This is a genomic window from Streptomyces sp. NPDC002044, assembly GCF_040296725.1.
GTDB classification, from domain to species: domain Bacteria; phylum Actinomycetota; class Actinomycetes; order Streptomycetales; family Streptomycetaceae; genus Streptomyces; species Streptomyces antarcticus.
In genome coordinates, this window is the sequence record NZ_JBEOXU010000047.1 from 1 (window position 1) to 42,340 (window position 42,340).

38 protein-coding genes, 1 rRNA gene and 1 pseudogene are annotated in these 42,340 nt (G+C 73.3%); 9 read left to right on the forward strand and 31 right to left on the reverse strand.

Going from position 1 to position 42,340, the window contains the following annotated elements:
• Positions 1 to 182 precede the first annotated feature (182 nt).
• Entirely contained in the window at positions 183 to 596 is a 414-nt protein-coding gene (locus tag ABT106_RS14650) for a hypothetical protein (RefSeq protein ID WP_502979368.1), read from the forward strand.
• A 31-nt stretch (positions 597 to 627) separates the two neighbouring features.
• Here the strand turns inward: ABT106_RS14650 and der are convergent, their stop codons facing one another.
• The 5 genes from der to ABT106_RS14675 all read right to left on the reverse strand — a co-directional run bounded on the left by der (position 628) and on the right by ABT106_RS14675 (position 5,408).
• Positions 628 to 2,085 (reverse strand): ribosome biogenesis GTPase Der, encoded by a 1,458-nt coding sequence (der, locus tag ABT106_RS14655; protein WP_351276601.1) that lies wholly within the window; start codon positions 2,083 to 2,085, stop codon positions 628 to 630.
• Between the two features lie 75 nt (positions 2,086 to 2,160).
• On the reverse strand, positions 2,161 to 2,748 hold the full coding sequence (locus tag ABT106_RS14660) for a lysophospholipid acyltransferase family protein (protein ID WP_351276661.1): 588 nt from the start codon (positions 2,746 to 2,748) through the stop codon (positions 2,161 to 2,163).
• A 52-nt stretch (positions 2,749 to 2,800) separates the two neighbouring features.
• Positions 2,801 to 3,535 carry a (d)CMP kinase gene (gene cmk, locus ABT106_RS14665; RefSeq protein ID WP_351276603.1) on the reverse strand — a complete coding sequence of 245 codons (735 nt, stop codon included), beginning with the start codon at positions 3,533 to 3,535 and terminating at the stop codon, positions 2,801 to 2,803.
• 189 nt (positions 3,536 to 3,724) lie between these two features.
• Positions 3,725 to 4,813, reverse strand: coding sequence for a prephenate dehydrogenase (locus tag ABT106_RS14670; protein ID WP_351276605.1), 1,089 nt, complete (start codon positions 4,811 to 4,813; stop codon positions 3,725 to 3,727).
• 136 nt (positions 4,814 to 4,949) lie between these two features.
• A complete protein-coding gene (locus ABT106_RS14675; RefSeq protein WP_351276607.1) occupies positions 4,950 to 5,408 on the reverse strand; it encodes a YidB family protein in 459 nt (152 codons plus the stop codon).
• A gap of 149 nt (positions 5,409 to 5,557) precedes the next feature.
• On the opposite strand from ABT106_RS14675, the gene ABT106_RS14680 reads away from it, so the two are divergent.
• The 3 genes from ABT106_RS14680 (at position 5,558) to ABT106_RS14690 (ending at position 7,222) form a co-directional block, all read left to right on the forward strand.
• Positions 5,558 to 5,899, forward strand: a complete 342-nt coding sequence (locus ABT106_RS14680) for a DUF952 domain-containing protein (RefSeq protein WP_351276609.1) — start codon at positions 5,558 to 5,560, stop codon at positions 5,897 to 5,899.
• Between the two features lie 82 nt (positions 5,900 to 5,981).
• A complete protein-coding gene (locus tag ABT106_RS14685; RefSeq protein WP_351276611.1) occupies positions 5,982 to 6,443 on the forward strand; it encodes a Rieske (2Fe-2S) protein in 462 nt (153 codons plus the stop codon).
• Between the two features lie 65 nt (positions 6,444 to 6,508).
• On the forward strand, positions 6,509 to 7,222 hold the full coding sequence (locus ABT106_RS14690; protein WP_351276613.1) for a nucleotidyltransferase domain-containing protein: 714 nt from the start codon (positions 6,509 to 6,511) through the stop codon (positions 7,220 to 7,222).
• A 47-nt stretch (positions 7,223 to 7,269) separates the two neighbouring features.
• Here the strand turns inward: ABT106_RS14690 and ABT106_RS14695 are convergent, their stop codons facing one another.
• From ABT106_RS14695 to pyrG, 14 genes are all read right to left on the reverse strand, one after another.
• Positions 7,270 to 8,040, reverse strand: a complete 771-nt coding sequence (locus ABT106_RS14695) for a nucleotidyltransferase domain-containing protein (RefSeq protein WP_502979372.1) — start codon at positions 8,038 to 8,040, stop codon at positions 7,270 to 7,272.
• A 7-nt stretch (positions 8,041 to 8,047) separates the two neighbouring features.
• Positions 8,048 to 9,067, reverse strand: coding sequence for an ADP-ribosylglycohydrolase family protein (locus ABT106_RS14700; protein ID WP_351276617.1), 1,020 nt, complete (start codon positions 9,065 to 9,067; stop codon positions 8,048 to 8,050).
• Positions 9,064 to 9,807 (reverse strand): NUDIX hydrolase, encoded by a 744-nt coding sequence (locus ABT106_RS14705; RefSeq protein ID WP_351276619.1) that lies wholly within the window; start codon positions 9,805 to 9,807, stop codon positions 9,064 to 9,066. Before ABT106_RS14705 ends, ABT106_RS14700 begins: the two co-directional genes overlap by 4 nt.
• On the reverse strand, positions 9,804 to 10,883 hold the full coding sequence (locus tag ABT106_RS14710) for an AAA family ATPase (RefSeq protein WP_351276621.1): 1,080 nt from the start codon (positions 10,881 to 10,883) through the stop codon (positions 9,804 to 9,806). The genes ABT106_RS14705 and ABT106_RS14710 overlap by 4 nt, the downstream gene beginning before the upstream one ends.
• Entirely contained in the window at positions 10,880 to 11,515 is a 636-nt protein-coding gene (gene pnuC / locus ABT106_RS14715; RefSeq protein WP_351276623.1) for a nicotinamide riboside transporter PnuC, read from the reverse strand. Before pnuC ends, ABT106_RS14710 begins: the two co-directional genes overlap by 4 nt.
• A gap of 99 nt (positions 11,516 to 11,614) precedes the next feature.
• Complete coding sequence (locus ABT106_RS14720) at positions 11,615 to 13,024, reverse strand: pseudouridine synthase (protein ID WP_351276625.1); 1,410 nt, start codon at positions 13,022 to 13,024, stop codon at positions 11,615 to 11,617.
• 27 nt (positions 13,025 to 13,051) lie between these two features.
• On the reverse strand, positions 13,052 to 13,696 hold the full coding sequence (gene scpB / locus ABT106_RS14725; RefSeq protein WP_351276627.1) for an SMC-Scp complex subunit ScpB: 645 nt from the start codon (positions 13,694 to 13,696) through the stop codon (positions 13,052 to 13,054).
• The gene (locus tag ABT106_RS14730) at positions 13,693 to 14,802 is read right to left on the reverse strand and encodes a segregation and condensation protein A (protein WP_351276629.1); all 1,110 of its coding nucleotides are present in this window, start codon (positions 14,800 to 14,802) and stop codon (positions 13,693 to 13,695) included. The genes scpB and ABT106_RS14730 overlap by 4 nt, the downstream gene beginning before the upstream one ends.
• A gap of 59 nt (positions 14,803 to 14,861) precedes the next feature.
• Positions 14,862 to 15,371: a hypothetical protein gene (locus ABT106_RS14735; RefSeq protein ID WP_351276631.1), complete on the reverse strand. Its 510-nt coding sequence runs from the start codon at positions 15,369 to 15,371 to the stop codon at positions 14,862 to 14,864.
• Entirely contained in the window at positions 15,356 to 16,516 is a 1,161-nt protein-coding gene (locus ABT106_RS14740) for a ParA family protein (RefSeq protein WP_502979370.1), read from the reverse strand. Before ABT106_RS14740 ends, ABT106_RS14735 begins: the two co-directional genes overlap by 16 nt.
• A gap of 326 nt (positions 16,517 to 16,842) precedes the next feature.
• On the reverse strand, positions 16,843 to 17,958 hold the full coding sequence (gene ald / locus ABT106_RS14745) for an alanine dehydrogenase (protein WP_351276635.1): 1,116 nt from the start codon (positions 17,956 to 17,958) through the stop codon (positions 16,843 to 16,845).
• A gap of 152 nt (positions 17,959 to 18,110) precedes the next feature.
• On the reverse strand, positions 18,111 to 20,084 hold the full coding sequence (locus ABT106_RS14750) for a tetratricopeptide repeat protein (RefSeq protein ID WP_351276637.1): 1,974 nt from the start codon (positions 20,082 to 20,084) through the stop codon (positions 18,111 to 18,113).
• A 183-nt stretch (positions 20,085 to 20,267) separates the two neighbouring features.
• Positions 20,268 to 20,906 carry an NUDIX domain-containing protein gene (locus ABT106_RS14755; RefSeq protein WP_502979371.1) on the reverse strand — a complete coding sequence of 213 codons (639 nt, stop codon included), beginning with the start codon at positions 20,904 to 20,906 and terminating at the stop codon, positions 20,268 to 20,270.
• 77 nt (positions 20,907 to 20,983) lie between these two features.
• Positions 20,984 to 22,621 carry a CTP synthase gene (pyrG, locus tag ABT106_RS14760; RefSeq protein ID WP_267726398.1) on the reverse strand — a complete coding sequence of 546 codons (1,638 nt, stop codon included), beginning with the start codon at positions 22,619 to 22,621 and terminating at the stop codon, positions 20,984 to 20,986.
• A 488-nt stretch (positions 22,622 to 23,109) separates the two neighbouring features.
• On the opposite strand from pyrG, the gene ABT106_RS14765 reads away from it, so the two are divergent.
• The 3 genes from ABT106_RS14765 to ABT106_RS14775 all read left to right on the forward strand — a co-directional run bounded on the left by ABT106_RS14765 (position 23,110) and on the right by ABT106_RS14775 (position 28,080).
• Positions 23,110 to 24,921 (forward strand): glycoside hydrolase family 15 protein, encoded by a 1,812-nt coding sequence (locus tag ABT106_RS14765; protein WP_351276665.1) that lies wholly within the window; start codon positions 23,110 to 23,112, stop codon positions 24,919 to 24,921.
• 134 nt (positions 24,922 to 25,055) lie between these two features.
• On the forward strand, positions 25,056 to 26,438 hold the full coding sequence (locus ABT106_RS14770; RefSeq protein WP_351276639.1) for an FAD-binding protein: 1,383 nt from the start codon (positions 25,056 to 25,058) through the stop codon (positions 26,436 to 26,438).
• Positions 26,439 to 26,460: 22 nt separating this feature from the next.
• On the forward strand, positions 26,461 to 28,080 hold the full coding sequence (locus tag ABT106_RS14775) for a PucR family transcriptional regulator (RefSeq protein WP_351276641.1): 1,620 nt from the start codon (positions 26,461 to 26,463) through the stop codon (positions 28,078 to 28,080).
• Between the two features lie 64 nt (positions 28,081 to 28,144).
• Here ABT106_RS14775 and ABT106_RS14780 read toward each other — a convergent pair whose 3' ends face one another.
• The 5 genes from ABT106_RS14780 to ABT106_RS14800 all read right to left on the reverse strand — a co-directional run bounded on the left by ABT106_RS14780 (position 28,145) and on the right by ABT106_RS14800 (position 33,316).
• Positions 28,145 to 29,272, reverse strand: a complete 1,128-nt coding sequence (locus ABT106_RS14780) for a glycosyltransferase family 4 protein (protein ID WP_351276643.1) — start codon at positions 29,270 to 29,272, stop codon at positions 28,145 to 28,147.
• Positions 29,273 to 29,480: 208 nt separating this feature from the next.
• Positions 29,481 to 31,199, reverse strand: coding sequence for a DNA repair protein RecN (gene recN, locus ABT106_RS14785; protein WP_351276667.1), 1,719 nt, complete (start codon positions 31,197 to 31,199; stop codon positions 29,481 to 29,483).
• Between the two features lie 104 nt (positions 31,200 to 31,303).
• Positions 31,304 to 32,221, reverse strand: a complete 918-nt coding sequence (locus tag ABT106_RS14790) for an NAD kinase (protein ID WP_351276645.1) — start codon at positions 32,219 to 32,221, stop codon at positions 31,304 to 31,306.
• A complete protein-coding gene (locus ABT106_RS14795) occupies positions 32,218 to 33,033 on the reverse strand; it encodes a TlyA family RNA methyltransferase (protein ID WP_351276647.1) in 816 nt (271 codons plus the stop codon). The genes ABT106_RS14790 and ABT106_RS14795 overlap by 4 nt, the downstream gene beginning before the upstream one ends.
• Positions 33,034 to 33,040: 7 nt before the next feature.
• Positions 33,041 to 33,316, reverse strand: coding sequence for a hypothetical protein (locus ABT106_RS14800; protein WP_351276649.1), 276 nt, complete (start codon positions 33,314 to 33,316; stop codon positions 33,041 to 33,043).
• A 64-nt stretch (positions 33,317 to 33,380) separates the two neighbouring features.
• Between ABT106_RS14800 and ABT106_RS14805 the strand changes: the two genes are divergently transcribed.
• Positions 33,381 to 33,728, forward strand: a complete 348-nt coding sequence (locus ABT106_RS14805; RefSeq protein WP_351276651.1) for a sterol-binding protein — start codon at positions 33,381 to 33,383, stop codon at positions 33,726 to 33,728.
• A 52-nt stretch (positions 33,729 to 33,780) separates the two neighbouring features.
• Here ABT106_RS14805 and ABT106_RS14810 read toward each other — a convergent pair whose 3' ends face one another.
• From ABT106_RS14810 to ABT106_RS14825, 4 genes are all read right to left on the reverse strand, one after another.
• Positions 33,781 to 34,635, reverse strand: coding sequence for an ABC transporter ATP-binding protein (locus tag ABT106_RS14810; protein WP_351276653.1), 855 nt, complete (start codon positions 34,633 to 34,635; stop codon positions 33,781 to 33,783).
• Positions 34,632 to 35,633, reverse strand: a complete 1,002-nt coding sequence (locus tag ABT106_RS14815; RefSeq protein ID WP_351276669.1) for a FecCD family ABC transporter permease — start codon at positions 35,631 to 35,633, stop codon at positions 34,632 to 34,634. The genes ABT106_RS14810 and ABT106_RS14815 overlap by 4 nt, the downstream gene beginning before the upstream one ends.
• Positions 35,634 to 35,701: 68 nt before the next feature.
• A complete protein-coding gene (locus ABT106_RS14820; protein WP_351276655.1) occupies positions 35,702 to 36,766 on the reverse strand; it encodes a FecCD family ABC transporter permease in 1,065 nt (354 codons plus the stop codon).
• Between the two features lie 36 nt (positions 36,767 to 36,802).
• The gene (locus ABT106_RS14825) at positions 36,803 to 37,918 is read right to left on the reverse strand and encodes an HAD-IIA family hydrolase (RefSeq protein ID WP_351276657.1); all 1,116 of its coding nucleotides are present in this window, start codon (positions 37,916 to 37,918) and stop codon (positions 36,803 to 36,805) included.
• Positions 37,919 to 38,005: 87 nt separating this feature from the next.
• Here ABT106_RS14825 and ABT106_RS14830 point away from each other — a divergent pair, with 87 nt between their 5' ends.
• Entirely contained in the window at positions 38,006 to 39,277 is a 1,272-nt protein-coding gene (locus ABT106_RS14830; RefSeq protein ID WP_351276659.1) for a DUF1015 family protein, read from the forward strand.
• 73 nt (positions 39,278 to 39,350) lie between these two features.
• On the opposite strand, the gene ABT106_RS14835 is transcribed toward ABT106_RS14830, so the two are convergent.
• The 3 genes and pseudogenes from ABT106_RS14835 to rrf form a co-directional block, all read right to left on the reverse strand.
• Positions 39,351 to 40,265, reverse strand: a complete 915-nt coding sequence (locus ABT106_RS14835) for a hypothetical protein (RefSeq protein ID WP_351276671.1) — start codon at positions 40,263 to 40,265, stop codon at positions 39,351 to 39,353.
• Positions 40,266 to 40,697: 432 nt separating this feature from the next.
• Positions 40,698 to 41,441: pseudogene (locus ABT106_RS32140) on the reverse strand (hypothetical protein); the annotation flags it as partial.
• A 611-nt stretch (positions 41,442 to 42,052) separates the two neighbouring features.
• Positions 42,053 to 42,169: ribosomal RNA gene (rrf, locus tag ABT106_RS14845) — 5S ribosomal RNA — on the reverse strand.
• Between the last annotated feature and the right edge of the window lie 171 nt (positions 42,170 to 42,340).

Genomic DNA, 42,340 nt, shown 5'->3' on the forward strand with positions numbered 1-42,340 from the left:
GCGGGATGGTCTGGTACCAGAGCATCAGATGCTCGTCCTCGTACGTACGCAGACGCATCGGCTGCGGATCCTCGTAGAGGCTGCCGTCCTTGGGGCGCGGTCCGTCCCGCGCACCCCCGGCGATCTGCGTTTTCGCGCCCCTCACCCCGCATCCGCAGGGCGCCGGTTTCGTTGGCTGATACGTGCATTCATACGACTCCTCCCGCGCCCCGTCCCATCCGAGCACCGTCTCCCCGATGCGCCCCGTATGGGACCGGGACAGCGTTCCGGCCGCCTCGCACACCCCGATCTACGACGCGCTGTACTCCGAGTACCTGCGCTCCTTCCGGGCCCTTCCGGGCGACCGCACGGGCGAGGAGGACCTCGGCTTCACGGCGTTCTCGTACGGGGGCGGGTACACGGGCGGCAGCTCGTACGGCGGCTGGAGCGGGCCCGCCTGGCAGCAGACGGACGCCTGGCAGCCCCCGTCCGTCCCCCAGCCGCAGCCCGCGTACTCGTACGCCGGCGGCCCCGCTCACACGAACGGGCGGCAACACCAGACCGGGATGACGCACATCCCGGCGGCCCTGCCGCCCGCTCCCCGCCGGGGCTACTGACCCCGGCGGCACTCAGCGCTCCGCGGCGCCGCTACTTCTTCTTGTGCTGGGCGCCGCGCTTCTCGCGCACCCGCACCGAGATGTGGATCGGGGTGCCCTCGAAGCCGAACTCCTCGCGCAGGCGGCGCTCGACGAAGCGCCGGTAGCCGTGCTCCAGGAAGCCGGAGGCGAAGAGGACGAACCGCGGGGGCTTGCTGCCCGCCTGCGTACCGAACAGGATGCGGGGCTGCTTGCCGCCGCGGACCGGGTGCGGGTGGGCGGCGACGATCTCGCCGAGGAAGGCGTTCAGGCGGCCCGTCGGGACGCGCGTCTCCCAGCCCGCGAGGGCGGTCTCGATCGCCGGGACCAGCTTCTCCATGTGGCGGCCGGTGAGCGCCGAGACGTTCACCCGGGGCGCCCAGGCGACCTGCTGCATCTCGGTCTCGATCTCGCGCTCGAGGTAGTAGCGGCGCTCCTCGTCGAGCTCGTCCCACTTGTTGTAGGCGATGACGATCGCGCGGCCCGCCTCGACGGCCATGGTGATGATGCGCTGGTCCTGGACGCTGATGTTCTCGGTCGAGTCGATCAGGATGACCGCGACCTCCGCCTTCTCCACGGCGGCGGCCGTGCGCAGGGAGGCGTAGTAGTCGGCGCCCTGCTGGAGGTGCACCTTCTTGCGGATGCCCGCCGTGTCGATGAACTTCCAGGTGACGCCGCCGAGCTGGATCAGCTCGTCGACCGGGTCGCGGGTGGTGCCGGCCATCTCGTTGACGACGACACGGTCCTCCTTCGCGACCTTGTTGAGCAGCGAGGACTTGCCGACGTTCGGACGGCCGATCAGCGCGATGCGGCGCGGACCGCCGACCGGGGTGCCGAAGGTCTGCGCGGGTGCTTCCGGGAGCGCCTCCAGGACGGCGTCGAGCATGTCGCCCGTACCGCGTCCGTGCAGCGAGGAGACCGGGTGCGGCAGGCCGAGGCCCAGCGACCACAGGGAGGCCGCGTCGGACTCGCCGCTCTGGCCGTCGACCTTGTTGGCGCACAGCACGACGGGCTTGCCGGCCTTGCGCAGCAGCCGCACGACGGCCTCGTCGGTGTCGGTGGCGCCGACCTTGGCGTCGACGACGAAGACGACGGCGTCGCAGGCTTCGATGGCGTACTCGGCCTGGGCGGCGACGGAGGCGTCGATGCCGAGGACGTCCTGCTCCCAGCCGCCGGTGTCGACGACCTTGAAGCGGCGGCCGGCCCATTCGGCCTCGTACGTGACGCGGTCGCGGGTGACGCCGGGCTTGTCCTCGACGACCGCCTCACGGCGGCCGATGATCCGGTTCACCAGGGTCGACTTGCCGACATTGGGCCGGCCCACGACGGCGAGGACGGGGAGGGGGCCGGAAGCCGCCTCCTCGAGCGCGCCTTCGACGTCCTCGGCGTCGAAGCCCTCTTCCGCGGCGAGCTCCATGAACTCCGCGTACTCGGCGTCGCCAAGTGCTCCTTGGTCTTGCTGGTCGTTCATGAAGTCCGTTCCTCGTCGTTCGTGGTGATCGGTGGCACCCGCGCAGCGCGGTTCCACTACTGGGTCAAGTCTCGCTCAGCGCCCGGTGAGGCGCTTGGCATCGGCCAGGTGGGCGGTCAGCCGGTCCTGGATGCGTACGGTGGCCTCGTCCAGCGCGCCCCGGGTCCGGCGGCCACTGCCGTCCCCCGCGTCGAAGGCCGAGCCGAAGACGACGTCGACCCGGCTCTTGAGGGCCGGGAGCCCCTTGACGAGGCGTCCCGGGGTGTCGCCGCTGCCGAGGACGGCCACCGGCACGACGGGGGCGCCGCTGCGGACCGCGAAGTACGCGAGTCCCGCGCGCAGCGAGGCGAAGTCGCCCTCGCCCCGGGAGCCCTCGGGGAAGATCCCCAGTGCTCCGCCCTGGTCGAGCACGCCGAGGGCCCGCCCTATCGCGGTGCGGTCGGCTCCGCCGCGGTCGACCCTGACCTGCCCGATCCCGTGGAGGAAGGGGCCGAGGGGGCCGACGTAGGCCTCCTTCTTGATCAGGAAGTGCAGCGGCCGCGGCGCGGTGCCCATCACCATCGGGCCGTCGATGTTGTGGGAGTGGTTCACGGCGAGGATGACGGGGCCCGAGACAGGCACCTTCCAGGCTCCCAGCACGCGCGGCTTCCACAACCCGTACATGAGCCCGATGCCGATGCGCCTGCCGACCGCCGCACCCTTCAGGGAGGGCGCTTCACTCACTTGCTGACCGCCCGTTCCCGGCGTGCGCGGCGGTGTACCGGTGCTGCCGCTCCGCCACCAGCGTGACGACGCATTCGATGACCTGGTCGAGCGTGAGGTCGGTGGTGTCCACCTCGACGGCGTCGTCGGCCTTGGCCAGCGGAGAGGTCTTGCGGCCGGAGTCGGCGGCGTCGCGCTTGATCAGCGCTTCCTTGGTGGCCGCGAGGTCCGCGGCCTCCTTGCCGCGGAGCTCGCCGCTGCGGCGCGCGGCGCGCGCCTCGGCGGAGGCGGTCAGGAAGATCTTGAGGTCGGCGTCGGGCAGGACGGTGGTGCCGATGTCCCGGCCTTCGACGACGATCCCCGTCGCCGCCGCGGCGGCGATGGAGCGCTGGAGCGCGGTGATCAGGGTGCGCACCTCGGGGACGGCGCTGACGGCGCTGACCTTGGAGGTGACCTCCTTCGTGCGGATGGGACCGGCGGCGTCCAGGCCGTCCACGGTGATCGTGGGGGCGTGCGGGTCGGTGCCCGAGACGATCGAGGGCTTGCCCGCGGCGACCGCGATGGCCTGCGGGTCGTCGGTGTCGACGCCGTTGGTGATCATCCACCAGGTGATGGCCCGGTACTGGGCGCCGGTGTCCAGGTAGCGCAGCCCGAGCTTGGCGGCCACGGCCTTGGAGGTGCTGGACTTGCCCGTGCCGGAGGGACCGTCGATGGCGACGATCACGGCGGACGGAGCTACGGTTTCCACGGTGCGGGCACCTTCCTGGTTGCTGGTGCTGTCCGGGCGCGCCAAAAGCGCCCCTCCCCAGGTTACCGGGCCCCGGCACCCCCCGTCCCCGCCCGGCGGATCCCGGCCCTCCCGGCGGCCCTTCCGGGCGGCCGCGGGCCGGTGGTGCGGGCCGGTGGACCGTATGTGGGCGGCCGCGGCCCGGCCCGCCTACTGCTGGCGCAGGGCCCAGCCGCGGTCCCGCAGCTCGGCCGTCAGCCCGGCCACCGCCCGCGGCTCCACCATCAGCTGGACGAGGCCGGCCTGCTGGCCCGTCGCGTGCTCGATGCGGACGTCCTCGATGTTGACCCCCGCCCGCCCGGCGTCGGCGAAGATGCGGGCCAGCTCGCCCGGCTGGTCGCTGATCAGGACGGCCACGGTCTCGTACACCGTGGGCGCCGCGCCGTGCTTGCCCGGCACCCGTACCCGGCCGGCGTTCCCGCGCCGCAGCACGTCCTCGATGCCCGCGGCCCCGCCGCGCCGCTTCTCCTCGTCGGCCGACTGCAGGCCCCGCAGGGCCTCCACGGTCTCCGCGAGGTCGTCGGCGATCCCGGAGAGGACGTCGGCGACCGGTCCCGGGTTCGCGGAGAGGATCTCCAGCCACATCCGCGGATCGGAGGCCGCGATCCGCGTCACGTCCCGGATCCCCTGCCCGCAGAGCCGTACGGCCGTCTCGTCGGCGTCCTCCAGGCGGGCCGCGACCATGCTCGACACCAGCTGCGGGGTGTGCGAGACCAGGGCCACCGCCCGGTCGTGCGCGTCCGCGTCCATCACCACCGGCACGGCCCGGCACAGCGCCACCAGCTCCAGGGCCAGGTTGAGCACCTCGTGGTCGGTGTCCCGGGTCGGGGTGAGCACCCACGGGCGCCCCTCGAAGAGGTCCGCCGTCGCGGCGAGGGGCCCGGAGCGCTCCTTGCCGGCCATCGGGTGGGTGCCGATGTACGCGCTCACGTCCACGCCCAGCCCGGCCAGCTCCCGGCGCGGCCCGCCCTTGACGCTGGCCACGTCCACGTACGCGCGCGCGACCCCGCGTCCGATCACGTCCGCCAGGGTCGCGGCGACGTGGGCCGGCGGCACCGCGACAACGGCGAGGTCCACCTGGCCCTCGAGGGGCTCGTCGGTGCCGGCGCCGAGCGCGGCCGCGGTGCGGGCCTGGGCCGGATCGTGGTCGACGAGGTGGACGGTGATCCCGCGGGCGGTCAGGGCGAGCGCCGCCGAGGTGCCGATCAGTCCGGTTCCGATGACGACGGCGGTTCTCACGGGGCGCTCCAGGGTTGCGTACGGCACGGCGGGGGCACTGCCCGGCCAGGGTAGCCACCGCCCGCCGTGCGAGGGCCCGGCGGGCCGTCCCTCGGGACGGCGGCCGGGCCCTCGCGGACGGCGCTGTCGGCGCCGCTCAGAGCTTCTGCTGCCGGATGATGTCCTCCAGCGAGCCCGAGGGCACCTGTCCGTCCGGGGTCAGCTTGTCGACGGCCTGGGGCAGCGACTTGGCGATCTCGTCGGCGGCCTTCTCCGGGGTGACGCCCGCCTGCTCGGCGACCTTCTGGAGGGTCTCGTCGGGCAGTGCCTCGGCGATCTGGGCGCCGCTGACCGCCTTGTTCTCGCCGGTGCCGACCCAGGACTGGGCCTGGTCGGCCAGTCCCGACTTGGTCAGCATGTCCATCAGACCGCCCAGCGGGTTGTTGCCGCCGCCAGCCTGGGCACCCGCCGCTCCCGCCGCGCCGCCGCCGCCGAGGAGGGCGCCGAGCAGCGATCCGAGGATGTTGCCGCCACCGCCGCCGCCCTGGCCGCCGCTGCCGCTGCCGCTGCCGCCGAGGAGGCCGCCGAGAAGGGAGCCGAGGTCGTTACCCGCCATGGTCGTGCCTTTCGAAGAGGGACCGGGTCGCGCGGACAGCGGCGTACCCGGCTTCGAGACACGGACAATGTCACCCGTACCGGGCGGCGCCGCCACTTGGCGCACCGCTCCGCGACGGCTCCGGCCCCCGCTCCGGTAGAACGATCGGCATGATCTTCCACATCGTCCCGCTCGCCGACTGGGCGGCCGCGCCCGGCCTCCCGTACGCACCGCCCTCGCTCGCCTCCGAAGGTTTCGTGCACTGTTCGGCGGACGGCCCGACCGTGCTGGCGATCGCCGACGCGCACTACCGCGGGGTACGGGGGACCCTGCTCGCGGTGGAACTCGACGAAGCGGCCCTGACGGCGGACATCCGCCGGGAGGGTGATCCCGGGGGCCGCTACCCGCACGTCCACGGCCCGTTGAACCGGGAGGCCGTGATCCGCGTGTGGGAAGTCGTACGCACTCCCGGCAGTCCTGCCTCACTGGCCCCATGGCAGCCGGGTACCTGAAACGGCGCGGCGGACTCCGCCCCGGAGCCCGCCACAGGCCAGGATGCTGCACGCCATCCGGCCACATAGCGAGGAGACAGTCATGAGCGACCCCACGCGTACCGCCCGGCGCACCGTCTTGGCGGCAGGCGCGGCCACCCTGGCGGGAGGCGCGCTCGCCGCCTGCGGCGGCGACTCCGAGCCGAAGCCCGTCAGCGAGCCCGGCACCGCGACCACGCCCTCCGCGGCGCCGTCCGCGCCCGCCGCGGGGGCCGCGAACGCCATCGCCAAGACGGCGGACGTACCGGTCGGCGGCGGCAAGGTGCTGAAGGACGAGAAGCTGGTGATCACCCAGCCGACGGCCGGCGAGTACCGCTGCTTCTCGGCGGTCTGCACCCACTCGGGCTGCCTCGTAAACAAGGTGGCGGACGGCAGCATCGACTGCCCCTGCCACGACAGCAAGTTCAAGGACACGGACGGCGCGGTCACCAAGGGCCCGGCCACCCGCCCGCTGTCCGAGAAGAAGATCACCGTGGCGGCGGACGGCAGCATCTCGCTCGCCTAGGACCGGCACCCTGTCCGGTGCCGTGACCGGACAGGGTGCCGGGTCGCGGCACTAGGCTCACCCGGATGGACGATCTGACGCTGGTGCGGGACCACACGGTCTACCGCTGTGTGATGGGCTCCCGGGCGTTCGGACTGGCGACCGGGGCGAGCGACACCGACGTGCGCGGTGTCTACCTCGCCCCGACGCCGCTGTTCTGGCGCTTCGACAAGCCCCCCACGCACGTGGAGGGCCCCCGGGACGAGGAGTTCTCCTGGGAGCTGGAGCGCTTCTGCGAGCTCGCGCTGCGCGCCAACCCGAACATCCTGGAGTGCCTGCACTCCCCTCTGGTGGAGGAGACCACCCCGGTCGGCGAGGAACTCCTCGCCCTCCGGGGCGCCTTCCTCTCCCGCCGGGCCCACACCAGCTTCAGCCGGTACGCCGAATCCCAGCGCGGCAAGCTCCTCGCGGACGTACGCGTCCACGGCGCCCCGCGCTGGAAGCACGCCATGCACCTGCTGCGCCTGCTCCTGTCCTGCCGGGACCTGCTGCGCACGGGACGCCTGAACATCGACGCGGGGCCGCACCGCGACCGCCTCCTGGCGGTCCGCCGCGGTGAGCTCACCTGGGACGAGGTCGACGCCTGGATGGCCCGCCTCACCGGGGAGACCGCGTCCGCCCTGGCCGGCACGCCGCTGCCCGGGGAACCGGACCGGGCCCGCGTCGCGGACTTCCTGCTCCGCGCCCGCCGCGCCTCGGCCGCCGCGTACGGCGCCGACGGGCCCGCACCGCGCCGCTGAACCCGGCGCCCGCCCGTCACCCGCGCGCACCGAACCCCCTGCGCCCGTCACCCCTCCGGCGCGGCCACCCGTCGGCGTACGACGAACTCGTCCAGCGCGTCGTACGCCGTCGGCTGCTCCGGCAGGGCGCAAGCGCCCCGGGCGGCGTCCAGCACCGCGTGGAGCGCCTCGAAGTCCCGCCGCAGCGTCTGCGGCGCCGGGCCGCCGCAGCTCCCGTAGCCCCCGTGCTCGGCGGCGGCCTTGGCGTCGATCAGCGCGACCGGGTAGCCGGGGGCCTCCGGCACCTCGTCGAGCAGGGTCGGCAGGTGCGCCTGGACCTCGCCCGAGCGCATCAGGTGAATGCCGGTGAGCAGGGCCCGGAAGGAGTAGAGCAGCGGTTTGAGTTCCGCCGTCTTCTCGAACAGCCGCCACTGGGTGTTGGCGAAACCCCGGTAGTGGTGGGCGTGGTGGGAGGTGAGCACCCCGGGGGCCAGGGACACCAGTTCCTCGTGCGCCGGGGTCGTGTGCACCACCAGCGGGGACAGCAGCTGCTCCAGGACGTAGCCGTTGCGGTTCAGCATCAGGCGGACGAACTTGCGCAGGTCGTGCGTGACGAGGTCCATCTCCACGCCGTCGTCGTCCCACATGCGGCTGCGGGTCTCCTCCGGGTCCCGCAGGCCGAACAGGGCGCGGGGCGGCAGGACGTGGACGCCGCGCAGGTCGACGTCGGAGTCCCGGGAGGGGAATCCGTACAGGTGGGCGCCCGACACGGTGGCGAAGAGCAGCGGATCGGGCTGCTCGGCCACCACGGGGGTCAGGTCGAGGCCGGTCGTGTCCATCACCGGGTCACGCGTCCCAGAGGGTGCCGAAGGACAGGATTTCGTCGCGGTACTCGACGCGGCCCTCCCACTCGCCCGGCCAGGCGTCCGCGCCAAGGTGGGCGCCCGCGAAGGCGCCGGCCAGGCAGGCGATGGAGTCGGAGTCGCCGGCCGTGCAGGCCGCGCGGCGCAGGACCGTCAGCGGCTCGTCCGGGAAGAGCAGGAAGCACTGCAGGGCCGTGGCGAATGCCTCCTCGGCGATCCAGCCGTCGCCCGTGGTCAGGCAGGGGTCGGTCTCCGGGGAGGGGGTCCGCAGGGCCGCCGCCACGCGGTCCAGGACACCCAGGCAGTCGTCCCAGCCCCGGGCGATGAAGGACGTCTCGGAGGCGTCGGAGGAGGTGCGCATCCAGAGGTCGCCGAGCCAGCGCTCGTGGTAGCGGGTGCGGTTCTCCAGGGCGTACGAGCGCAGCTGCCCGACCAGCCCGGTCACCTCGGTGCCCCGGGCCAGGAGGTACACGGCCCGCGCCGTCAGGTCGGAGGCGGCCAGGGCCGTCGGGTGTCCGTGGGTCAGGGCCGACTGGAGCTGGGCCGCGCCGGCCCGCTCCTCCTCGGTCCAGCCGGGCACCAGCCCGACCGGCGCGACCCTCATGTTCGCGCCGCAGCCCTTGGAGCCGAGCTGGCTGGCGTCGCGCCAGTCCCGGTCGGGGTGGTCGAGCAGCCGGCAGGCCGTCATGCAGGTCCGGCCGGGGGCCCGGTTGTTCTCCGGGGAGTGGTACCAGTCGACGAACTCCTCCCGCACCGGCCGGGCCAGGCGAAGGGGGCCGACGCGGCCGCGTTCGGCGGCGGTCCGTATGCCGCGGGCCAGGGCGAGGGTCATCTGGGTGTCGTCGGTGACGATCGCCGGGCGGGGCAGTTTCATCTCGCGCCACGGGCCGGTCTTGGCGAGGATCGCCGGGACGTCGTTGAACTCGGTGGGGAAGCCCAGGGCGTCGCCCAGCGCGAGGCCGAGGAGGGCGCCGGTCGCCGCTCGTTTCGTGGTCGTCGTCATCGGGGGTGTCCTTCCGAGGGGCGGAGCAGGGGCGGGTGCAGGGTGGTGGCCGGTCCGGGCCGGTAGAGCGCGGCGGGCTTGCCGCGGCCGCCGGTGAGCCGGGCGGCGCCGGGCACGGCCTCCACGAACCCGGGGGTGGCCAGCACCTTGCGGCGGAAGTTGGGGCGGTCGACGGTGGCGTCCCAGACGGTCTCGTAGACGGCGTGGAGCTCGCCGAGGGTGAACTCGGGCGGGCAGAAGGCGGTGGCCAGGCAGGTGTACTCCAGCTTCGCGCCGACCCGTTCCCGCGCGTCCGCCAGGATCTCCGCGTGGTCGAAGGCCAGTGCGGCGGCCTCCCCCACCGGCACCCAGCGGGCGTGGGCCGCGTCTCCGCCGCCGCCGGCCGCCGGTTCCGGCAGGTCCGGGACCAGTCCCGTGAAGGCGACCGAGACCACCCGCATCCGGGGGTCCCGGTCCGGTTCGCTGTACGTGCGCAGCTGTTCGAGGTGCAGGGCCGCGACCACCGCCTCCGGCAGGCCGGTCTCCTCGGCCAGCTCCCGGCGGGCGGCCGTCTCGGCGGACTCGCGCGGCAGGACGAAGCCGCCGGGCAGCGCCCAGGCGCCCGCGTACGGCTCCTGCCCGCGCCGGATCAGCAGCACGTGCATCCGGCCTCCCCGTACGGTGAACACCGCCAGGTCGACGGTCACCGCGAACGGTTCGTAGGCGTACGGGTCGTAGCCCCGCGGCGCTCCCCCGCTCATCGTGCCTCCGGCAGCGGGTCGGCGAAGTGCCGGCCCTCGGCGAGCAGTCCGTCCACCGCGGCGACGGCCGCCGCCAGCCGCTCCTCCCGGTCTCCGCGCAGGACGAGGAACCGCTTCCCGGTGGCTTCGAGCTCCTCGCGGAACCGGCCGGTCATCCACGGTCTGAGGTGCGGCCCGTCCCGCAGGCCGTCGTCCTCGAAGGGCACGTCCGCGTGGTCGGTCAGCAGGTAGAGGTCCCGGCGGGTCAGCGCCGCGGTCTTCTCGACCTCCTCGTTGCGGCCGCCGAGGTAGCGCTCGTGCCAGATCCCGGTCGCGAAGGAGTCGGTGTCGCAGATCAGGACCGGGGAGCCCAGCCGGGCGGCCCGCTCCTCCTCCGCGTCCTGGCGCCGGGCGATCACCGGGAACTCCTCCGAGGCGAAGGAGACGTCCGTCCAGGAGGCGTCCGGGGCGGCGGCGCGGGCGGCCGCGAGCTTCTCCTCGCTGTACCGGCGGCCGTACTCCGCGACCCAGCCGGTGCCCGCCCAGACCCCGCCGCGCCGCCGGTAGTGCGCGGCCAGGGCCCGGGACAGCGTCGTCGTCCCGGTGGACTCGGCGCCGAGCACGACGACCCTGCGGACCAGCGCGGCCCGTACGGCCGGCCCCAGGAAGTCCCAGCAGGCCACCGGGTCCGCCCGTACGGCCGTTCCCGACACCGGGAACAGCGTCCGGCCGGGGTCCACGCAGACCTCCTCGGCGCCGAACCGGCGGGCGAGTTCGGCGCCGTAGCCCTCCGAGGTGAAGACGGCGTCCACGGGACCGGCCACCGCGCCGCGGAAGACGGCCATGTGGGCCTCCCAGACCGCCGGGTCGTTCAGGTCGACGGGGATGTCGTCCACCGCGCCGACCACCTCCGCCCCGGGGTGCGCCTCGCGCATCCAGGCGACCCGGTCCGCCAGCGGCACCGACTCCACGGAGGCGGCGCAGACCAGTACGGTCAGCCGCTCGCAGCGGTCCTGGGCCGTGCGCACCAGGTGGTGGTGGCCGGCGTGCGGCGGATAGAACTTGCCGAGCACCAGCCCGTGCCCGAAACGCCTCACGCCGTCGCCCCCAGGCCCGTACGGGCGGCGGGCGCGGGCAGCGAGCGCCGCCAGCCGACCAGGCCGGCCACGCACAGGGCGAGGAAGCCGACGTACAGCAGGGCGGTCAGGTACAGCTCCTTGTAGGCGTACAGGGGGATGTAGACCAGGTCGGCCGCGATCCACAGCCACCAGGACTCGACGAGCTTGCGGCACTGGCCGTAGGTGGCGGCCAGCGAGAGCCCGGTCGTGGCCGCGTCCCAGAACGGGACGGTCGAGTCGGTGGCCCGTGAGAGCAGCAGGGTCAGGCCGAGCACCCCCACCGCCCCCGCCGCGGCCAGCCAGACCCATTCGGTGCGCGTGGTGCGGCGCACCGGCAGGGCCCCCTCGGTTCCCGGTCCACCCCCGTGGGTCCAGGACCACCAGCCGTACGCGGCGAGGGCGATGAAGACGATCTGCAGCCCGGCGTCGGCGTACAGGCCGGCCTGGGTGAAGAGCGCGATGAAGAAGATGTTGTTGGCGATGCCGATCGGCCAGTTGGCGACGTGCTGCCGGGCGACCAGCCAGACGCACAGGGCGCCGGTGGCGAAGCCGAGCACCTCGGTCCAGCTCAAGGTCCAGTTCATTCCGGGCCCCCTCCCTTTAATAGTCATCCTGACTATAAAGGAGCGACGGGTCCCGGACAAGAGAGAAGCCCGCGGCGCCGTGGGGCGCTGCGGGCTTCTCCGTGAGCCGGTGGGGACGGGCGGTCCTTACAGACCGACCTCGCGCATCAGCATGCCGACCTCGGTGTTGGTCAGGCGGCGCAGCCAGCCGGACTTCTGGTCGCCCAGCTCGATCGGGCCGAAGGAGGTGCGCACGAGCTTCTCGACCGGGAACCCGGCCTCAGCCATCATGCGGCGCACGATGTGCTTGCGGCCCTCGTGGAGGGTCACCTCGACCAGGTAGTTCTTGCCGACCTGGTCGACGACGCGGAAGTGGTCGGCGCGGGCGTACCCGTCCTCCAGCTCGATGCCGTCCTTCAGGCGCTTGCCGATCTCGCGCGGCAGCGGGCCGGTGATGGCGGCGACGTACGTCTTCTTCACGCCGTACTTCGGGTGCGTGAGGCGGTGGGCCAGCTCACCGTGGTTGGTGAGCAGGATGATGCCCTCGGTCTCGGTGTCGAGCCGGCCGACGTGGAAGAGGCGCGTCTCGCGGTTGGTGACGTAGTCCCCGAGGCACTGGCGGCCGTCCGGGTCCTCCATGGTGGAGACGACGCCGGCCGGCTTGTTCAGCGCGAAGAACAGGTACGACTGGGTGGCGACGGTCAGGCCGTCCACCTTGATCTCGTCCTTCGGCAGGACGCGCTTGCCCTGCTCCAGCACGATCTCGCCGTTGACCTCGACGCGGGCCTGCTCGATCAGCTCCTCGCAGGCACGGCGCGAACCCATGCCGGCGCGGGCGAGCACCTTCTGCAGTCGCTCGCCCTCCTCCTCGGCGCCCGGGAAGGTCTTCGGGGTCTTGATGACCGGCTTGTCGGCGTACCGGTCGCGCACGCGCTCCTCGATCCGCGCGTCCAGCTCGCGCGGACGGGACTGGCCGCTGCGGCTGCCCGGGCCGCGGCGCGGGCCGCCGGCCCCGCCGATGCCGGGGGTCTTGGAGATCTTGGGGCCGCCCTTGGCGCCACCGCGCGCCGCGGCGCCACGGGCACCGGAGCCGCCGCGGGGGCCGTCGGCCGCGCCGCGGGCGCCGCCGCCGCCGGCCTTCGCCCCGCCGCGGCCGTTGCGCTCGCCCTCGCGGCCCACGTCGTACCGGCGCTCCTCGGGGCGCGGGTTGCGGGGACGCTGGGGGGCCTGGTCACGGTCGCGGTCCTGGGAGCCGCCCGCACCGCGGTAGCCGCCGCCGGAGGAGCCGGAGGAGCCGCCGCGGTATCCGCCGCCGGAGCCGGAGCCGCCGCCACTGGAGCCACCGCGGTAGCCGCCGCCGGAGCCGGAGCCGCCGCCGCTGGAGCCACCGCGGTATCCGCCGCCGGAGCCGCTGCCGCCGCCGGAGCCGCCGCCGCGGTAGCCACCGCCGCCGGAGGAGCCGCTGCCGCCGCCGCGGGCGCTACCACGCCCGCCGCCGCCGCTGCCGCCGCCGCTGTTCCTGTTGCCGCCACCGTTGCCGTTGCCGCTGCTTCGCATCAAAGTTCCGTCGTCTTGTCGTCGTCTTCACATTTCTGGGGCGTACGGTGCCTCCAGATCGAACGACGGCACACCTTCCTGCGTCTCGGCTTCGATCGCGTCCGCCTCGGGAAGGAAGGGCGCGAGTTCCGGGAGCTCGTCCAGGCCGCGTAGGCCCATCCGCTCCAAAAAGTGGTTCGTCGTCCTGTACAGGATCGCACCTGTTTCGGGTTCCGTCCCCGCCTCGGCCACCAGACCCCGCTGGAGGAGGGTCCGCATGACCCCGTCGCAGTTGACTCCGCGGACCGCGGAGACCCGCGACCGGCTCACCGGCTGCCGGTACGCGACGACCGCCAGGGTCTCCAGGGCCGCCTGGGTGAGCCGGACCTGCTGGCCGTCCAGGACGAACGCCTCCACGGCCGCCGCGCAGTCCGCGCGGGTGTAGAAGCGCCACCCTCCGGCGACGGGCCGGAGCTCGAAGCCCCTGCCGGCGGCCGTGTACTCGTCGGCGAGCTCGCCGAGGGCCCGCGCGACCTCCCCCGGGGTGCGCTCCAGCACCTTGGCGAGGTGCGCCTCGGTGGCCGGCTCGTCCACCACCATCAGGACGGCCTCCAGGGCGGGCTTCAGCTCCAGTGCCGCCAGCGCGCCCGTACCGCCCGCCGGGGCCTGCGGGCCCGCGTCGCTGCTGCTCAATCCTTCGCCTCCACGATCCGGTCGAACTCGTCGGTCACCGTCGGCATGCCGTCGCCGTCCCCGCCGGTCCAGCGCACGGTCAGGGTGTCCAGGGCCTCCTCCTGGTCCAGGACCACGGCCCGCTCCCGGTAGAGCTCCAGGAGGGCCAGGAACCGTGCGACCACGGTCAGGGTGTCCCCGGCGTCCTCGGTGAGCTCCTGGAAGGTGGCCTCGCCGCGGGCCTTCAGGATCCGCACCACGAGCCCGGCCTGTTCGCGCACGCTGACCAGCGGCGCGTGAATGTGGTCCACGTACACCTGGGGCTCGGCCCGGGGCTGCATGGCCCGGGCCGCGATGCGGGCGAAGCCCTCCGCGCCGATGCCGATGACCACCTCGGGCAGCAGTTCGGCGTGGTGCGGCTCCAGGCCCACGGTGCGCGGGTAACGCCTGCCCTCGGCTTCCGCCCGCGCCTCGAAGATCTCCGCGATCCGCTTGTACGCCCGGTACTGGAGCAGGCGCGCGAAGAGCAGGTCGCGGGCCTCCAGCAAGGCGAGATCGCCCTCGTCCTCCACCTCGGCGGCGGGCAGCAGCCGGGCGGTCTTCAGATCGAGGAGGGTGGCGGCGACCACGAGGAACTCGGTGGTCTGGTCGAGGTCCCAGTCGGGGCCCATGGCCCGGATGTGGGCCATGAACTCGTCGGTGACCCGGGACAGGGCGACCTCGGTCACGTCCAGTTTGTGCCGGGAGATCAGCTGGAGCAGCAGGTCGAAGGGGCCCTCGAAGTTGGCCAGCCGCAGGGTGAACCTGCCGTCGCCCGTCGCGCCGGTCCCGCCGCCGGCCGCCGTACGGCTCTCAGGGGGCTCTGTGGCGGCCTCTGCGGCCCCCGGGGCCGCCGGGGCTCCCGGACCGCCCGGAGCCGGTTCACGGGCCGCGGTGGGTGTCCCGGGAGCTTCCGGAGCCCCGGCGGGCGCGTCCGGCGGGGCTCCGGCCGGCGGCTCGGCGAGGGGCTCGGCTGCGGCCGGCTCCCGTACGGCTTCGGCCGCGGGATCCGCCGCGGGCGCCCCGGCTCCGGGACCGCGCCCCAGAGGGCGGCGGGTCGGCTGGCCGGGTTCGGCGGGGAGGTGCATCGCGGTCCAGGCTGGTGCGGAGGGGCGGGGTGCGGGTGGGGCGCGCCCGGAGGACCGGGTCAGCGCCCGCGCAGCCGCCGTACGAGGATGCTCGCGTCCCCGCGGGACTCGAGATCCGCGAGGACGACCGCCACCGCCTCACGGACGATACGGCCACGGTCGACCGCGAGCCCGTGCTCGCCGCGCAGCACCAGCCGCGCGTGTTCCAGGTCCATGAGCTCTTCGGCGGAGACGTAGACCGTGATCTTCTCGTCGTGCCGCTCGCGCCCGCTGGGGCGCCGGTTGGCGCCCCGGCCCTGTCCCTTGCCCCGGCCGCCCGGCTGGGCGGGTCCGTTCGAGGAGCCGGCAGAACCTTCCTGCGGCCGCCTGGGTGCTCCCACCACGGGGTCGGTTCCGGCCGCGGCCTCCCGGCTGCGCCCCTCCCCCGCCGTGCCCTCCGCCGAAGCCGTCGCGTGCTCCGTTCCGGGCGCCTCCTCGGCCCCCCGCCGCGGCGAGGACGACTGGAGGGCCATCCCCCCGGTCGTGCGGAACAGTTCGTCGGCTCCGGGCAGACTCACTCGGCGGGACACCGGGCGAGCACCTCCCTGGCGAGCTGGCGGTAGGCGGCGGCGCCGACGGAGTTGGAGGCGTACGTGGTGATCGGCTCGCCGGCGACCGTGGTCTCCGGGAAGCGCACCGTGCGGCCGATGACCGTGTGGTAGACGTGGTCGTCGAAGGCTTCGACGACGCGCGCCAGCACCTCGCGGCTGTGCACCGTGCGGGAGTCGTACATCGTGGCGAGGATGCCGTCGAGCTCCAGCTCCGGGTTGAGCCGCTCCTGCACCTTCTCGATGGTCTCGGTCAGCAGCGCCACGCCGCGCAGCGCGAAGAACTCGCACTCCAGCGGGACGATGACCTTGTGAGCCGCCGTCAGGGCGTTCACGGTCAGCAGGCCGAGCGAGGGCTGACAGTCGATCACGATGTAGTCGTAGTCGGCCATCAGGGGCCTCAGGGCCCGCTGCAGGGTCGACTCGCGCGCGACCTCGCTGACGAGCTGCACCTCGGCGGCCGACAGGTCGATGTTGCTCGGCAGCAGGTCCATGTTGGGGACCGCCGTCTTCAGCAGCACCTCGTCGGCCGACATGCCCCGCTCCATGAGCAGGTTGTAGACCGTCAGGTCGAGTTCCATCGGGTTCACGCCGAGGCCCACGGACAGCGCGCCCTGCGGGTCGAAGTCGACGAGCAGCACGCGGCGCCCGTACTCGGCGAGCGCGGCACCCAGGTTGATGGTCGACGTGGTCTTGCCCACGCCGCCCTTCTGGTTGCACATCGCGATGATCTTCGCCGGACCGTGGTCGGTCAGCGGACCCGGGATCGGGAAGTACGGGAGCGGGCGTCCGGTCGGGCCGATCCGCTCACGGCGCTGGCGGGCAGCGTCGGGGGCGAGGGTGGCCGCGTACTCGGGGTCCGGTTCGTACTCCGCGTCGGGGTCGTAGAAGTGCCCCTCGGGCACGTTTTCGTAGTCGGCGAAACCCACGGGCTTGTCGCCGCTCGGGTCGCCGGCCCTGGAGTTCACGTCTAGGCCGTCCATGCTGTTTCGGGGCGTCTGCATGTGCTGGTGGTTTGCGAAGGTGCGGACTGCGACGGAGCCGACAGCCTCGAGCCCGGCGGGGCCTTGGCCCCGCTCCGGCGTCCCTGCGCGACCACCCCCAGGAGCAAATGTCGACTCATTCACAAGTCGTCTTACCTCCTCGGACGTGACCAGGACACTTATCGATAGGTCAGCGTTGCACCATGCCGACGGTTGGCGACTCTATGGCGTGTCACCGCCCAGCGGCAACACAATCCGTCGGACCCGGCACGATGTGTCGGCAACCGAACACCTCTCTGTCAAGGGCGTCCGAGCTGTCGCCGCGAAGTTTCGCGAGTGCGCGAAAGGGTTAAAGGGTTACGTTCGAGGCGAGTTGAGCGGGGTCCCGGGGCACGCCGCGAACGCCTCCGGCCGGACCTCGCGAGCAAGGTCCGGCCGGGTACGTGAGATTGACGTCAGTCGTTGACGACTCAGCCGAGCAGCGCGCTCAGCTCGAGGACCGGGAGGCCGTGCGCGTCGGCGACCGGACCGTAAACGACCTGGCCGTCATGGGTGTTGAGGCCCAGACCGAGCGCCGGGTCGCGGCGCAGCGCCTCGGCCCAGCCGAGGTTCGCGAGCTGCACGATGTAGGGCAGCGTGGCGTTCGTCAGGGCGTAGGTGGAGGTGTTCGGAACCGCGCCCGGCATGTTGGCGACGCAGTAGAAGACCGAGTTGTGGACCTGGAAGGTCGGCTCGGCGTGGGTGGTCGGACGGGAGTCCTCGAAGCAGCCTCCCTGGTCGATCGCGATGTCGACAAGGACACTTCCGGGCTTCATCCGGGAGACCAGCTCGTTGGTGACCAGCTTCGGGGCCTTCGCACCCGGGATGAGCACCGCGCCGATGACGAGGTCGGCCGCGAGGACGGCCCTCTCGAGCTCGTAGGCGTTGGAGACGATCGTCTGGATCTTCGTGCCGAAGATCTTGTCGGCCTCGCGGAGCTTGTTGATGTCGCGGTCCAGCAGGGTCACGTGGAAGCCCATGCCGATGGCGATCTGCGCCGCGTTCCAGCCGGAGACACCGCCGCCGATGACCACGGCCTCGCCGGCCGAGGTGCCGGGGACGCCGCCCGGGAGGACGCCGCGGCCGCCGGCCGAGCGCATCAGGTGGTACGCGCCGACCTGGGGGGCCAGGCGGCCCGCGACCTCGGACATCGGGGCGAGCAGCGGGAGCGCGCGGCTGGCGAGCTCGACCGTCTCGTAGGCGATGGCGGTGGTGCCGGACTCCAGCAGGGCGTCCGTGCACTCGCGGGAGGCCGCCAGGTGCAGGTACGTGAAGAGGGTCTGGTCCTTGCGGAGGCGGTGGTACTCCTCGGCGATGGGCTCCTTGACCTTCAGCAGCAGGTCGGCGGTGGCCCAGACCTCGTCGGCGGTGCCGAGGATCTCGGCGCCGGCCGCGACGTACTCGGCGTCCGTGATCGAGGAACCCACACCGGCGTTCTGCTCGACGAAGACCTGGTGGCCGTTACGGGCCAGCTCATGCACGCCGGCGGGCGTGATGGCGACCCGGAACTCGTTGTTCTTGACCTCGCGGGGGATGCCGACCTTCATCGTCGATCACGGTCCTTGGCTCAGGGGATTTTTCGGGTCACTTCCATACATACCCGCCCACAAGAACGCGCAACGGGATGCACCACAGGATGACGTGGTGGAGCCAGTCTAATGAAGGATGAGTCGCTGTCTAGCCTTGCAAACGAATAATCTTAGTCGGAAGCACTACGGATTTCGCAGGCTGCGGGGTCATCTCCCAGCAATCTGTCGGCTGCGGACCGGTGCAGCCTGGCGGCGGCGGGGTCGCCGAGGCGGTCCAGCGTGTCGGCCAGCCGGACCTGGAGCGCGGCCTGAAGTCGCTGGTCCCCGGCCCTGCGCGCCAGCTCCACCGCCTCCCGGCAGGTGTGCAGGGACTCCTCGGGCCGCCCCGCGTACTCCTGGACCCGCGCCATCTCGCTCAACGCCTTGGCCTGGCCCGGGAGATCGGCCAGCTTCCGGTAGCCCGCGGCGGCGGCCCGCCAGCTGCGCAGGGCGTCCCCGTAGCGGCCCGCGTAGGTGTGGACGTTGCCGAGCCGCCCGTACAGCCGGGCCTCGTCCGCGCGCTCCCCCCGGGTGAGGGCCTGGGACAGCGCCCGGCCGAACCAGTCGGCGGCCCGGTGCCAGTCCGTGAGCTCCTGGTACGCGCCGCCTACGGATTCCATCGCGCGGCCGGTCGCGTACGGGTCGTTCGCCGCCTTTCCGGCGGCCAGCGCGGCCCGGTAGCGCTCCAGGGCCTCCTGGGTCCGGCCGGTCTCGGCGTCCAGATCGGCCAGGTTCAGCAGGGCGGCGGCCTGCTCGCGGTGCAGTTCGCGGCGCTCGGCGACGTCCAGGACCAGCCGGTGCAGCCCGTACAGCTCGGGGGCGGCCTCGGCGGTGCCCCGGTGGTCCACGAGGGCATGTACCAGCCCGGAGACCAGCCGGCGGGCCAGGGTGTCCAGCCCGCCGTCGGCCACGGCCACCGTGGCGGCCGCCGACAGGGCGGGCAGCCGGGTGTCCAGCCAGGTCGCCGCGGCCCGGCGGTCGGGGAACCGCAGGGCGCGCGGCAGTCCGTCCAGCTTCTCCGGACCGCCGACGGGGCCGTCCTCGTCCGTCTGGGCCATGGCGCGGCAGGAGTGCAGCAGCCGTACGGTGCGCTCCAGCATCCGGGCCTTGGCCAGCTCGACCTCGGCGGGCCGCTCCTTGGCCTCCAGCAGGGCCTGGAGCAGCGGGGCGAGGCAGCCGGGCACCAGGAACAGCCCGTCGCGGGAGGAGTGCAGCAGGCCCAGCCCGGCGAAGTCGTCCAGGGTGGACTGGGCGGCGGCCACCGAGCACCCGGCGAGGGCGGAGGCGGTGTGCGAGTCGACCACCCCGGCCGGGGCGAGCGGCAGCAGCCGCAGCGTCCGCTGGGCGGGCTGCGGCAGGGACTCGTAGACGAGCCGGAAGCCGCGGGCGAGCGGGCCGCCGGTGCTGGGCGGCATGTCGTGCAGCTGCTTGGACACGTCGACGACGGAGGCCTTGGGGTGGGCGGCGAGCCAGCCGCCGACGAGGCGGAGCGCGGCCGGCTGTCCCCCGCACTCCTCGGCGAGGGCCTCGGCCGCACGGGGGTCGACCGTGACCCGGATGTCGCCGATGCGCTGGGCGAGCATGGTCACGGCGGAGGGGGTGTCGAGTCCGCCGAGGGTGCACGGCCGCACGTCGGGGATGCCCGTGAGGGGGCCTTCGGCGGTGACCACGACCAGGCATTCCGGGGTGTCCGGCAGCAGGGCGTCGACCTGGTTGGGGTCGGCCGCGTCGTCGACCAGGACGATCGCCCGGCGCCCGGCGAGCGCGGTCCGCAGGGCGGAGCTCAGGTCGTCCTCGCCCGCTCCGGCCGGGGCGGTGTGCCCCAGCCCCTCCAGGAGGTCCCTGACGGCGCGCTCGGTGGGAACGGTCTCCCCTCCGGGCGCGGTCAGCCGGGTCCGGAGCACTCCGTCGGGATACTGCCCGGCGATCTCGCGCACGAAAGCCTCGGCGAGGGCCGTCCGCCCGGAGCCGGGCCGACCGGCGACGAGCAGCACCCGCGCCCGGGGAGCCTTGGCCTTCCGGCCCGAGAGGGTGTCGAGCCCGGTCCGTGCGATGTCCTCGCGCAGCTCCTTGAGCTCACGCCGCCGCCCGACGAAATCCGTCACGGATCCGCTCCTCTCGCTGCCTTCGGATTGCGAGCGTAGTTCACGCAGAGCGACGACAAGGGTGGAGCGCGGCGGACAAATCCCCCAATCGGATCAGCGGATGGTCACACCACTGGGCCGTACCGCCCGCCCGCGGGCCGTACGGGGCCCCGACCGACCGGCCGGAGCCCCGTACGGCGCGTCCTACGCCTCGTACGGGCGGGCGGGCCACGGGGCGAGGGCCGGGCGCAGCGCGTCCAGGCCCTCACCCGCCAGGGCGGCGGTCACGGCCAGCACGCCCGTCACCAGCCCCGGGTTCCCGAGCCGTCCGGCCAGCACGCCGGCCACCAGGTCCGCGAGCGGGACCCGCGCGACCTCCATGTCGGCCTCCTCGTCGGAGACCTCGAAGCGCTCTCCCTCGGCCTCCGCGAGGTTCCGCGCCAGGAAGATGCGTACCGCCTCGTCCGAGCCGCCCGGCGAGGAGAAGAAGTCGGCCAGCACGTGCCACTGCTCGGCCTTGACGTGGGCCTCCTCGTACAGCTCGCGCCGCGCCGCGTGCAGCGGGTTCTCCCCCACCACGTCCAGCAGCCCCGCGGGCAGCTCCCACAGCCGGTGCCGCACGGGGTGGCGGAACTGCTTCAGTACCAGGACCCGGTGGTCCTCGTCGAGCGCGAGGACGCACACCGAGCCGGGGTGTGCCTGGTAGTCGCGGCGGACCACCATCCGGTCCGGCATCCGCACCTGGTCGGAGCGGACCGCCGTCTTGGCTCCCTGGAACGGGGTGCGCGAGGCGACGACCTCCCACGACTCCGGTGTGTCCTCGATGTCGTTGCCCATGGCCATGGCCGTACCTTCCGGAGAAACGCGACAGCCGGGGCACGATGCCGTGCCCCGGCTGTCTACGTTATGCGGTCAGGCTGTCACTTCGCGGACTGCTGCCGCTCCACGGCCGCTTTGACCAGACCCGCGAAGAGCGGGTGGGGGCGCGTGGGGCGGGAGCGGAGCTCCGGGTGGGCCTGGGTGGCCACCAGGTAGGGGTGGACCTCACGCGGGTACTCGACGTACTCGACGAGCTTGTTGTCCGGGGAGGTTCCGGAGAAGACGAGGCCGGCCTTCTTCTCGAGCTCGCCGCGATAGGCGTTGTTGACCTCGTAGCGGTGGCGGTGGCGCTCGTCCACGTACGCCTCGTCGCCGTAGGCTTCGCGCACGACGGAGCCCTCGGCCAGCTTGGCCGTGTACATGCCCAGGCGCATGGTGCCGCCCAGGTCGCCCGCTCCCTCGACGAAGGCGAGCTGCTCCTCCATGGTGGAGATGACCGGGTGCGGGGTGGAGGCGTCGAACTCGGTGGAGTTCGCGTCCTCGATGCCGGCCAGGTTGCGCGCGGCCTCGATGACCACGCACTGGAGGCCGAGGCACAGGCCGAGCAGCGGGATCCGGTTCTCGCGGGCGTAGGTGATCGCCCCGACCTTGCCGTTCACACCGCGGTCGCCGAAGCCGCCGGGCACGCAGACCGCGTCCACGTCGCCGAGCTGGGCGGCGGCGCCCGCCGGGGTCTTGCAGTCGTCGGAGGCGACCCACTTGATCTGGACCCGGGCCTTGTTGGCGAACCCGCCGGCGCGCAGCGCCTCGGTCACCGACAGGTAGGCGTCGGGCAGGTCGATGTACTTGCCGACCAGCGCGACCTTGACCTCGTGGTCGGGGTTGTGGACCCGGTCCAGCAGGTCTTCCCAGACGGTCCAGTTGACGTCCCGGAAGGGCAGGTCGAGCTTGCGGACGACGTAGGCGTCCAGACCCTCGGTATGCAGGACCTTGGGGATGTCGTAGATCGACTTGGCGTCGATCGCGGCGACGACGGCGGCCTCGTCGACGTCGCACATCAGGGAGATCTTGCGCTTGATGGAGGTGGGGACCTCACGGTCGGCGCGCAGGACGATGGCGTCGGGCTGGATGCCGATGTTGCGCAGGGCCGCGACCGAGTGCTGGGTCGGCTTGGTCTTCAGCTCGCCCGAGGGACCGATGTAGGGCAGCAGCGAGATGTGCACGACGAAGACGTTGTCGCGGCCGACCTCGTGGCGGACCTGGCGGACGGTCTCCAGGAACGGCAGCGACTCGATGTCGCCCACGGTGCCGCCGACCTCGGTGATGACGACGTCGACGTCCGCGGTCGCCATGCGGCGGATGCGGTGCTTGATCTCGTTGGTGATGTGCGGGATGACCTGCACGGTGTCACCGAGGTACTCGCCGCGCCGCTCCTTGGCGATGACCGTCGAGTAGACCTGGCCGGTGGTGACGTTGGCCGAGCCGTCGAGGTCGACGTCGAGGAAGCGCTCGTAGTGGCCGATGTCCAGGTCGGTCTCGGCGCCGTCGTTGGTGACGAACACCTCGCCGTGCTGGAACGGGTTCATCGTGCCGGGGTCGACGTTCAGGTAGGGGTCGAGCTTCTGCATCGTGACCCGCAGGCCGCGCGCCTTCAGCAGCGCACCCAGGCTGGAGGCCGTCAGGCCCTTGCCGAGGGAGGAAGCGACACCCCCGGTGACGAAGATGTGCTTGGTCGTCATGGCTGTGCTGTTTCGAAAAGCAGCGGGCGGCGTCGCCAAGAGGGGGCTCCCGTGGTCGCGAGGTGAAAGTGCGTCCGGCGCCGGCCTCCGTCGATCCGGAAGGGTCTCAGGGGGCGCCGAAGCTGCGGTTTCGGGGTTCCTGATTCGCACAGGCAGACCACCGGTCCACGGGATACCAGCCTATCAGCGCCCGGACCGGTCCGCCTCCGGCGACGCCCGGCGGTCCGCCTTTGGGGGTGTCGTGGTCAAGTTCTCCCTGCTCACCCGTTTGGCCGTGTCACATTCTTCGCAGGCTTAGGTGGATCACTAGGGTGCCGTCATATCCTGCTCGGATATTGCGAACATCGCCGCCGGGCAGACCGTCAGACGGCCGACCCGAGCCGATATGCGGAATCATTGGCTCAACGCGGCGTTCCCCACCCATGGGAGACCGCGCACACCGCGCAATGCAAGCGCCCTTCGGGGCGGACGTGGCCGTTCGACTGGAGATGCACGTGTCAGGGCGCATCGAGGATTACGCACTGATCGGGGACATGCAGACCGCGGCGCTGGTCTGTCGGGACGGGGCGGTGGACTGGTTGTGTCTGCCCCGGTTCGACTCCCACGCCGTGTTCGCGAGCATTCTCGGCACCGAGGATCACGGCTTCTGGCGGATCGGCCCGGCCTTCCCGGCGGGCGTGGACGCCCCCCGCGCCACGCGCCGCCGGTACCGCGGCGACTCGCTGGTGCTGGAGTCGGAGTGGGACACCCCCCGCGGGACGGTCCGGGTGATCGACTTCATGCCGCCCCGCGAGGACCACGCCCCGCAGCTGATCCGCATCGTGGAGGGCGTCAGCGGCCGCGTGCCGATGCGCTCGGCCCTGCGCATGCGCTTCAGCTACGGACGGGTCGTGCCGTGGGTGCACAAGGTCGACGGCCGCACCGTGGCCGTCGCCGGCCCGGACTCCGTCTGGCTGGACACCGAAGCGCAGACGTACGGCAAGGACCTGACGACGTACTCCGACTTCACCGTCGCGCCGGGCGACCGGATGGCGTTCAGCATCAGCTGGCAGCCCTCGCACAAGGGCGCGCCGGAGACCCCGGACGCCGGGGAGGCCCTGGAGGCCACCGCCGAGTTCTGGCGCGAGTGGGTCGAGCAGTGCACGTACCACGGCCCCTACCGGGAGGCGGTGGTCCGCTCGCTGATCACCCTCAAGGCCCTGACCTACGGCCCCACGGGCGGCATCGTCGCCGCGCCGACCACCTCCCTGCCGGAGGAGATCGGCGGGGTCCGGAACTGGGACTACCGCTACACCTGGCTGCGGGACGCGGCCATCACCCTGTCCTCGCTGCTGCGCACCGGCTACCGCGAGGAGGCCCGCGCCTGGCGCGAGTGGCTGCTGCGCGCGGTGGCCGGGGACCCGGAGAACCTGCAGATCATGTACGGGATCGCGGGCGAGCGGGAACTCGGCGAGACCGAGCTGGACTGGCTCCCGGGCTACGAGGGCTCCACTCCGGTCCGGGTCGGCAACGGGGCCGCCGGCCAGCTCCAGCTGGACGTGTACGGCGAGGTCACCGAGGCCCTGCACCTGGGGCACATGACGGGGCTGGCGCGCAGCGACTACGCCTCGCTGCTCCAGCTCAAGCTGATCCGCTACCTGGAGACCCACTGGGACCAGCCGGACGAGGGCATCTGGGAGGTGCGCGGCCCGCGCCGCCACTTCGTGCACTCCAAGGTGATGGCCTGGGTGGCCGTGGACCGCACGATCAAGCTGATCGAGAGCGGTGACGCCGACGGCCCGCTGGAGCGCTGGCGCGAGCTGCGCGACGAGATCCACCAGGACGTGTGCGAGAAGGGCTACGACAAGGAGCGCAACACCTTCACCCAGTCGTACGGGTCGAAGGAGCTCGACGCCTCCCTGCTGCTGATCCCGCAGATGGGCTTCCTGCCGCCGGACGACAAGCGGGTCATCGGGACCATCGAGGCGATCCAGCGCGAGCTGTCCACGCCGGACGGGTTCATCCTGCGCTACCCGACGTCGGGCGGCGAGGCCGGAGTCGACGGACTGGAGGGCGACGAGGGCGCGTTCCTCGCCTGCTCGTTCTGGATGGCCGACGACCTGGCGATGATCGGCCGCGTGGACGAGGCGCGGCGGCTCTTCGAGCGGCTGCTGGCGCTCCGCAACGACCTGGGGCTGCTGGCGGAGGAGTGGGACCCGCGGCTGCAGCGGCAGGTCGGGAACTTCCCGCAGGCCTTCAGCCACGTACCGCTGATCGACACGGCCCTGCGGCTGACCGCGAGCGGGGCGTACGGGGGCTGACGCCCCGCCCGGTCCGGACCCGTGCGCGGGTCCGGACCCGGCCCCCGTGCGCGGGCTTCCCCGTCGCGCCGTGCTCACCGGGGCCGCCTACGCTGGAAGGGTCCTATGCCCTCCCCCGGTGGAAGGGGGCAGCCATGGCTCCCCTCTCGAAGGCGGGCGCGGCGCTGACCGCGCTCCGCGAGGATCTGGCCGGTGCGGTGTTCGCCCCGGGGGATCCCGGGTACGACGAGGCCCGGGCCGTCTTCAACGCCATGATCGACCGCCGTCCGGCCGCCATCGCGCAGTGCGAGAGCGAGGCCGATGTGGTCACCGCCGTACGGTTCGCCCGCGAGCTGGACCTGAAGGTCGCGGTGCGCGGCGGCGGGCACAGCGTCGCCGGCAACGCCGGCGGGGACGGCGCCCTCGTGATCGACCTGCGCCGGATGAGCGACGTGACGGTCCATCCGGCGGCCAGGGCCGTCCGCGTCGCGGGCGGCGCCACGATGAGCCACCTGGACCGGGCCTGCCAGCCCCACGCGCTCGCGACCACCGGCGGCCGCGCCTCCACCACGGGCGTCGGCGGCTTCGTCCTCGGCGGCGGTTCCGGCTGGCTGGACCGCAAGTGCGGCCTGGCCGTCGACAACCTCCTGGGCGTGGACCTCGTCACCGCCGACGGGGAGACCGTCACGGCGACCTCCGAGGACAACCCCGAGCTGTTCTGGGCCCTGCACGGCGGCGGCGGGAACTTCGGCGTCGCGACCTCCCTGACCCTGCGCCTGCACGACCTGCCCGACATGTCGATGGCCCTGCTCATGTACGCGCCGGAACGCGGGCCGGAGGCGGCCCGCCTGTTCCGGGACCTCGTCGAGGGCGGCCCGGTCGAGGCGAGCGGGGGCATCATCTACCTGACGGCGCCGCCCGAGCCGTTCGTACCGCCGCACCTGGTCGGCACCCTGCTGTGCGGCATCCTGCTCACGTACGCCGGGCCGGAGGAGCGGATGCGGGAGCTGGCCGCTCCGCTGCTCGCGCTCCCCCACGAGGTGGAGATGGTCACCGCCATCCCGTACGCGGACCTCCAGTGCATGATCGACGACCCGCCGGGGATGCGGAACTACTGGTCCGCCGAGTACCTCACGGGCCTGCCGGACGAACTGGTCGAGGTGTTCTGCGCCCGGGCGCACTCGATGCCCGTTCCGACGGGCACCCAGCACATCCTGTTCCCGCTGGGCGGGGCCATCGCCGACGGCCCGGCGGAGTTCCCCGTCCCGTACCGGGACTCGCCCTGGGCGGTGCACCCGTTCGGCATCTGGGAGGACCCCGCGGACGACGAGCGGTGCCGGAGGTGGGTGAAGGACGTACGGGCCGACGTGCGGCCGTGGAGCACCGGCGCCGTCTACCTGAACTTCACCGGCGACGAGGGGGCGGAGCGCGTCGCGGCGGGACTCGGCGAGGACAACCTGCGCCGGCTGGGAGCGGTGAAACGGCGGTACGACCCGGACAACGTCTTCCGCTTCAACCACAACATCCGGCCCGCCTGACCCCCTGATAGCGTCCCGCGATATGGACAACCAGGGCGGGATCACGGTTCAGCGGGCACTGGAGCTGCCGGGGCTGCGCAGCGGGCTGCCCGAGGTGGTGGCCTGCGCCGACCGCCTCGGCCGGACCGTCCGCTGGGTGCACGCCGGCGAGGTCCCCAACATCGCCTCCCTGCTCAAGGGCGGCGAGCTGCTGCTGACCACCGGCCTCGGCCTCGGTACCCGTCCCGCCGAGCAGCGCGCCTTCGTGCGCCGTCTCGCGGACCGGGGGATCGCCGCGCTCGTGGTCGAGCTGGGCCCGCGCTTCACCCGGCTGCCCGCGACCATCGTGGAGACCGCGCGCACGGCCGGCCTGCCCCTGGTCCAGCTGCACCGGGAGGTGCCCTTCGTGACGGTCACGGAGGAGGTCCACACCGAGATCGTGAACGGCCACTACGCCCTCCTCCAGCGGGCCGAGGAGGTCCACCGGCGCTGTACGGAGGCCCTGCTGGGCGGCGGCGGGATCCAGCAGGTGCTGCGCATCCTGGCCGACTTCACGGCGAACCCGGTCTTCCTGGAGACCCCCGACGGCCAGCTGTTGTACGCGGCCGGCAGCTCGGCCGGGGACGCGGGCGCCGACCCGCTCCAGGTCTGGGAGGGCCTGCGCGGGCAGCGCGAGGTCGAGGCGTCCGCGAACACGGTGGTGATCGACGTCCCGGGCGGCGGGCACGGCACGGGCTCGGTCCGCGCCCGGGTCGTCCTGGTCGGCGTCTCGGCCCCGTTGGCCCCCGTGCACCGGATGGCGGCGGAGCGCACGGCGGGCGTCCTGGCGGTGGTCCTCATGCAGGCCCGGCAGGAGGACGAGCTGGCGGCGCGCGGCCGCGGCGACTTCCTGACGGACCTGGCCGAGGGCCGCATCCCGGCGGAGGAGGCCCCGGCGCAGGCACGGGTGCTCGGCTTCAAGCCGGGCCCGGGCCCGCTGCTGCCGGTGGTGATGCGGCTGGCCTCGGACCTGGGGCCGTCCGGGAACTGGGCGGTGCTGGCCCGCGCGGTGCTGGAGGAGCTGGCGTCCGTCGGGGTCCCGGTGCTGCTGGGCGTGCGCCCGGTCGAGGGCCGGGTCCCGCTGCTGGTCTCCCTGCGCGCGGAGTCGGAGCGCACGGCGGTGGCCGACCGGGTCGCGCACGCGCTGCGGGCGGGTGTGGAGCGGGCGGGCCTGGACCGCGCCGTCGCCCCGCCGGCGGTGGTCGTGGGCGTCGCGGGCGGCTGGGCGGCCGCCTCGGCGGGACTGCGTCACGCGGCGGAGACCGCCACGGCGGCCCACGGACTGCCGGCCCGGCCCTGGTACGACGCCCGGCGCCTGGACATCGACCTGCTGCTGTGGCGGCTGCGCGAACACCCCGACCTGGCGGCCTTCGTGGACCGCGCGATCGGCCCGCTCCGGGCGCACGACGTGACGTCGCGGCCGCCGCTGCTGCCGACCCTGGAGACGTACCTGGCGCACGCGGGCCGCAAGGCGGAGACGGCCCGTGAACTGCACCTGAACCGGCAGACGCTGTACAACCGGCTGGCCCGCATCTCGGAACTGCTGGGCACGGACCTGGACGACCCGGAGACCGTCCTGTCCCTGAGCCTGGCCCTGCGCGCCCGCCGCCACACGGTCTCCTGACGCCCCGCCACCACACCGTCTCCTGAAGCCCCGCCGGACGCGGATCCGCCGGCGGGGACGGGGCTCAGCGGCCGCGTTCCATCAGCTCGTCGTAGACCGACAGGACCTGCGCGACGGTGTCGTCCTCCGACGGCCACGTCGCCGCCTGCGCCCGTCCCGCGACGGCGAGCGCGGCCCGCCGGTCGGCGTCGCCGAGCAGTCCCGACACGGCGCCGGCCAGCGCCTCCGGGTTCCCGTACGGCACCAGTACCGCACCCTCGCCGACCAGCTCGGGCAGGCCGCCGACCGCCGTGGCCACCAGCGGCACCCCGACCCGCAGCGCCTCCTGCGCCAGCGGCGCCCGCGCCTCCCACCGGCTCGGCAGCACCGCCAGGTCCGCCGCCGCGAGCAGCTGGACGGCGTCCCGGCGGCGCCCGAGCAGCCGTACGGGCAGGCCCTCGGCCTCGATCCGCCGGGACAGTTCCGCCCGCAGCGGCCCCTCCCCCGCGATCACGAGCAGGGGTACGGGCTCCAGCGCCCGCCACGCGCGCGCCGCGTCGAGCAGGACGGAGTACCCCCGGTGCGGCACCAGGCTCCCGACCGCGACCAGCAACGGCCGGCCGACCGCGCCGAGTTCCGCGCGCACCTTGCCCGGTTCCGGCGGTTCCGGGCCCTCCGGGCCGGCCGGTACCGCCACCGGCGCCAGCCGGGCGTCCCGCGCCCCGCGCAGCCGGGCCAGGTCCACCTGGTTCGAGGAAGCCCCCAGGACGACCGCCGCGGCGCGGGCCACGTGCCGTTCCAGCAGCCGGCCGAGCCGCCCGGGCGCACCGCCCGCCGCGGGGCCGTCGCCGTGCCAGCTCACCACCAGCGGCACCCGGCGCCCGCGCAGGGCCAGCGCCGCCCGCATGCCGGCCCGTACCCCGTGGGCGTGCACGACGTCGGCCCCCGCGCACGCGGCGCGCAGGGCGCAGGGCGCGTCGGGCTCGAACAGCGCTCCCGCGCCGGTGAAGTCGTACTCGCCCTCGGAGGCGACGGGGGCGCACACCGTGACCCGTACCCCGCGCGCGGCGAGACCGGTCGCGAGCGAGCGGACGTGCGCGCCGCTGCCCGCGGCGCCCGCGCCCGCGTTCGCGCCGAGTACGTGGAGGGCGCGCAGGGGCGGCCGCCCGTAGGGCTGGGCGGGGACCGGGGAGGAGACCGGGGAGCTGCTCACGGGCCGAAGCTCCAGGGTGAGGGAGTCAGAGACGTCGCCCAGGATGCCAGCCCGTACGCGCGTTCCGGGACCATACGGGTGCGTATTCCGTACGAGATACCGCCGGATGCCCACCAGCCTCACCCACACGGGCTATCCCCGGTTGCCCGGGGGGCGTGAAAAAGGGGCCCGGGCCGCGTCGCGCGCCCCGGGCCCCGGCCTCACGCGCTCAGGCGTCCGCGCGGGCCGCGGCGAGGAGTTCCTCGGCGTGCGCCCGTGCCGAGGCCGAGTCCTCGTGGCCGGCCAGCATGCGGGACAGCTCGCGGATGCGGGCCTCGCCCTCCAGGACGGTGACGCCGCTGCGCGTCACCGATCCGTCGCTGGTCTTCTCCACCAGCAGCTGCCGGTCCGCGAAGGCGGCCACCTGCGGCAGGTGCGTGACGACGACGACCTGGGCGGACTTGGCGAGCTTCGCCAGCCTGCGCCCCACCTCGACGGCCGCCTTGCCGCCGACGCCCGCGTCCACCTCGTCGAAGAGATAGGTGGGCACCGGGTCGGAGCCGGCGAACACGACCTCGACCGCCAGCATCACCCGGGACAGCTCGCCGCCCGAGGCGCCCTTCGCGATCGGCCTCGGCTGGGCTCCGGGGTGCGGGGCCAGCAGCAGTTCGACCTCGTCGGCGCCCGACGGGCCGTAGGCCACGGTCCGGCCGCCGACCTCCACGCCCTCGGGGTCCTCGGCCTGCCGGATGTCGATGGTGACCCGCGCGTGCGGCATCGCCAGCGAGGCCAGCTCCTCCGTCACCGCGGAGGCGAAGTCCGTGGCCGCCTCCATCCGTGCGTCCGTCAACGCCTGTGCCAGCTGGGAGAGTTCGGAGCGCAGCCCGTCGCGTTCGGCGGTCAGCTCGCCGATCCGCTCGTCGTCGCCGTCGAGTTCCAGCAGCCGCGCCGAGCCCTGCTGGGCCCACTCCAGTACCGATTCCACCGAGTCGCCGTACTTGCGGGTCAGCTGGGTCAGGGCCGCCCGGCGCTCCTCCACCGCGGCCAGCCGCAGCGGATCGGCGTCCAGGTCGTCGGCGTAGCCGGCCAGTTCCCCGGCCACGTCGGCGAGCAGGATGCCCAGCTCTCCGATCCGCTCGGCGAGCACGCCGAGCGCCGGGTCGTGGGAGCGTACGGACTCCAGGGCCCGGTGCGCGCCCGCGACGAGCATGTTGGCGTCGATGGCCTCGGGGTCCTCGGGGTTGCCTCCGAGCGCCGCGTGGGCCACCTGGGCCGCCGACGCGAGGGATTCGGCGTGGCCGAGCCGCTCCGCCTCCGCCGCCAGTTCGACGTCCTCGCCGGGCAGCGGCTCCACGCCCGCGATCTCCTCCAGCCCGAAGCGGAGCAGGTCCGCCTCCTGGGCGCGTTCCCGGGCCCGGGTGGTGAGGGTGTCCAGTTCGACGGCCACGGCGCGCAGCCGCCGGTAGGCGGCCGCGTACTTCTCCAGCGGTACGGCGACGGCGTCCCCGGCGTACCGGTCGAGCGCCTGCCGCTGGCGGGCCGGGCGCAGCAGCCCCTGCTGGTCGGTCTGCCCGTGGACGGCGACCAGGTCGTCGGCCAGCTCGCCGAGCAGGCCGACGGGCACGGAACGGCCGCCGACGTGGGCGCGCGAGCGCCCCTCGGCGGACACGGTCCGGCTGATGAGGAGGGCGCCGTCGTCGAGCTCGGCGCCGGCCTCCTGCGCGCGCAGCGCGGCGGGCGCGTCCGGGCTCATGACGATGCGGCCCTCGACCACCGCCGCCTTGGCCCCGACCCGCACCAGGGCGGGGTCGGCGCGACCGCCGAGCAGCAGCCCGAGGCTGGTGACGACCATCGTCTTGCCCGCGCCGGTCTCGCCGGTCACCGCGGTGAATCCGGGCGACAGCTCGACCACCGCGTCGTCGATGACTCCGAGCGACCGTATCCGCATCTCCTCAAGCACGGGACGACGATACCGAGGTTTCACCGGTGCCATGTGACCGCACCCACCCAGGGTTCTACGAACGGACGTGCTATTACGCGAGGGGCACGGGCTCAGTGGGGAGCCCCGCGCCACCCGGACACCGGCAGCGCGAACTTCGCCACGAGCCGGTCCGTGAACGACGCGTGGTGCAGCCGGGCCAGCCGTACGGGCACCGCTCCCCGCCGCACCTCCACCCGCGCCCCGGCCGGCAGCTCCAGCATCCGCCGGCCGTCGCACCACAGCACCCCGTGCGGGGTCCCGGGCTGCACCTCGACCGCCAGCACCGAGTCCGGCGAGGTCACCAGCGGCTTCGCGAACAGCGCGTGCGCGCTGATCGGCACCATCAGCAGCGCCTCCACCTCGGGCCAGACCACCGGCCCGCCCGCGGAGAAGGCGTACGCCGTGGAGCCCGTCGGGGTGGCGCAGACGATCCCGTCACACCCGAAACCGGTCACCGGGCGCCCGTCGATCTCCAGGACCACCTCCAGCATCCGTTCCGGGGACACCTTCTGGACCGCCGCCTCGTTCAGCGCCCAGTCCTGGTGGACCACGTCGCCGTTCGTGCGCACGGTCACGTCGAGGGTCATCCGCTCCTCGACCTCGTACTCCCGGGTCACCACCCGGTCCACCACCTGGTCCAGGTCGTCGCGCTCGGCCTCGGCGAGGAACCCCACCCGGCCCAGGTTGACGCCCAGCATCGGAACCCCCGAGCCGCGCGCGAACTCCGCGCCGCGCAGCAGGGTCCCGTCCCCGCCCAGCACGATCAGCAGCTCGCAGCCCGCCAGCACCTGCGGGGTGCACTCGGCCACGAGCTCCACCTCGGGCGGCAGCGGCAGGTCCACCGCCTCGTCCTGGAGTACCCGTACCCCCAGACCGCACCGCAGCAGACCCTGCACGACCAGCTCGGCACTGCGGATGGCCGCGGGCCGCCCGGTGTGCGCGAGCAGGAAGACGGTCCGCCCCACCCCTGAAGCCGATGAATCTGTCACTGAGGCCCCTCCGCCACTGCCCTGTCGACATCCCCCGGGTCGAGGGCCGGTGCCCCCGCCCGCAGCCAGAGAAAATACTCGACGTTGCCCGAGGGACCGGGCAACGGACTCGCGGTCACCCCGAGCACGCCCAGCCCCAGCTTCCCGGCCCGCGCCGCGACGTCGCGCACCGCCTCGGCCCGCAGCTCCGCGCTGCGCACCACGCCGCCGCTCCCGAGGCGGTCCTTGCCCACCTCGAACTGCGGCTTGACCATCAGCACCAGATCCGCGTCCGGGGCCGTACAGCGCACGAGCGCCGGCAGCACCAGCCCGATCGAGATGAAGGAGAGGTCGCTCACGACCAGGTCCGCGGGCACGCCGTCGATCTCCTCGAGCGTCAGCTCGCGCACGTTCGTACGGTCCTTCACGGTGACCCGGTCGTCGCTCTGCAGCGACCAGGCGAGCTGCCCGTACCCCACGTCCACGGCGACCACGTGGGCCACGCCCGCCCGCAGCAGCACATCGGTGAACCCGCCGGTGGACGCGCCCGCGTCCAGCGCCCGGCGGCCCTCGACCCGCAGCCCCCGCGGCCCGAAGGCCGCCAGCGCCCCGGCCAGCTTGTGGCCGCCGCGGGACACGTAGTCGGGGTCGTCGTCGTCCTTCAGGACCACCAGGGCCGCGCTGGTCTCCACCTGCGTCGCGGCCTTGGTGGCGGTGGTCCCGCCCACGGTCACCCGGCCCGCGGCGATCAGCTGCGCGGCGTGCTCGCGCGAGCGGGCCATGCTGCGGCGTACCAGTTCGGCGTCCAGGCGGCGGCGTGCCACTCCTGCCACGTTCGGTTCAGCTCCTGTTTTCGTACGGACCAGGGACGGGCGGTGCGTCCAGCGCGGTCAGCGCCTCGCGCAGCCCCCGGTGCACATCCTCGTACACCGCGACGTGTCCGTCCGCCGTGAGGCCGTCGGCGTCCGCCAGCCGCGCCAGTTCGGCGTCGACCCCGGCGTGGCCGGTGGGCGTGCGTACGACACCCAGCGCCACGGGCCCGGCGGGAGCGGCGGGCACGGCGGCGGGATCGCCCGCCCCGCCCCGTCCTTCGGCCCCGGCCTCTTCGTCGGTCATGCCCCGACGCTACCCCGAAGCGCCCCGCGACCACGTACGGCTCTGCGGTACGGTCGTGATCACGATGGCTACGATCGAGGAGTGCCGCGAAGCACTCGACCAACTCTCCGGCAACCTCGCGGGCGCCGACGGCGGTGTGCGCGGCGCGGCCGCGCTCGACCGCTCCCTCAGCTGCCACATCACGGACCTGGACCGGACCTTCACCGGCCGTCTCGACGGCGGCCGGATCGGGGTGGACGCGGTCACGCCCGGCCCGCCGGCCACCAAGGCCGAGATCAGGCTGGCGATGACCGGCGACGATCTCGTCGCGATGGTCGCGGGCGAGCTGAAGTTCGCCAGGGCCTGGGCTTCCGGCCGGGTCAGGCTGGAGGCCGGCTTCCGTGACCTGATCCGCCTCAAGAGCCTGCTCTGAGGGCCGCCCCGGCCCTCGTTGATCCGGGCCCCTGGACGCCCGGCGCGCGGCACTAGACCGCGGTCGCCGCCGCGCGGGCCATCGTACGGGCCTTGCGCGCCGCCGGGATCACCAGCGGCGTCCCCGTCGCGGGGTCGTCGATGACCTGGCAGTTCAGCCCGAACACCCGCTCCACCAGCTCGGCGGTGACCACCTCGGCCGGCGGCCCCTCGGCGACGACCTCCCCGGCGCGCATCGCGATCAGGTGGGTGGCGTAGCGGGCGGCGTGGTTGAGGTCGTGCAGGACGGCGACCAGGGTGCGCCCCTGGTTCTCGTGCAGTTCGGCGCACAGGTCCAGCACGTCGAGCTGGTGCTGGATGTCCAGGAAGGTCGTCGGCTCGTCGAGCAGCAGCAGCGGCGTCTGCTGGGCCAGCGCCATCGCGATCCACACGCGCTGCCGCTGCCCGCCGGACAGCTCGTCGACGGCCCGGTCGGCGAGTTCGGCGACCCCGGTCGACGTCATCGACTCGACCACGATCCGCTCGTCCTCGGGCGACCACTGCCGCAGCAGCCCCTGGTGCGGGTACCGGCCGCGCGCGACCAGATCGGCCACGGTGATCCCGTCCGGCGCGATCGAGGACTGCGGCAGCAGGCCCAGCGTCCTGGCCACCTTCTTGGCCGGCATCGACCCGATGGCCTGCCCGTCGAGCAGCACCCGGCCGGCCGACGGCTTCAGCATCCGCGACAGGGCGCGCAGCAGCGTGGACTTGCCGCAGGCGTTGGGGCCGACGATCACCGTGAAGGAGTGGTCGGGGATCTCCACCGACAGGTTCTCGGCGATGACCCGCTGGTCGTAGCCGAGGGTCACCTTCTCCGCGGTCAGCCGCTGCACTTGCCCACTCCTCACGTTCCTGGATGTCGCGGTCATATACGTCCCGCCTTGCGTTCGGTGACGAGCAGCCAGAGCAGGTAGACGCCGCCGACCAGCCCGGTCACCACGCCCACCGGCAACTGGTCGGCGCCGAAGGCCCGCTGCGAGGCCCAGTCGGACACCAGCAGCAGCACGGATCCCATCAACCCGGCCGTCAGCAGGTTCCCCCCGGGCGAACGGGTGAGCCGCCGGGCCAGCTGCGGCGCGGCCAGCGCGATGAAGCTGATCGGTCCGGCCGCCGCGCTCGCCGCGGTGGTGAGCAGGATCGCCGCCAGCATCAGCAGCAGCCGGGTCCGCTCCACCGGTACGCCCAGCGCGTACGCGGCGTCGTCGCCCATCTCCATCATCCGCAGGGCCCGGCCGTGTCCGAGGATCACCGGGAACAGCACGGCGCACACCGCGAGCAGCGGCCACACCTGCGCCCAGTCCCGGCCGGCCAGCGATCCGGTCAGCCAGACCAGCGCGCGGCTGGCCTCGACCAGCTGGGCCTTCGTGATCAGGTACTGGATGACGGCGACGAGCACGGCGGAGGCGCCGATGCCGACCAGGACCAGCCGGTAGCCCTGGATGCCCTTCTTGTACGCCAGCAGGTAGACGGCGATGCCCGCCAGCAGGCCGCCGGCCAGGGCGCCGACGGCCACCGCGCCGGCGCTGCCGTTGAACAGGATGATGACGACGAGCGCGCCGACCGCCGAGCCGTACCCGAAGCCGAGCAGGTCGGGCGAGCCGAGCGGGTTGCGGGACACCGACTGGAAGACGGCCCCGGACATGCCGAGGGCGGCGCCCACGAGCAGCGCGACCAGCACGCGCGGCATCCGCAGGTCGTTGACGATGAAGTCGTCGGCCGGGCTGCCGTCGCCCAGCACGGTCCGTACGACGTCCCACGGCGCGATGGGGAAGTCGCCGGTGCCGATGAGCAGGACCGCCAGAACGAAGGCCAGGGCGGTGAGCAGCACCGCGACGGACACCGCCCGCCGGTCGACCCGCAGCGACATCCCGCCGGGCGACCGCACCGCACGGGGCACGGCCGACCGGACGGGCTGGTCGGCCGGGAGCTTCGCGGTCACAGCTGGGCCATCCTCTTGCGCCGGACGAGGTAGATGAAGACGGGGCCGCCGATGAGCGCGGTCACGATGCCGACCTGGAGTTCGGCGGGCCGGGTGATCACCCGGCCGAAGACGTCGGCGCCGAGCAGCAGTACGGGTGACAGGACGGCCGAGTAGGTGAGCACCCAGCGCATGTCGGGGCCGGTGAAGGCCCGTACGAGGTGCGGGATCATCAGGCCGACGAACGCGATGGGCCCACAGGCCGCCGTCGCCGCCCCGCAGAGCAGGGTGATGGCGGCCATCGCCGCGATCCGGGTCCGCGTCAGGTGGGCCCCGAGCGCCCGGGCCGTGTCGTCACCCATCGCCATCGCGTTGAGCGGCCGGCCCAGGGTCAGCGCGAGCACGGCCCCGACGAGCAGGAAGGGCGCCACCTGCCGGACGGTGTCCGCGTTGGCCGAGGCGAGCGAACCCACCGTCCAGAAGCGCAGCTTGTCCAGCGCCTTGCTGTCCATCAGCTGTACGGCGTTGATGTAACCGACGAGGGCCGCACTGGCCGCCGTACCGGCGAGCGCGAGGCGCACCGGGGTCGCGCTGCGGCTCCCGCCGAGTACGTACACGAGGACCGAGACGGCGGCGGCGCCGAGGAAGGCCCACCACACGAACTCGTCGAGGGAGCTCGCGCCGAAGAAGCTGATCGCGGAGACCACGGCGGCCGCGGCGCCGGCGTTCACGCCGAGGATGCCGGGCTCGGCCAGCGGGTTGCGGGTCAGTGCCTGCATCACCGCGCCCGACAGGCCCAGCGCCAGCCCGACCATCAGCCCGAGCACGGTGCGCGGGACCCTCAGGTCCCGCACCACCACGTCGGAGGGCGTCCCCGTGAAGTGGAAGAGGCCGTGCCAGACCTCGTCGAGGGGCATCTGCCGGGCGCCCACCGCGATGCTCAGCACCGCGATCAGCGCCAGCACCGCGAGGGCGGCCAGCAGGCCGGCGGCGCGGGCTCCGTGGCGCGGACGGGCCGCGACGGCGGCCTGCCCGCTCGCCGCGCGGCCCGGTTCTGGTTCTGGGGGACTCTCGACCAACACGCAGGTTAGGTTAGCCTACCCTGCGCCCCTCACGGTTCAGAGGCCCAGACGGGCCAGCGCCTTCTGCGCGTCGAGCGTGCAGGACCCGTCCCCGGCCGCGCTCCAGGCCGCCGCGCACAGCGCCCGCAGCCCGTCGATCGGATCCCCGTCCGACTCCCCGGCCCCGCCCTGTCCCTCGAACCCGCTCTGTCCCTCGGACCCGCCCTGTCCCTCCGGCCCGCCGGCCTCCCGCACGGTCCGCAGCTCCAGCGCCTCGGCCCCCGCCGCGCAGACCCAGTCGCCGCAGCGCCACGCGCCGTCGTCCCCGGTGACCTCCGGCTGCCCGGTCAGCAGGCCGCGCAGGTCCCGGTCCACGTACGTCGGCCGGTGCCGGGGCTCGGCCCGCACCAGTTGCGCGGCGTCCGTCACCCCGGTCAGCACCAGCAGCGAGTCCACCTCCCCGTTGAACGCGCCCTCGATGTCGGTGTCCAGCCGGTCCCCGACCACCAGCGGCCGCTTCGCCCCGGTCCGCAGCACGGTCTCCCGGTGCATCGGGGGCAACGGCTTGCCCGCCACCTGCGGCTCGGCACCCGTGGCGATCCGTACGACCTCCACCGCCGCCCCGTTGCCCGGGCCGATCCCGCGGGCCCCGGGGATCGTCAGGTCGGTGTTGGACGCGAACCACGGCACCCCACGGTTGACCGCGTACGCCGCCTCGGCGAACCGCGACCACTGCAGCTCCGGGCCCCCGTACCCCTGGACGACCGCCGCGAGGCCCTCTTCGTCGGAGGACTCCACCGGCACCAGCCCCCGTTCGCGCAGGGCGACCCGCAGCCCCTCGCCGCCGATCACCAGCACCTTCGACCCCGGCTCCACCTGCTCCGAGATCAGCCGGGCCACCGCCTGCGCCGAGGTGATCACCTCGTCCGCCTCGGTGGGGATGCCCAGCTCGCCCAGGTGCTCGGCGACCGCGTCCGGCGTCCGCAGCGCGTTGTTGGTGACGTACGCGAGGTGCATCCCGTCGGCCCGGGCGGCGGCGAGGGACTCCACGGCGTGCGCGATGGCCTGCCCGCCCGCGTACACCACCCCGTCGAGGTCGAGCAGGGCCGTGTCGTACGCCTGGTGCAGACTCCGGTCGCTCGCCGCGGGACTGTTCCTGCTCACGCTGGTCATCCTGTCCGCTCCCATGTGTTCGATCCGGGTGATTCCTCGGTCACCCCCGATCATCCCGCATCGCGAGACGGGTCTTACCATGCACCAATGACCACACCTGGCACCGCTGACCACGGGCTTCGTCTGATCCCGTTCCACGGCCTGCGCTACGTTCCGGAGCGGGTCGGCAGCCTCGCCGCCGTCACCTCACCCCCGTACGACGTGGTCGTACGCCCGGACGGAGTCGATCACCTCGAGTCCGCCGATCCGCACAACATCGTGCGCCTGATCCTGCCCCAGGCCGGTACCCCGGCCGCCCGCAACGAACAGGCCGCGCGCACCCTCCACGACTGGCTCGCCGAGGGCGTCCTCAGCGCCGACCCCGAGCCCGCCCTGTACGTGTACGAGCAGCGGAAGGCCGGGCTGCTCCAGCGCGGCATCATCGGCGCGCTCGCCCTGTCCACGGCCGACGCGGGCATCGTCCTCCCGCACGAGGACGTCATGCCCGACGTCGTCACCGACCGCGCCGGCCTGATGCGGGCCACCTCCGCGAACCTCGAACCGCTCCTGCTGACCTACCGGGGCGACGACCCCCGCGTGGGGGCGACGGCCGTCGTCGAGCGGACGGCGGGACGCGCGCCCCTCCTGTCGACGACGACCGAGGACGGCTTCCAGCACCGCCTGTGGGCCATCACCGACCCGGACGAGCTGGCGGCCGTCACCGCCGATCTCGGCCACCGCCAGGCGCTGATCGCCGACGGCCACCACCGCTGGGCGACCTATCTGCGCCTCCAGCAGGAGCACGGCTCGCCGTCCCCGTGGGACTTCGGCCTGGTCCTCCTGGTGGACACCGTCCGCTACCCCCTCCAGGTCCGCGCCATCCACCGGATGCTGCGCCGCCTGCCGGTCGCCGACGCCCTCGCGGCGCTCGACGGTCTCTTCCGGGTGCGCACGGTCGAGGGGCCGCTCCCGCTCGCCCTGGAGGCACTGGCGGACGCCTCGGAGCGCGGCAACGCCTTCCTGCTCACCGGTGACGGCCGCTTCCACCTGGTCACCGACCCCGACCAGGCGCTCCTGGAGCGCACGGTCCGCCCCGACCGCCCGGAGGCCTGGCGCCGGCTGGACGCGACCGTGCTGCACGCCACCCTGCTCGACGCCGTGTGGAACGTCCCGGACACCCCGGAGCACATCACCTACATACACGACACCCCGTCGACGGTGGCCATGGCGGAACGCCACGGCGGCACCGCGGTCCTGCTGCACCCGGTCCGGGAGGACGTCGTACGGGACCTGGCCCGCCAGGGCGTGACGATGCCCCGCAAGTCGACCTCCTTCGGCCCGAAGCCGGCGACGGGGCTGGTCCTGCGCGGCCTGGCCTGACACGCGCCTTCGGACCCCGGATACGCGGAAGGGCGGTACCCCGGCTGGGGTACCGCCCTTCTCACGTCAGACCTCAGACCTTGTCGCGGTCCGGCTCCTGCTCGTCGCCCTCGTCGGTGACGGCGTCCTCGTCGGTGACGTCGAACTCGTCGTCACGGTCGTCGGACTCCTCATCACGGTCGTCGGACTCCTCGTCGGCGCGGACGGAGGCCACGGGCCGCTCCTGCGGCTCGTACTCCTCGTCGTCCTCGTCGTAGTACTCGGCGACGTCGGAGGCACGCTCGGCCGCGGCGACCTCGGCATCGTCGTCGTCATCATCCTCGTCGTCGACATCGACATCGACATCGGCGTCCTCGGCCGAGGCGTCCACGAACTCGACGCCGTCGAGCTCCGCGAGACGGTCGGAGGCGTCCGTGGCCCCGTCCTTGTCCGCTTCGAGGGTCTTGGCGAACCACTCGCGCGCCTCGTCCTCGCGGTCGGCCGCCAGCAGCGCGTCGGCATAGGCGTACCGCAGGCGCGCGGTCCAGGGCTGGACGGTGCTGGAGGCCAGCTCCGGGCTCTGCAGGGTGACGATGGCGGCTTCCAACTGCCCCTGGTCGCGGCGGGCACCGGCGGCGACCAGACGCATCTCGACCTGGCCGGCCTTGTCCAGCTTCTGCACCTCGGGCTCGCCGGCCATGGCCAGCGCCCGCTCGGGACGGCCGAGGCCGCGCTCACAGTCGGCCATGACGGGCCACAGCTCGACGGAGCCGGTCATGCGCTTGGCGGCGCGGAACTCGGCGAGCGCCTCGCTGTACTTCTGCGTGGCGTACGCGGCGAAACCGGCGGCCTCGCGAACGGCGGCGACGCGGGAGGCCAGACGCAGGGCGATGCGCGAGTAGGCGTACGCCCGCTCGGGGTCCTCGTCGATCAGGCGCGCGACCATGACCAGGTTCTTGGAGACCTCCTCGGCCAGCCCCTTGGGCAGGCTCAGGAGCTCCTGGCGCACGTCGGAGTCGATCTCGAAGCCGGTGACGTCGTCGTCGATCGGGAGCCGCTTGACCGGGTCGCGGTCGGAGCGGAAGTCACGGTCGCCGCCACGGTCGTCGCGACCACGGTAGCCACCACGGTCACCACCGCGATCGTCACGCCCACCACGGAACCCACCGCGGTCGTCGTCACGACGGGGGTACGAGGGACGGTCGCCACCGCGGTCGTCACGACGCGGGTAGCTGGGACGCTCGCCACCACCACTGCGGTCGTCACGGCCGCCGCGGAACCCACCGCGGTCGTCGTCGCGACGGGGGTAGGAAGGACGGTCGCCGCCACCGCTGCGGTCGTCACGACGCGGGTAGCTGGGACGGTCGCCGCCACCGGAGGAGGGACGGCCGCCACGGTCGTCATCCCGACGCGGGTAGGACGGACGGTCGCCGCCACCACTGCGGTCATCGCGACGGAAACCGCCGCCACCACCGGAGGAGGGACGGCCACCACGGTCATCGTCACGACGGGGGTAGGAAGGACGGTCGCCGCCACCGCTGCGGTCGTCACGACGCGGGTAGCTGGGACGGTCGCCGCCACCGGAGGAGGGGCGGTCATCCCGACGCGGGTAGGACGGACGGTCCCCGCCACCACTGCGGTCATCGCGACGGAAACCGCCGCCACCACCGGAGGAGGGACGGTCATCCCGACGCGGGTAGGAAGGACGGTCCCCACCACCACTGCGGTCGTCACGACGGAAACCGCCGCCACCACCGGAGGAGGGACGGTCATCCCGACGCGGGTACGAGGGACGGTCCCCACCGCGGTCGTCACGACGCGGGTAGGACGGACGGTCGCCGCCACCACTGCGGTCGTCACGGCCGCCGCGGAACCCACCGCGGTCGTCGTCACGACGGGGGTAGGACGGACGGTCGCCGCCACCACCACGGTCGTCACGACGCGGGTAGCTGGGACGGTCGCCGCCACCGCTGCGGTCGTCACGGCGGAAACCGCCGCCACCACCGGAAGACGGACGGCCACCACGGTCATCGTCACGACGCGGGTAGGACGGACGGTCCCCACCACGGTCGTCACGACGCGGGTAGCTGGGACGCTCGCCACCACCGGAGGAGGGACGGCCACCACGGTCGTCATCCCGACGCGGGTAGGACGGACGGTCCCCGCCACCACTGCGGTCATCGCGACGGAAACCGCCGCCACCACCGGAGGAGGGACGGTCATCCCGACGCGGGTAGGAAGGACGGTCCCCACCACGGTCGTCACGACGCGGGAAGCTCGGACGGTCCCCGCCACCACTGCGGTCGTCACGACGGAACCCACCGCCACCACCGGAAGACGGACGGCCACCACGGTCGTCGTCACGACGCGGGTAGGACGGACGGTCCCCGCCACCACTGCGGTCGTCACGACGGAACCCACCGCCGACACCGCCCGAGGCAGGACGCCCACCACTGCGGTCATCGCGACGGAAACCGCCGCCGGTGCTGCCACCGCCGGCCGGACGGCCGCCACGGTCGTCACGACGGAACGGGGGTCGGTCGCCGCCACGGTCGCCACCACGGTCGTCACGGCCCCCGCGGTAGCCGCCCCTGTCACCGCCGTCGTTGCGCCGAGGCTCGCGCTCCGGACGATCGTCGGGAGAGTTGGACATGGGTGTGACTCCTGTCTTCGGGGTACCGCTAGTCATTCTTGCGCAACCAACCCATGGCCGCGCTTCGGCGTAAAGCTGTGGAAAAACAAAAAAGGACCCTTGGTCCAGCGTTGAACGCTGGACCAAGGGTCCTTTGAAAGATTGTTCGGCGGCGTCCTACTCTCCCACAGGGTCCCCCCTGCAGTACCATCGGCGCTGAAAGGCTTAGCTTCCGGGTTCGAAATGTTACCGGGCGTTTCCCTAACGCTATGACCACCGAAACCCTATCGGTTTCGAGCGAACAAGCACACTTTGTAGTTTTTGTTCTAGCTCCAGAAACCAGCAACTGTTCGTTGCTTCAGAACTAACACAGTGGACGCGAGCAACTGAGGACAAGCCCTCGGCCTATTAGTACCAGTCAGCTTCACCCGTTACCGGGCTTCCACATCTGG

Coding starts and splice junctions, on each gene's coding strand:
- ABT106_RS14805 (WP_351276651.1), top strand. CDS start 33,381: ATGGCTACGATCGAGGAGTGCCGCGAAGCACTCGACCAACTCTCCGGC.
- ABT106_RS14755 (WP_502979371.1), bottom strand. CDS start 20,906: ATGGCCATGGGCAACGACATCGAGGACACACCGGAGTCGTGGGAGGTC.
- ABT106_RS14675 (WP_351276607.1), bottom strand. CDS start 5,408: ATGGCGGGTAACGACCTCGGCTCCCTTCTCGGCGGCCTCCTCGGCGGC.
- ABT106_RS14705 (WP_351276619.1), bottom strand. CDS start 9,807: ATGAGCGGGGGAGCGCCGCGGGGCTACGACCCGTACGCCTACGAACCG.
- ABT106_RS14800 (WP_351276649.1), bottom strand. CDS start 33,316: ATGACCGACGAAGAGGCCGGGGCCGAAGGACGGGGCGGGGCGGGCGAT.
- pyrG (WP_267726398.1), bottom strand. CDS start 22,621: ATGACGACCAAGCACATCTTCGTCACCGGGGGTGTCGCTTCCTCCCTC.
- ABT106_RS14680 (WP_351276609.1), top strand. CDS start 5,558: ATGATCTTCCACATCGTCCCGCTCGCCGACTGGGCGGCCGCGCCCGGC.
- ABT106_RS14765 (WP_351276665.1), top strand. CDS start 23,110: ATGCACGTGTCAGGGCGCATCGAGGATTACGCACTGATCGGGGACATG.
- ABT106_RS14775 (WP_351276641.1), top strand. CDS start 26,461: ATGGACAACCAGGGCGGGATCACGGTTCAGCGGGCACTGGAGCTGCCG.
- ABT106_RS14690 (WP_351276613.1), top strand. CDS start 6,509: ATGGACGATCTGACGCTGGTGCGGGACCACACGGTCTACCGCTGTGTG.
- ABT106_RS14720 (WP_351276625.1), bottom strand. CDS start 13,024: ATGCGAAGCAGCGGCAACGGCAACGGTGGCGGCAACAGGAACAGCGGC.
- ABT106_RS14660 (WP_351276661.1), bottom strand. CDS start 2,748: ATGTACGGGTTGTGGAAGCCGCGCGTGCTGGGAGCCTGGAAGGTGCCT.
- der (WP_351276601.1), bottom strand. CDS start 2,085: ATGAACGACCAGCAAGACCAAGGAGCACTTGGCGACGCCGAGTACGCG.
- ABT106_RS14830 (WP_351276659.1), top strand. CDS start 38,006: ATGACCACACCTGGCACCGCTGACCACGGGCTTCGTCTGATCCCGTTC.
- ABT106_RS14810 (WP_351276653.1), bottom strand. CDS start 34,635: ATGACCGCGACATCCAGGAACGTGAGGAGTGGGCAAGTGCAGCGGCTG.
- ABT106_RS14700 (WP_351276617.1), bottom strand. CDS start 9,067: ATGACGACGACCACGAAACGAGCGGCGACCGGCGCCCTCCTCGGCCTC.
- recN (WP_351276667.1), bottom strand. CDS start 31,199: ATGCGGATACGGTCGCTCGGAGTCATCGACGACGCGGTGGTCGAGCTG.
- ABT106_RS14815 (WP_351276669.1), bottom strand. CDS start 35,633: ATGTCGCTGCGGGTCGACCGGCGGGCGGTGTCCGTCGCGGTGCTGCTC.
- ABT106_RS14685 (WP_351276611.1), top strand. CDS start 5,982: ATGAGCGACCCCACGCGTACCGCCCGGCGCACCGTCTTGGCGGCAGGC.
- ABT106_RS14825 (WP_351276657.1), bottom strand. CDS start 37,918: ATGACCAGCGTGAGCAGGAACAGTCCCGCGGCGAGCGACCGGAGTCTG.
- ABT106_RS14770 (WP_351276639.1), top strand. CDS start 25,056: ATGGCTCCCCTCTCGAAGGCGGGCGCGGCGCTGACCGCGCTCCGCGAG.
- pnuC (WP_351276623.1), bottom strand. CDS start 11,515: ATGACTATTAAAGGGAGGGGGCCCGGAATGAACTGGACCTTGAGCTGG.
- ABT106_RS14730 (WP_351276629.1), bottom strand. CDS start 14,802: ATGCACCTCCCCGCCGAACCCGGCCAGCCGACCCGCCGCCCTCTGGGG.
- ald (WP_351276635.1), bottom strand. CDS start 17,958: ATGAAGGTCGGCATCCCCCGCGAGGTCAAGAACAACGAGTTCCGGGTC.
- ABT106_RS14695 (WP_502979372.1), bottom strand. CDS start 8,040: ATGGACACGACCGGCCTCGACCTGACCCCCGTGGTGGCCGAGCAGCCC.